Origin of the sequence: Halalkalibaculum sp. DA3122 (genome assembly GCF_043951865.1) — a bacterium.
GTDB lineage: Bacteria > Bacteroidota > Rhodothermia > Balneolales > Balneolaceae > JAMQKA01.
The window spans coordinates 173,014-219,231 of record NZ_JBINJF010000006.1 but is presented as its reverse complement, the minus strand read 5'-3'; the positions used below and the strand labels follow the sequence as shown (position 1 = coordinate 219,231).

Genomic DNA, 46,218 nt, shown 5'->3' with positions numbered 1-46,218 from the left:
ACCCAACAGGAAATGTTATCTTGCTAACGGAGTATGAAGTGAAAATGTAGTTATTATAATCTTTATCTTTTTAATCAGTATAAACAACATTGTGACAATCACCGTTATTTTCCTTTATCAATTTATTTCAAAAGCATAACAAATTGTTAAGGATTCCTTCCCATTGATCGAAACGTATTGTACAATGCGTATATAATTGGAATGATATCGAACTCTAAATGGGATGCCAGCATAATTTGCAAGGTATATTAATACTGTCAAAACAAAATATTTTCGCCTATTAGTTAATACACAGATCGGGTAACATTAATGACCAACAAGGCATACAAAAAGAATACCCCGGACAGTTCAGAAAATACGGGTTCGGATCAAAGGAAAGATTTTGAGTCTTTTTTTCGGTTGTTCTATACTGACCTTTGTAAATACACCTATAGGTTCACAAATAATCGTGAAATTTCTAAAGACATCGTTCAGTCTGTGTTCTTGAAAGTTTGGGAACAAAAAGACTTCTGGGATGATTTTGATAGCGCAAAGTCCTACCTCTATAAATCGGTTCGTAATGAAGCACTCAACTATAAAAAACATGTGGAAGTAGAGAGGAAAACCAGATCAGAAGTCCGGCAACGTATCAAACAGTGGAAAGAAACCAGCCGACCAGATGATAATGAAAAAAGAATGGATCTTGTCAGGGAAGGTATCAACACCCTGCCGGATAAATGCCAGGAGATTTTCAAACTAAGCCGCGATAGCGGATTAACCTACAATGAGATTGCGGAAGTACTGGGTTTGTCTGTCAAAACCGTTGAAACCCAAATGGGACGGGCGTTCAAAAAACTGCGCTCCTATGTAAAGGTACACCAGAGTAAGATTATTCTCCTTCTTGCCTTTCTTTTATCCTCCTGATGCTAGCCACAAAAACCCGATAACCACAAACGGGATCTGCTTTGGGTTAGTGTTTGGGTGTAGACTCTTCAACTACGAATATCTAGCCTGCTTTTCTCACCAAGAAAACAGTCCCTCCTTGAGGAGGGTGGGCCAATCGCATGGGTCTGGCGATTGGGTCGGGAGGTGCAGGTCTGACATAACGAATAAAACACCCCTCCCGCCTTCGGGGCGCTCCCCTGAAGGGGAGATTAAAGCCCTGCCCCAAAAAATTAAGAAACAATGTTAAAGCTGGAAGCTGTATCGAACTCACATTAAATAAATTTTTTGTGGGGGTACCGGTTTTCTGAGTTGTGTTAGTAGTGAAAGTTAACAACAGAGGATAGATTCGTTGATATGGAAATACCCTGGAAAAAACTGGGAAAATATTTTTCGGGTAATTGTACTTTGCAAGAACGCAAAGAGATTAAGGCATGGATCCATGAGGATGCAACACATCAAAAAATTGCAGATGAACTAGAAGAGATTTGGCAGGATTCGGCAAATAACGGTAAATGGGATATTGACGAAGGCTGGAATGAGCTTTCGAAGAAGTTAGATAGCAAGAAAGATTCACCTTTGCGATTAGTTGAATCACCATTTGAAGAATATCGCAAACTCGATCAAAGGAATCGTAAAAAAAGAAAATGGTCATTTGGTGTGCATGTAGCGGCTGCCGCAGCGGTTTTGGTAATTGCTTTGTCCACTATGATTGTATACGAACACGGACAGCCTGCTGAACAGCAAGAGACTGTGCTTGCCATGCAGGAGGTAGTAACAGACAAGGGACAACGCAGCCAATTTAAGCTCAGTGACGGCACGCGGGTTTGGCTGAATGGAGACAGCCGGTTAGAAATTCCATCAAAATTCAATTCAGACTTCCGAGAAGTGAATTTAAAAGGGGAAGCCTTTTTTGATGTTGAATCCGATCCTGACAAACCATTCGTGATCCATGCAGGAGAATCGGTGACTCGTGTTTTGGGCACACAGTTTAATCTCCATGCGTATCCCGACGAGGATGTACACATTGTAGTTGAGGAGGGCAAAGTAGCTTTTGGGAACCGCCAGTCTCAGCGAGAGTCTGCCGAGTTAGTCAGAAATCAGATGGCCATATTGACCGATAACCATGTTTCAACCAGTAAAGTAGGCGACATCTCATACTATACCGGTTGGCGGCGCGGGCAGTTGGTCTTTAAAGATACACCACTCAAAATAGCGATGGAAAAACTGGAGCGTTGGTATGATATAGAAACCAGGCTCACAGATCCATCCCTGGAATCGCGTACAATTACAGGTAGTTATGAAGAGGAATCGATGACCGAAGTGTTAAACATCATCTCACTTTCAGTAGGTATGACGTATGAAAAACACAAAAGCACGATAACATTCCATCCAAAGTGAATTTAATTACTGATAAAACTCAAAAAGGAGAAATCTTATGAACTTTAGAAGCCACAATAAAGGGAAAGCATTCTTATGGATGCTGAGCATGGTACTGGTGTTGAGCATCAGTAATAGTTCAAGAGCCTGGAGTCAGTCAGCTTCGGGTGTTGAATCAGAAAATGAAGGCCAGGAAGTAGCCAAAGCCTTCTTTGGAAATGCAGATCTGCAAGAATCAAATTCTTCAATAGTGAATAAAGTTGTGTCTCTCCAAATGGAGAATGTACAGCTCCTTGATGCTCTTAAACAGGTAGCCGGCGAGCATAGCCTAAGACTTACCTACAGCAAAGAAGTTTTACCATTAAATAAAACTGTAACTGTAAATCTTAAGCAAGTTACCTTCAACAAGTTGATGTATACACTGCTGGAGGGAACTGGATTGAAATATGCAATCTCGGACAGAGGAAACCTGGTTCTCTTCAAAAGTCAACAACAACATGGAGAAGTGCCGAACCTGGAAACCGTTTCCGGTACAGTCACCGATGCTCAGACCGGAGAAACGTTGCCCAGTGTGAATGTAGCTTTAAAGGGGACAACGACCGGAACTACTACGGATGTCGATGGAGCATATTCCTTAAACGTTCCATCTTTAAACGATACGCTGGTTTTCTCATTTGTAGGATATCAAACCGCAGAGGTCCCCATTAATGGCAGAACTTCGATTGATGTTGGCTTGTCGCCCGAGGCTATTCAGGGAGAAGATGTCGTTGTAGTTGGGTATGGAACCCAGTCTACAAGACAGCTTTCAAGTTCCGTTTCCAATGTGAGTTCCGAGGATTTAGGAGATCAACCTGTGGGACAATTGACCCAGAAATTGCAGGGGAAGGTTTCTGGTGCCCAAATTTCTCAAACAACAGGTATTCCGGGCCAAGGTATGGATATCAGAATCAGGGGCGCCGCTTCTCTGACCGCCGGGAATGATCCTCTTTATGTGGTTGACGGAAATCCAATAGTTGGAGATATCAGTAATATAAATCCCAATGATATAGAAAGCATCAGTGTGCTCAAAGATGCTTCTGCCTCTGCGCTTTATGGGTCCAGAGCCTCGAATGGAGTGGTCTTAATTGAAACGAAAGAGGCTGTTCCGGGAGAAACAAGGGTTGATTATAACGCTTACACGGGACTCCAGCAGGTTCCGCAACGGGGACGTCCCGATATGATGAATGCCCGGGAATTTGCCACATTCAAAAAGGAAATTGCCGAATTTCGGGGTCAGTCGGTTGACCCGGTATATCAAAACCCGGAAGAGTATGGCGAGGGTACTGACTGGTATGACGCAATAACTGAAGTTGCTCCTGTTCATGACCATACACTTACGTTAAGTACAGGCACTGAGACATTCAGCACGACCGCAAGCGCGGGTTTCTTCAAACAAGATGGAGTGATAGTCGGTTCTGGATACGAGCGTTATTCTTTACGAATTAATTCCAGATATCAACCTCATGAAGACTTAAGTATAGGACTGAATATTGCTCCAACGAGGTCAGAAAATTCCAACAGCAACTCGACGGATGGCCTGGGTGCGGTGATAAATGAGAATCTGCAGACATCACCTATAGCGCCTCTCCGGAATCCGGATGGCAGCTTAACATTGACGGCATTTTCTCCGGGAATGTTCCCTACCCCCAATTATGTCAGAACACAGAAAGACAGAGTTGTTGATAATCGTAATACACAAATTCTGGCGAACCTGTTTGCTGAATATGAAATAGTAGACGGGCTTAGTGCAAAAGTTTCTGGAAATATTGATAAGGGAGATTACCGGAACTTTACCTTCAATCCCACAACTACGGGTGCCCGTGGGGTGGGCTTGTATGATACGCCGTTTTCCAGCCTGTATCAGGGCAGCTACCTGTCTTGGGTCAATGAAAATACATTGGAATACCAAAGCGAGATAGGAAATCATAATTTTGATATCCTCGCCGGGTTTACTGCCCAAAAGTTCCGACAGGATGCCAGTTCCATCCAGGCTGATAATTATCCCGATAATAAAGTGCAGACCATAGGGGCGGCGGGTACCGTTAGTTCATCCAGCAGTGTGGACGAATGGACCCTCCTGTCATATTTGGCACGGGTAAACTATAGTTATGATGAAAAATATCTTCTTACCGCATCGATCCGGAGAGATGGATCATCGCGATTTGGAGAAGAAAACAGATGGGGGAATTTCCCTTCTCTGTCACTTGGATGGGTAATATCGGAAGAGGACTTCATGCCTGAGACTGAGACATTGTCATTCTTGAAACTGCGGGCCGGAATTGGTGTCACAGGTAACTTTAGCATAGGGAATTATACTCATATCCCAACTATTTCTTCTGCGAACTATGTATTCGGTAGTAGCATAGCTTCAGGCAGGAGTGTCGACAATCTTGCAGACAATGGTTTGGGATGGGAGTCTAACAGGCAATTCAATCTCGGATTGGATATGTACTTTCTTAATGACCGTATTCAGCTGCAGTATGATTATTATCAGAAGCTGACAAGCGATCTGTTGTTCAATGTAGAGGTGCCCGAAGCCTCTGGATTTTCCAATATCCAAACGAATATTGGGGAACTGAATTTTTGGGGACATGAAATCGCTGTCAACTCAACCAATATCCAGAACAGTGACTTTAGCTGGACAACAGATTTTAATATTTCTTTTGATCGTAATGAAGTAGAATCCCTTGGAAACAGGACATCCTCGCTCATTACGGGACCCGGCAGTGGCTTGATTGGTGGTTCTCATATTACCAAGGAAGGCGAGCCTGTCGGAATGTTATACGGGATGATTCATGAGGGAGTATATGTAAACCAGGAAGAATTTGATAATTCTCCCAAACACAGCACCTCACAGGTCGGAACGGTAAAGTTCAGAGACACAAATGGGGATGGTGTTATAACAGTAGATGATGCAACTGTGATTGGCAATCCCCATCCTGACTTTGTATTTGGGATGACAAATAACCTGAACTATAAAAACTTTGATTTCTCAGTTTCAGTATCCGGCACGTACGGCAACGATGTGCTTCGGGGAGCTGAACAGACCCTTACCAACCTCGATGGTGTGTTCAATGTTTTGTCGAATGTTCAAGATCGATGGAGATCACCTGAAAATCCCGGGAGTGGAAGGTATGGAAGTGTCGCTTCCGGAACGACATACCTTGAGCGAGATTGGTGGGGAACACAGTTCATGTATGATGCCAGCCATATATCTATCAATAATATTACGCTGGGGTATAGTATACCCACGGGACAGTCTGATTTCTTAAGGAGGTTCCGGGTTTATGGAAGCGTTCAACAAGTACATATCTTTACGTCGTACCCCGGAGCAAACCCACAAGTGAGTCAAAGTCAGGCCTCCACCGGACTGGGAATAGATGGAGGTTCCTACCCAGTTCCCCGTACCTACACACTGGGTGTAAATATTGGTTTTTAAACTTTGGTTATAAAAGGAATTTTATAAATCTAAAAACATTGAATTATGAAATATAAGAACACTATCTCGAGATTACTGAAAGGGATAACAGCAATTATTCTGCTGGTAACACTGGCATCCTGCGGGGATGACTTTTTGAGTGTCTCCCCTGAGGATGCAGTGACTCCTGACAACTTTTTTCAGGAAGAATCAGACTTTAGACAGGCTGTAGATGGAGCATATGCTCCCCTGCAGGATATGTACGACTCACAGTCGGTATGGGCAATGGGAGAAATGCGATCAGACAACACGCACTACTTCTTCAATCCGGATTTCAGATTTCCCCCTCCCGAGCAGATCGCTGATTTCCTGGTTGGATCTGAAAATGAGATCAATGAACAGAAATACAACTACAACTATGATGTTATTGCGCGTTCCAATCAGGTGTTAGCTGAAATTGATAATGCTGACTTTGAACAAGCTTCCAAGGATGATCTCAAGGGGCAAGCACTCTTTTTAAGGGCGTTGGCCTATTTTGACCTGGTTCGTTATTATGGGGCAGTCCCGCTTCACCTGGAACCGGCAACAAGTCTTGAAACGGCTTCGCTTTCCCGTTCGCCTGAAAGTGATGTGTATGAACAAGTCATTGCCGATGCCACAGCAGCGGCAGACCTTTTACCGGGGAAGGCAGATCAGGAGCCCGGTCGTGCCACCTCAGGGGCTGCCTACACGTTACTGGGGGATGTCTACCTGACATTAGAACAATGGGAGAATGCAGAAAATGCTCTCAGTAATGTAAATGACTATTCATTGCTCGATGATTATGCGGATATTTTTGACCCTTCCAATAAAAATAATGAAGAGTCAATATTTGAAGTACAATATATGGAAGGGACTTCCCTGGGACTCGAAAGTTATTTTCCCTACTACTTTATCCCGTTAACGGAGGATCATGCCCAGTTAACCATGGGACCCTCTGGTTCTCAATCTTCACCTCAGTCAGGATGGAATATTCCTACGGAAGATTTGCTGAACGCGTATGAAGATACCAATAATGATGAACGTTATGATGCTTCAATCGGATTCATAACGGGTCCTTCTCTGATAAGTGATACCTCTTATGTGAATTTACCATACATAAAAAAGTATCAGCATCCTCACTCTACCTTTGGTGAGACCAATCAAAATTTCCCTGTTTACAGATATGCGGAAGTACTGCTAATGATGGCTGAAGCGATTAATGAGCAGGGGGGACGTCTTTCAGAGGCGGAGGGTTACCTGAATCAGGTTCGGAATAGGGCCGGCTTAAATGATTACAATGCTGGCAGCCAATCAGATCTACGAGAAGCAATTTTGCGTGAGCGCAGAATTGAACTGGCATTTGAAAACAAGAGATGGCTGGATCTGGTCCGAACTGGAAACGCCGTAGAGGTAATGAATGAGTATGGAGAGAGCATAAAAGGCGATCCGAATTATTTTTACCTGTCATCAAATGCCTACAACGTTGATGAGAATGATCTTTTGTTCCCGATTCCATTCTCTGAAATTCAGGTTAATCCCGATTTGGAGCAGAACCCGGGATACTAGGTACTTATTCTGGAATTACCTTTTTGCGAGTCCCTGAAATAGGGACTCGCATCTCTTTTTATCGTAGATACTACTTTGCAATGTCGTCATTGAATATTTGATAATACTCAGAAAGTTCTTTTCTATTCTCTGGTTTAACTGATACTATTAGGCACATTACTTGCCCACAAAACAGGTGGATTTAGGTGAGAATAAAAAATGTTGTGGTGAGTTTCTTTATATGAATAATGCAAAACTTAAGCTATGAATTATATTTTCTTACGAATAAATTTTATTACATGTTCACTTCTAAGTTTTGGCTTCTTAGCCCAAGCCCAGGATAATATCCCTGAAAACATCCCCCCCGTCCAGTTCGAAAAAGTACAGGTCGCCTCAGAGAGTTTTGAATCCGTCGGGGTCTTTGACGTCAATAATGATGGAGAACTGGACCTGGTCTCCGGTTCGTTCTGGTACGAAGGACCCGATTTCCCCCAAAAAAGATATATCGGTGAGGTGGAGCGGTACGGCGAATACTGGGATGACTTTGCAACGATTCCCCTGGATGTAAATGATGACGGCCACGTTGATTACGTTACGGGCGGCTGGTTTGGAAAAAGCATCCGGTGGCACGAAAATCCGGGCGATGATTCAGAGTGGAGCGAACATATCATCGACCAAACCGGAAATGTGGAGACGATCCGCAGCTGGGATGTGGACAGAGACGGATACCAGGAAATTGTACCGAACAACCCGAACGACCCGCTCAAATTTTATAGACTGGACCGGGACGACAGCGGGCAGCCGACCGGCACCTTTACCAGGGTACCCGTCTTCGAGCGCCAGGGACACGGGCTGGGATTCGGTGATATCAACGGCGACGGAAGAGGAGACTTTATCATTAGTGAGGGCTGGCTGGAAGCCCCTGAGGATCTTGAAACTGGTGAGTGGACGCTGCATGAGGAGTTTGACCTGGATGATGCGAGTGTCCCGATACTGGTCGTGGATGTGAATAAAGATGGCAAAAACGATCTGATTGTGGGACAGGGCCACAGCTACGGGCTCGACTGGTATGAGCAGAGCGTCACCTCCGGTGGTGACAGGAGCTGGATAAAACACTCCATCGATCCGAATAACTCCCAGTTTCATACCATGGAATGGGTCGATATCGATGGGGATGGAGAACATGAGCTGGTCACCGGCAAGCGCTACCACGCCCACAACGGCAATGATCCGGGAGGCGATGACCCGATTGGTCTATACTACTACAAGTGGAACGGAGAGGTATTTGTTAAAAATACGATCAGTTTTGGACCGCTCGGCGAGGGCAAGGGCACCGGCATCTTTTTTGAGGTGGTGGATCTGAACGAAAATGGCCGTAAAGATATCGTGGTGGCCGGCAAAGACGGGCTCTACGTGTTTTTTAATGAGGGATGATACCATGTATTCAAGGGCATGGGGGATAAAAAGAGGTATCCCTGAAATGATTCCGGTAAATTTACTTTTAAATCAGTTTGAAGAATGCGAAGTGCTAAAATATCCAGTTTGTCAATTCTGCTACTCCTCGTTTTTTTACAGGGCTGTGCTACGGCTGAAATCACGACATCCGAGGAGGAGAAGTCTACTCCATTTGAACTCCGGCACGGCGACCGGGTGGTCCTGCTGGGCAACTCCCTGATCCAGAACGACCTGGAGTATGGCTATATTGAATACGCGCTGACCACCCGCTGGCCGGGGCGGGACATCACGTTTCGCAACCTGGGATGGACGGGAGATACGGTACACGGAGAGGCCCGCAGTTACTACACCACCCCGCCCGACTCTTATGAATTGTTGACCCAACAACTGGAGGAGGCGGAGCCGACGGTTGTATTTGTGGCGTACGGAGCCAACGAGGCCTATGCGGGGAAAGAGGGAGTCTCCCGGTTTAAAGAGGGCTTGCAAAAATTACTGGATAAGATTGACGAGCTGGATGCCCGGGCGGTCCTTTTGTCTCCAATCCCCCAGTTGGCAGGGAGCCCCTCCGGGGAAGGGATAACCCAGCGCAATGAAAACCTGGCGCTGTATTCATCGGTCATCGCCCAGACGGCCGCCGAGCGGGACCTGCGATATATCAACCTGTTCGATCCCTTTCGGGATATTAACAACAAGGAGCTGCTGACAACCGATGGCGTTCACCTGAACGAGAATGGATACTATTTCCTGGTATCCGTGATGGAGGACCAGCTTGGACTTTCGTCCCGGAAATCAGCCGTTAGCATCGATCTTTCCGGGAACGTGATTGAGTCCACCGGACCCACCACAATACTGCAGAACCACTTCCAGGACGACCGCATGCAGTTTACCCTGGCCCATTCGATCCTCCCGTTGCCCCCTCCGCCTTCGGAGACGCTCACCCAAGAGCATGCCATACGTTTTCAGGTCAGGGGACTCAACAATGGGTGTTATACTTTGACGGCAGATTCGGATATCGCGGCTTCCGCATCGGCGGAGCGGTGGTCGGACGGCGTCCAGGTTGACCGGGGCGTCCTCTTCCGGCAAGCCAACGAATTGCGGGAGCGTATCGTGGATAAAAACCAGTTGTTCTTTCGCAAATATCGTCCCACCAACAGAACCTACCTGGTCGGGTTCAGATCGCATGAACAGGGGCAGAATGCGAAGGAGCTGGAGCAGCTGGACCTGTTCATATCAAGATTGGAAGGGCAGATATTTCAGCTGCGGAAGCCGCATCCCAAACACTGCACTGTACAATCGGTTAAGTAGCAAGCGAAATTTAAAAATTTATTTGTACGGAAATGAGAAACCAGAAACCCGTTATAATGACAAATGGCAAGGGGATACATCACTGGATGGACAGGATGCATACTACGATTGGAGGCGTCAGCAGAATCCCGGTTGGCCTGCTCGGAATCGTGTTGCTGCACATGCTTTTGATCTCTCCTGTCCGGATGGCCGCGCAGGACAACCTGCGGAATGTCCCCAACCCCGATCCGCAGTATGAGCTTGAAACCCTGAATGTGGCTGACGGATTTGAAGTCAACCTGTTTGCCGATGAACCGATGCTGGTTAAACCGATACAGATGAACTGGGATGCGCAGGGGCGGTTGTGGGTCGTCGGCAGCGAGCATTACCCGCAGCTGAAGCCGGGAGAGGTGCCCAACGACAAGATTTATGTGCTGGAAGATACCACGGGCGACGGGAAGGCGGATGTCTCCACGGTCTTTGCCGAGGGACTGCATATCCCTACCGGAGTATTGCCGGGAGATGGCGGTGTGTATGTGGCCAATGCAACGGAAATTCTGCACCTGAAGGATACCAATGGCGACGGGAAAGCCGACCAGAGGCGGAAGGTGTTGACAGGATTTGGCACCGGCGATACCCATCACCTTGTTCATACATTCCGGTGGGGACCGGCAGGGCGATTTTATTTCAACCAGTCTATCTACATACACAGCCGGGTTGAAACCCCGCATGGGGTGAAAGAGCTGAAAGGGGGAGGCGTTTGGCGCTTTCAGCCCGAGACAATGGAATTGGGCGTATATGCGCGGGGACTGATAAACCCGTGGGGACTGCGGTTTAACAAGTGGGGACAATCCTTTTTAACCGACGGCGCCGGACGTGAGGGAATCAACTACGCCTTTCCCGGGGCTACCTTCGTCTCGGCTCCCGGGGCGGAACGAATACTCGAGGGATTGAATCCCGGTCAGCCGAAACATTCAGGGCTGGAAATTATTTCGGGTCGGCATTTCCCGGATTCGCTGGCGGGCAGCTTTATCACCAATGATTTTCGGGCAAACCGTATTAACCGGTTTGTCCTGGAGGAGCAGGGCAGCGGGTATGTTTCGAACCAGGCAGAGGACCTGCTCTGGTCCGATAACGTAGCGTTCCGCCCCGTAGATATTTCGATTGGGCCGGATGGGGCTATCTACGTTGCTGACTGGTATAATCCGATCATCCAGCACGGGGAGGTGGATTTTCGCGATCCGCGCAGGGATCATACGCATGGGCGCATCTGGCGGATAACGGCGAAAGATCGCCCCCTGATCGATAAACCCGAACTGAAAGGAGCATCGACCGGAGAACTCCTGGATGCCCTGAAACGGCCGGAAAAGTGGACCCGCTCGCAGGCGAAGCGCCTGTTGAAAGAGCGGGGTCCCGAGCAGGTGGTACCCGCACTGAAATCATGGGTCGATGGTTTGGATGCTTCAGATTCCCGTTATGAACAGTACCTGCTGGAGGCGCTCTGGGTATTTCAGTCGGTAGATGCCGTTAACAAGCCGCTACTTGAGAAAACGCTGCATGCCGGGAATCACCAGGTGAGAGCTGCCGCTGTCAGGGTGCTGAACTATTGGTATGAGAATATTGATAACGCCGCCCGTTTGCTGGAACAGGCGGTGAGAGATGATCATGCGAAAGTGCGTCTCGAAGCGGTGATCGCTCTTCGCAACCAGCAGAATGCGACAGCGGCGGCGACGGCCCTTTCTGTGCTGGATGCCCCCATGGATACCTTCCTGGATTTTGCTCTTTGGCAAACCGTCCGTGAATTGGAGCCGTACTGGATGGAGAGGCTTCAAACAGATTCAACTTTCCTCCGGGATCCCCGGAAAAGAGCGTATGCATTAAAATCGGTTCCCAATCCGGAGGCGGTCGGTCATTTGCTAACGCTTTACCAGCAGGGGGAGATGCCTGAAGAATATAACGAGGACCTGTTTAATTCTGTCGCCCGGTGGGGAACGCCGGAGGATCTGGCGGTAATCCTGGATTTCGCCACAAGTGATGCCGACGTCCACCGAAAGAGGCGGGCCTCGTACCTGGCATCGCTCGCAGAAGCGGCCCGCCAGCGCAAGGTAAAACCGGCTGAAGGTATAGATCGAATCATCGATTTTATCGACAGCGAAAATGTAGAAATTGCCCGGCATGCGGTGCGGCTCACCGGGTACTGGAATCTTGAGCATCTACGAGAGGACCTTGCCGATATTGCGAAAACAGGCAAGGAGGCGCTGAGACCGGCGGCGGTTGATGCGTTGGCTTCCCTTGGTGGCGAGGAAAGCCTGAACATGTTAGCAGAGATGAGTGGATCGGGGAACCCCGACGAGTTGCGAATAATGGCCGCCGAGCAGCTTGTCAGGTTGGATTTGGAAAAAGCTGCCTCCAATGCTGTACAAATATTCCGCCAGGTATCAAGTCAGGCCGGCACAGCGGATCTTTTTTCGGCGTTCTTTTCTCAGGAAGGGGGCATTGAAATACTTGCAGAAAAGCTTTCCAGCCAGGAAATCCCCAAAGAGATTGCGCTGGAAGGGCGGAAGCTCATGGAACGACAAATTCCATTTAACAGGAGAGAAGATGAGGACGTGGAAGCCCTCAGGCAGGCTTTCGAGGCATCGGGAGGGGAACTGCCCCCGGAACGGATGCCACAGGAGTTGACCAGCCAGCAGTTCAACAGGCTCGAGCTCGATGTCAAGGCAAGTGCGGATCCCGCGCGCGGCGAAATGATTTACCGGGAGCTTAACTGCGAAAGCTGCCACGCGATAGGGGGAGCGGGGGGCCTGATGGGACCCGATTTAAGTAGCCTGGGAGCAAATGCACCCACCGATTATATTATCAATGGGATCCTCAACCCAAGTGAAGATATAAAAGATGGATATGAACTATATCGCGTTGTTCGACAAGATGGCAGCGAAGTCAGGGGATATATTGTGAATGAAACATCTTCTGAGTTGATATTGCGTGATATTTCAGGAGACGAAATATCCATACCGGTAAATCAGATCGAAAAGCAGGAGGTTGTCCCCGGATCTTTGATGCCACCGGGATTGACGGCCGGACTGGAACGGCAGGAATTTGTCGACCTGATCGGGTTCCTGTCCAAGCTCGGGGAAACAGGGGAATACCGGGTGCCGAATGAGAAACTGGTGCGGCGCTGGCGTACCCTGCCCGGCAACGAAGAGATTGTCGGACAAATCAATAAAACGGGAATTAACTTTCCGGCCCAAAACCGCACCGAGTTGAGTTGGCAGCCTGCATACAGTAAAGTCTCCGGGGATCTGCCGGTTAAAGAACTGCCCGTTATGGAGGTAGAGGGCGGGCAGGAGTACAGCTTTGTCAGGTTTGAACTCGAGGTTCTTTCCGGGGGCAACGTAGAGTTTGTGTTCAACTCAACAGAAGGGATTACCGCATGGGCCGGTGAGGAGATGATAAAGAAAGTGAACGGATCGTTTACGGCGGAGTTAACGAAAGGGACTCACGAGGTTACCCTAGCTATCAATCGCGATAATCGGGAAGAACCCGCAATCCGGATTGAAGTTCGGGAACCCGGCAGTTCACCGGCCCAAACAAGACTTATAATGGGCAGCTGATGCTGATCAAAATTCTGGTTGTCACGTCTGTACATAGCCGCATATTGTGTCAAGATTGACATTAATACAAATCTTGTGCTTTCAACAATTCAAGGGGACCTTTGCGTAACCTGCTATTTTTCAGGTGGTAGTACAACTCCCTCAGAACGAAGAAGTGAGGGTTTTGCAAAGCCCTCTTCAACTAATATAAAGATGATGAATTCCGGGACTGTATGGACGGAATTCGATTTATCTGGCAGTACCAAGTCCGGCATGCTTTTGTCTGATCCATATCGGGCCAATCTTTGTATAAGCCCTCTTTTCTTTTGGGAACGTTCTGTTTGCAACTCGACAATTATAAGAAGGTGCTTTACTCTTTGAAATTTATGGCTTAACCTGCACGACACGAGAATGTCGGAATATCAGTTGGGATTTGGGTAAAATGATCCGCGTTTTTTATTCACAGAGTGAACCGGCGCCGGAGTAGATCTGAAATGCCCCGTATGTATATCGATCTGATGGTAATCAAGTTTTGGGATAAGCTGGGATAATTCACTATTAAACGTTCTTTATTCTTCCCAAATAGCAGTACATGTGACGAGAGAAGGTATTTCTGGCAGAATAATACTTACCGGAAATTTTAAACAGACACTGTAAAGGAGATACGATATGGCAGAAAAGTCCAGTTCCCGCCGTAATTTCATTAAGACATTAACAGCCGGTACCGCCGGGCTCACCCTGGGACTCAGTGCTCGGAGTTATGGAAATATACTCGGTTCCAACGATCGCATACGGGTGGGTATAATCGGGGTCGGTCGCCAGGGGCGTGGACTCATGGGCAACTTTTTGGATGAATCTGATACCGAAGTCGTCGCCTTGAGCGATGTGTACAAGCCAAACCTGGATTTTGCCGCTGCGCAGGTACCCGGCGCCGATACTTACAGTGATTTCCGGAATATTCTGGATCGAAATGATGTGGACGCGGTTGTCGTTGCCACCCCCGATCACTGGCATGGACCAAATACCATTTTGGCCTGCCAGGCGGGAAAGGATGTATATGTAGAGAAACCACTTTCCCGATACATCGAGGAGGGTCGAAAGATGGTGGAAGCGGCCCGTCAGAACAACCGGGTCGTGCAGGTGGGGACAATGCAGCGTTCAGGCCGCGTGTTCCAGGAGGCGGTGGAGATTGTACAGTCGGGCGATCTCGGTCCCATCAGTTTTGTGCGTACCTGGAATTACGGCAATGACTATCCTGAGGGGATCGGGAACCCGGGCAACAGCGCTCCGCCAGAGGGACTGGATTGGGATATGTGGCTGGGACCGGCCCAAAAGCGTCCGTTTAACATCAACCGTTTCGGTGTAGTGCTGAATGAGAAGATGGAATACCAGCGATGGGCCAGCTTTCGCTGGTTCTGGGATTATGCCGGCGGCATGATGACCGACTGGGGGGTGCATCTGCTGGATATTGTGAACTGGGCAATGGAGGTGGAGGCGCCGGAAACCGTAACCTCGGTCGGGGGTAAATTTTACCTGCAGGATAACCGCGAAACGCCGGATACCCTTTCTGCTTCCTACCAGTATCCCAATTTTGTCTGTACTTACGAAAATCGCGTGCTTAACAGCAAGCCGATTGATGAAAAAGGATACGGTATCCTGTTTCACGGGACCGAGGGCACGCTTTTTGTCGACAGGGGATCACTCAGGCTGACCCCGGAACCGGGCAGCAAGCTGGAAGCACTGAATATGGAGGTCGAGGAAAACGCCCGCGCCAAGCACGTACGCAACTTCCTGGACTGCATAAAATCCCGCAACAAGCCGATCTGTGATGTGGAAATCGGTCATCATTCTACCGTAACAGCCCACCTGGGGAATATCGCATTCCGGTCAAAAGAGCGGATCGAATGGGACCGCGAACAGGAGCGGGCCACCAACAGCAAGAAAGCCAATGAACTGGTCTCGGGATTTCACCGCGAGCCGTGGACGGTGTAAAGGTTGCACGACCGGATGGGAAGCTTCAGAATCCGCAATTAAATAAAGAAAATGCGGCTGGTTTGAGGCGTGAATATTTAAACCTGGAGGAAAATAATCCTGGTTTTGAGGTAGAAATCCACAGATTTAATTTTTAAATACCAAGGCGTTAAAATTGGGAATTTTGTTCGGAACCTGTTCCCAGGCGTTGTGGAATCCGAAATGCCTGGGTCAAAAAGGTTATACCTGCACGAACATATTGAAATTGAACAAAATGTCGATTTGACACTCTCAACCAACCGGTAACCCTGTTTAAAATTTTTGCTAAATACGTAAGTGATGATGGAACGCTCATATTTTGGCACATCTCGTAATCTTTTTTTCATATTCCCATGCCTTCTGGTACTCTCGCTGCTGATGCTTACCAGTACACCGGTGGAGGCTCAGCAGCCGCAGTGGCCGGAAATTGAGTCTGAACACAAACCGTGGACCCGCTGGTGGTGGCAGGGTAGTGCGGTTGACAAACAGAACCTTACCCGCGAACTGGAAAAACTGAAGGAAGCCAATATCGGAGGGGTTGAGATTACGCCGATCTACGGGGTCGCAGGATATGAAGATCGATTCATTGACTACTTGTCGCCCCGCTGGGTCGACATGCTGAAGCATACGCTTGAAGAAGGCGAACGGCTTAATCTGGGTATCGATATGGCTACGGGTACAGGCTGGCCGTTTGGCGGTCCCTGGGTAGATGAGGATCACACCTCCAAAAGGTTGTATTTCAAGCGTTTTCCACTCAAGGGGGGAGAGCAGCTGTCGAAATCGATTCAGCATACGCAGCAGCCGTACCTGCGCGCAATCGGCAACAGCGTGCAGAACCTGGATCAGCTCAACACCGGCTCAGCTCTGCCGGCCGGCAAAGATCGCTTGACAATCGATGAGCTCAAGCAGCCGATAGGCCAAAATGAGCACCTGCAGTACTGGGCTCTCGAACAGGTCCGGTTTGAAAAAGAGCTGCCGCTGCTGGCCGTAGTTGGCTACTCGGCTGACGGTCGTTCGATCGATCTGACCGACCGGGTTGATCAGAATGGCGAGCTCCAATGGACCGCCCCCAACGGATACTGGATGGTTTATGCCGTATTCCGGGGATGGCACGGCAAGATGGTGGAACGGGCCGCGCCCGGGGGAGAAGGCTTCGCGATTGATCATTTTTCTAATGAGGCACTCAATCATTACCTGGCAACATTCGATTCCGCTTTTGCGGGAGAAGATATCAGCTCACTCCGCTCGTTTTTTAACGATTCCTACGAGGTGGATGATGCGGAAGGGGAAGCCAACTGGACGCCCGGGTTTTTCGACAAATTTGAACAGCAGCAGGGATATGATCTCCGTAAACATCTCCCGGCGCTGCTGGGCGGGGTTGTCACCGAGCAAAAAAGGCGCGTGTTAACCGATTATCGTGAAACGATTTCAACGTTGTTGCTGGAGGAGTTTACCCGGCGATGGGATGCGTGGGCTGACAAGCATGGTGCACTCATCCGCAACCAGGCTCACGGCTCGCCCGGCAACCTCCTGGACCTGTATGGCGCCAGCGATATTCCGGAGACGGAGGGGACCGATATATTACGGGCTAAAATGGCGTCGTCCGCCGCTAATGTGACGGGCAAAAAACGCTCCTCTGCTGAAGCGGCAACCTGGCTGAACGAGCACTTTACCTCCTCACTGTCCGATCTCAAAAAGGCGATCGATCGATATTTTATCAGTGGTATTAACCACGTTTTTTATCACGGAACGGCCTATTCCCCCAGCGAAGAGCGATGGCCGGGATGGCTGTTTTATGCCGCGGTGCATTTCAATGACCGCAATCCTTTTTGGGATCATTTTGGGGCCTTCAACCACTACGTAGCCCGGGTGCAGTCGTTTATGCAGTCTGGCGAGCCCGATAACGATATTCTGCTCTATTTCCCCATCCACGACCAGTGGGCCACACCCGGATACGGCTTGCTGCGCCATTTTGAAGGAGGGCTCGGAGCCCCGTTTGACGGCACCCCGTTCAAACAGGCGGCCGAGCAGATGGTGGAGCAGGGCTACGGGTTTGATTTTATTTCGGACAGCCAGCTGGCCAGGACCGGGAACGACGGACGGGACCTTCGAACTGAGGGAGCAGCTACCTACCGCACGATCGTAATTCCGAAGAGCGAGTATATCCCCCTGTCCACCATGCGTCATTTGCAGGCGCTGGCAGAATCGGGGGCCACGCTCATCGCCTACGGGGGACTCCCGGGAAAAGTTCCAGGGCTCAGGGATCTGCAATCGCGCCAGCAGCAGCTTGAACAACTGAATCAGCAGCTTGAATTTAATGCAACAGGTACGGGCGGGGTGGAAGAGGCCCGGGTAGGGAACGGCCGTATCCTGCGCGGTGAAAACCTGGATGCGCTGCTGGCACATGCCGGTATTCAGCGCGAAAAGATGGCCGACCATGGATTGATGTTTAACCGCCGAAGCCACTCCTCAGGGCACCACTATTTTATTACAAACTGGGGTGAGGAGACCGTGGACGGGTGGATCGCTCTGTCCCGCGAGGCGGAATCGGCCGCGATTTTTGATCCGGCCCGGGATGCTGCGGGATATGCCCGGGTACGGCAGGGAAGTGGAGGTGCAACGGAGCTGTATCTCCAGCTTGACCCCGGGGAGTCCATTATTGTTAAAACGTATGATGGCGGGGTCGGGGGACCGAAGTACCGCTATACGGAGGCAGCGGGCGACCCCCTGCCTCTGCAGGGACAATGGACGTTGTCGTTCCGGGACGGCGGTCCTGTTTTGCCTGATACGGTGCAGTTGGATCATCTTAAGTCGTGGACCGACACCGGTACCGGCCCAGTCGATCACTTTGCGGGTACTGGCGTCTATGAACTCGCATTTGCCTCTCCCGGGAACTCCGCGGACGGGTGGGTCCTGGACCTGGGAACAGTAAAACACAGTGCACGCGTATATTTAAATGGAGAGGATTTGGGGATCTTGAATGGTCCCGGCTATACCCTCTTTATCGAACGGGAACAGTTGCAGGAGCAGAACACGTTGAAGGTGGAGGTCTCCAACCTGATGGCGAATCGGATTGCCCGGCTGGACCAACAGGAGGTGAACTGGAAAAAGTTCTACAATATCAATTTCCCGGCACGCCTTGGGGAGAACCGGAACCGGAGGGGGCTGTTTGACGCCTCTTCCTGGAGTCCCCGCGCATCAGGACTTTTGGGCCCGGTCATTTTACAGCCGGTACAGGTCGTGGAATAGGTCGCCTAGTGGAAGTCCGAAAAATAAAAGCTGCTGGATTTCGGGTTCCATGTCACGGTAAAGCAAAATTTGAAAAAAAATGAAAAAGAGTTGAAGGCGTTGAATAAAAATTGAATATTGGGACGGTTTAAAAACAGTGATTGCCTGAAAACAGGGAAGATATTGATAAAGGGAATGCAACGGAATATAATTTAAGGGCCGAAACATACGTTTCGGTAACTGTAAATTATATGGGGGTTTCGGGGATCTCGTCCGGTAAAAGTCAGATCACATGCTTTCTGGAACCCGTCCGCGCAGGCACGATTTATCTGGGATATCACTACATACGTTTTCAGGAACACCGTATTTGCATGAACAACAGTTGTATCAAAGGAAGGGTAAGAAGTGCCTCTCGGAACTTCTTACCCCTCTTTTGGTGATGGAAGGTAATATTGTCAGCTATTTTGCAAAGCAATTCAATTCCAGGAATCATCCTGAAACTTAAAATCGAATATTCATGACACGTTACGCACATTTATTGAAATACCTTTGTGTATTAGTTCCCGCCTTGTTGTTTATATCATCCTGTTCAGATAAACGATCCGGTCCGCCAAAAGTGCTGGTCTTCAGCAAAACAGCGGGCTATCACCACGCATCAATACCGGATGGCATTGCAGCTATTCAGAAATTGGGGGCGGAAAACGGCTTTGAAGTTGATACCACTACCCGCTCCGCAACATTCACCGAGGAAAACCTGAAGCAGTATTCCGCCGTTATTTTTCTGAGCACGACCGGAGATGTGCTGAATAAATACCAGGAGGCTGACTTTGAACGGTATATCCAGGCCGGGGGCGGCTATGTGGGAATTCACGCCGCAGCGGATACGGAATACCAGTGGGGATGGTACGGCGATATGGTGGGCGGTTATTTTCTTGATCACCCCGGTATCAATGACCCGCATCCCAATGTGCAGGAGGGAACCTTGACGGTAGAGGATGCGACTCATCCCTCGACCGAATTTTTGCCGGATCCGTGGACGCGGACCGACGAGTGGTACAGCTACAAGGAGTTCAATGACGAGGTCAATGTTTTGTTGACGCTTGATGAGGAGAGCTACCAGGGTGGAGCCGACATGGGGTACCACCCGATTGCGTGGTACCATGACTACGACGGCGGGCGGGCCTACTATACCGGGCTGGGACATACCAGTGAGTCTTTTACCGAAGACCTGTACCTGCGGCACATATTGGCGGGCATTCAGTACGCCATCGGAGAAAATCGTGTGCTCGACTACTCCCGGGCCACAACCGAACGCGTGCCCGCAGCCAACCGTTTTTCAAAGGAGGAGCTGGTCAGGGGAGCGTTTTTTGAACCCACGGAAATGACGATTCTCCCGAACCGGGATGTGCTGATCGCCCAGCGGCGCGGCCATATATCGCTCTATAAAAACAGTGATTCTACCCTCACAGACGCCGGGTTCCTGGATGTATATCATGAGACCGATGTGGAGGGAGTAAATGCCGAGGAGGGACTGATGGGGATCAAGGCGGATCCCAATTTCGAGGAAAACAATCACGTCTTCATCTTTTATAGTCCTGTTGATACCTCCGTCAACCGGTTATCGAGATTTACATTTCAGGACGATAAGATCGTAATGGACTCGGAAGAAATTATCCTTCAATTTTATTCGCAGCGCGATATCTGCTGCCATACCGGGGGATCAATCGCTTTCGACAGTGAAGGCCTGCTGTACCTGTCCACCGGCGACAATTCAACACCGTTTAATCAGCCTGACCAAAAATATACGCTTGATGGGTACGCTCCCCTTGATGAACGCGAGGGATTTCGACAGTATAACGCGATGCGTTCTTCCGGAAATGCCAATGATCTGCGGGGTAAAATCCTGCGGATCCGGGTCAATGAAGATGGCAGTTACGACATCCCGGAGGGCAACTTGTATGAACCCGGCCGGGAAGGGACCCGTCCCGAAATATATGTGCAGGGCAACCGCAACCCCTACCGCATTTCTGTAGATCAAAAGACGGGATACCTCTACTGGGGCGAGGTCGGCCCCGATGCCAACAACGACAGCCTGGAAACAAGAGGCCCGCGCGGGTATGATGAAATCAATCAGGCGCGTGAAGCCGGCTTCTTCGGGTGGCCGATGTTTATCGGGGATAACTACGCGTATCACCGGTACGATTATGGCACGGGCGAACCGGGTGAAGCATTTGATCCAGAAAACCCGGTGAACGATTCAAGGCTGAATGACGGCATCAGGGAGCTTCCCAGGCCAAAGCCCGCTTTTATCTGGTATCCATATGCCGCCTCCGAAGAGTTCCCGGAAGTGGGTACCGGCGGACGAAATGCGATGGCCGGCCCGGTGTACTATACCGATATGTATCCAGAAAATACGAGGTTGCCTGACTATTTTGACGGAAAACTGTTTATATATGACTGGATTCGCGGCTGGATAAAACTGGTAACAATGGATCCTGACGGGGACTTCTCCAAAATGGAACCGTTCATGGCAGATACCGACTTCAACGCCCTGATCGATATGGAAGTGGGGCCCGAAGGCCGTGTGTATCTGTTGGAGTACGGCAGCGGATGGTTCTCTAAAAATGATGATTCCGGGTTGTCAATTATCGACTTTAATCCCGGGAACCGAAAACCGGTCGTGGAGGATATTGCGGTCAACAAGACATCAGGTACACTGCCGCTTACGCTGGAGGCCACCGTGGAAGCCAGCGATCCCGAAGAGGATGCATTAACCTATATTTGGCATCTCGGGGAAGAAACGACGAAAGAAACAACAGAACCGCGCATTGAACACACCTTTAACGAGGTAGGAGAATATGCGATCTCGGTAGAGGTGCGTGATGAAGGCGGGCTTACGCGCTCCAGCAATCCGGTGTCGGTGTACGCAGGCAATGCGGCCCCGGAGGTCAGCATCAATATCAAAGGCAACAGCACGTTCTACTTCCCCGGTGTCCCGGTTGAGTACGAAGTGGAGGTAGTAGACAAGGATGACCCGGAGGCTGCAGATGATCTTTCCTCGCTGGTCGTTTCGGCCGATTACATTGAAGGAAGCGATCTGGCGGAGGCCTCCCGCGGGCACCAGGTGATGACCGAAGCGATGAGAGGCCAGAGCATGATTGAGTCGCTTGATTGCCAGGCATGCCACACCCTGAACTCTTCGTCGATCGGTCCCTCCTACATGGCGATCGCCGAAAGATACCAGGATTCTTCTGATGTGGTTCCCCACCTGGTGAATAAAATTATCCAGGGTGGAGGTGGAGTATGGGGCGAAACTGTAATGCCGGCCCACCTCGATATTACGGAGGCCGACGCGCGGAATATCGTCACATGGATACAGTCGCTGGCCGGAGAGGGTGAGGTGGAAGAGTCGCTGCCCCGGTCCGGAACGGTTGATCCCACACTGGGTGAAAAGCCCACGCAGAGCGGGGTACTCGTGTTGTCGGCAAGTTTCACCGACCGCGGCGGGGAAAATATTAAGCCTCTTACCGGTAACGCGAGCAAGTATCTGCGCAACAGCACCATGAATTTTGCGGAGGCCGACAACCTGGAGGGCTACTCAACAATGACCTATGACGGGAATCTGCTGATGATGGTTCCTCAGGAGGCCGGTTCATTCAGCCTGGACGAAATTGACCTGACGGGGATCAACTCCGCACGGTTGACGACCGTTACCCAGGAACCCCTGGCTTCAAATTATATATTTGAGTTTCGGCTGGGGGCGCCAGATGGAGAAAAGATCGGCGAGGCAACCTTTGAATCGAATCCTGATCCCTCGGGAGAAGGTCCCTATTTCCAGCCGCTAACGGTAACGCTCGACCCGGTTACGGAGGGAGCTATGCATGATCTGTATATCGTCAGCCGTCCTGAAAATCCCGGGGATGCCGGCACCCTGATCTTGTCGATGATTGAGTTCATGGCTGATTAAGCTCATATTTTAAAATTGCATGATGCACGGGCAGGCGCTCGTTTTACAGGTATGACAAAAATCATACTGGTACCAGGAGGTAGTATTTATTAAGGGGGGCAAAACCACGGGTTTTACAAAGCCCCCTTTTAATAGATACTGCCTCTTTTTTATATTGGGGGGCTTAAAATCAGTTTTGCATGAAGATTTCCCGAGGCCATGCTATCCCGGAATTTGTGATTTTGCCTTGCAAATATTCTATCCTTAAACGCTCGGTATCTGCGTGTGAAGAAGGTGGCCTGGCTTAACCGGTTTAGTCATTTTCAAAAATCAACTTGCACGCAGGTAAGCCGTCCGAATGGACGGTGGACAAAAAAGAAATCGACCGGTGCTTTCTGGACGTAAAGGAAATGAGTTTCGCGAAGCCCTTTTCCTGTTGAATATTAAGTTTAGAAAAACGATACTTTTATCGCCGATGCGCGGGTGCTGTAATTCCTTGGATCCAGTGTGGTTACCACTTAAAAAGTATAGTATCGCAAGTAGTGTAATAGTAAGAAAGAATTTCCCTTTTGAAGGGGGATTGGGGGATGTAGTACTCCTAATAAAGTGTTTAGTTACATAATGTACTTACTGGTAACAACACTAGTAGCCACATTTTTTGACCAGGACCGATTATCCATGCTAGCAGCCCCTGATAAATCATCGCTTTTTTTCAGTAGATTGCAGGCATGACAGTCTCTTAGAACGTGAAGCTTTTACTGTAAAGCCCGAGATATTTAACCTTGGAAAAACAGGGCCGGGGCAGCAGTACTCAGGTATCGGCAAATTCTTAATGTAAACCTAATTATTAAAACTAGTCCGACAAGCATGGGACAAAGTTTTTTGGAAAGACTGGATACACGGTTAGACTCAATAGACGAGTTTGAACGTGAACCGGTACCTGAAAACAAGCGCAAAGGATGGAAAGGCTTTCTCGGAATGTACGCCGGGGAACATACAGCCGGCACGGAATTCGTTATTGGACCGTTGTTTGTAGCCCACGGGGTTGCCGCCTACGACCTTATTTGGGGCCTGATTGTTGGAAACATACTTGCGGTGCTGAGCTGGGCGTTTCTTTGTGCACCGGTAGCCGTAAAAACCAAGCTGACGCTCTACTGGCAATTGAGAAAAATTTGCGGGCCAAAGCTCGCCTCCATTTACAATGTGGTGAATGCGCTGATGTTCTGTTTCCTGGCTGGTTCCATGATTGCGGTGTCAGCCACTGCGGTGGGGCTGCCGTTCGGTATTCCCATGCCGGGACTGGGAGATTGGCTGCCTACCAGCATTGGATGGGTTGTAACTGTTTTTATCGTGGGACTGATAATCACGCTGGTAGCCATTTTGGGTTATGATTATGTGGCTCGGTTTGCGAATATTGCGTTTCCCTGGATGATCCTGGTTTTTGTCGCGGCTGCGTTGGCGGTTTTGCCACAGTTGGGGGTTCATTCGGTATCTGAGTTTTGGACGGTTGCCCAGGAGAAAATATGGACCGGGACGCCCGCGGAGGGGCAGAGCAAATTTACCTTTTGGCACGTGATGTTTTTTGCCTGGTTTGCCAACATGGCCATGCATATCGGAATGTCGGATATGTCGATTCTGCGGTTTGCAAAAAAATGGCAGCATGGATTTTCGTCGGCAACGGGCATGTTTTTTGGACATTTTATCGCCTGGATGGCATCCGGTATACTTACGGCCGCGGCCGCGGGAGCTATAGCGCCGGGAATCATCGCTTATAACAGTGCCGGTGTGGCCGGCGCCATTTGCGTGGTCATTGCAGGATGGACCACCGCCAATCCAACGATTTACCGGGCGGGACTGGCTTTTCAATCGGTTACTCCCAACTGGAAGCGGTGGAAGGTGACCCTGTTTACCGGGCTGGTGACTTCAATTGCCGCATGCTTCCCGGCGCTTGTTATGCTGCTGCTCGACTTTGTAGCCCTCTATGGCCTGGTTTTGATGCCGATGGGAGCCGTAATATTCATGGATGTGATGGTGTTCCCGAAAATCGGGATGAAGAGCAATTTCGCAGAATTGGTGCAAATGGATTTTAACTGGTCGGCAGGCCTTACGTGGTTCGTCACACTGTTGCTGTGCCTGTTTATTAACCTGTATATGGGAGTGGAAATATTCTTTCTCGGTCTGCCGGGTTGGTTTATTGCGATACTGCTGTATGTGGGATTAAGCAAACTGCAGCAAGACAGGTTTCAAAAGGCAGCCAATGTAGAAATGGCCAAAACATAATCTGCATGCCGTCCGAGCCGGTTGAAGACGATTTGACTGAATTTTTAATTTTAACAAAAAGTGTAAGACTTGAATACAGGAACAGTTATGACTTCAGATAAAAAGAACAAAAGTACCGTCAAAAATTACTTCAGACAAGTTGAAAGCAAGTGGGATGATGCGGAGGTTAAAGGCAAAGATGCCCTCGACCGCCTGGTCTACCGTTCAAATTTGCTGGGAAGTGATGCCTACATCAACAATACCGGTGGAGGGAATACATCCAGTAAAGTGATGGAAGAGGATCCCATTACCGGAGAAGAAGTTGAGGTGCTGTGGGTCAAAGGTTCAGGGGGAGATCTCAGGACGGCTACACGTCCCAATTTCGCCTCCCTCTACCAGCAGAAATTACTGGATCTCCAGGAGGTCTACGCCGGTTTTGAAAATACCGGTTTGAAAACTCCTGCCGAGGATAAAATGACTGAGTATTATGCCCACTGTACCTATAATTTGAATCCGCGGGCACCATCTATCGATACCCCGCTGCATAGTTTTATTCCATACAAATTTGTTGATCATACCCACCCGGTACCTATTATTGCCATCGCCACGGCTGATAACGGGGAGGAGCTGATGAAGGAGATCTATGGTGATCGTATGGCATGGGTTGACTGGATGCGACCCGGTTTTGAACTTGGACTTAAACTGCAGGAAACCATCGAAGAAAATCCGGGTATCGACGGTATCATTCTTGGAGGTCATGGGCTGATAAATTGGTCCAATGACGACAAAGAATGCTACGAGCTTAGCCTTGAACTGATTAACCAAGCGGCAGATTACCTGTCTGAACATGAGTTGGGAGAAGAATCTTACGGTGGACGACAATATGAATCGTTGCCAAAAGAGGAACGGCGTGAGGCGCTTTCTGAAGTTTTACCTTATATCCGGGGTCAGGTAAGCAGGGAAAATAAATTTATCGGGACGATTCAGGATGATGAGCTTACACTGCAGTTTATCAACTCAAAGGATGCACCTGAACTAGCAGAATTGGGAACCTCCTGTCCGGATCACTTCATTCGGACCAAAATAAAGCCCTTGTACGTTGAGTGGGATCCGCAGAATGAAGATATCGATCAACTAAAGGATAAGATCAGCAACGGACTGACCCAATACCGAGAGGATTATATTGAATACTACGAAAGTTGCAGTCCGGAAGATCCATTTGATATGAGGGATCCGAATCCCACTGTAATTCTTATTCCGGGTCTTGGAATGATTACCTGGGGGAAAAACAAGAGTGAATCACGGGTCACCGCCGAATTTTATACGGCTGCCATCGGGGTCATGCGAGGAGCTGAATCGGTGGGCAATTATACTGCAATTTCCAAGCAGGAAGCCTATGATATAGAGTACTGGGCTCTTGAAATTGCCAAACTGAAACGCATGCCACCGGAAGATGAGCTCTCCCGGCAGGTTATTGCGGTTGTCGGAGCCGGAAGCGGCATCGGCAAGGCACTGGTTTCGCGACTGATTGAAGAGGGAGCCACCGTAGCCGCCCTCGACCTCGATGAAAAAGCGGCCACCGGAACCGCGGATGAAGTTCTCGACCAGATCGGAATGGGAATTGGCGTTGCGGGGTCCGATATCAGCGGATCGGGCGATGTGATCGGAGTGGGCTGCGACATTACGGACCGAAGCTCTGTTCAGGACGCACTGAAAAAGCTGACCATCGCCTATGGCGGGTTAGACAATGTGGTGGTAACCGCGGGACTCTATCCCACACCAGACGATGACGGAAACCTGAGTGACAGCGCCTGGGACAAGAGTTTTGCTGTCAACGTCAAGGGAAGTTTTATCGTGGCAGATGAGGCTTCCAGGATTTGGGACAAGCAGGGGCTGCAGGGCAGCATGGTGATAACAACCAGTGCCAACGCCGTGGTAGCGAAAGCCGGAAGCTTCGCCTATGATACCAGCAAGGCGGCGGCCAACCACCTGATCCGCGAGCTTGCGATCGACCTTGCTCCCAATGTTCGTGTTAACGGCGTGGCTCCCGCCACAGTGGTGGAAGGCAGCAGCATGTTTCCCCGCAACCGTGTCAAGGCGTCACTTACGAAGTACGGCATCGACTTTAGTGATGACGAGGATACCGAAACTCTGCGGGAACGACTGGCTGAGTTTTATGCCAGCCGCACCCTTACAAAGCGACCGATCTCGCTTGAACAGCAGACCGAAGCGATCTACCAGTTACTAAGCTCAAACATGGAGAACACGACCGGTCACATCGTTCCGGTTGATGGCGGCCTGACGGAAGCTTTCCTGCGCTAATGCTCAAAGTTCTCTTTTAGTTATGAGAATACTGCTAATCATACTCTCCTTAACCGGGCTGGCACTGACGCTCTTGCCGTCAGTGCTGGTCTTTCTACAGGAACTGTCCCTCGAAGATCATAAACTATACATGATTTTCGGGATGGTTCTATGGTTTATTACGGCTCCCTTCTGGGTTAAAGAGCAGGAGTTGTAGTCAGGTTCGGGGAGAGTTTTTATAACTCACAATGGCATCTGTTGGTGCGGCAATGTCAATGTAACGGGATTCCGGGAATCAAAATACAGTTCATTACCCGACCCTGGTTACAGTAACGCGCAGCACTTATTTTCTGTCGAAATCAGTGAACAAAGGCCTTTTTAAAGCCGGGGTTTTGTCCGGAATTGAAGTCAATGAATTTGTAATGGCAGTTTATATTGCGCAAATAAATATGTTGAATACGAGTTGATTTTAAGTTCGACAAGACAACGGCTTTGCAAAGACCTCTTAACAGTTAAATAAACCAGTTTTTGAATGAAGATTGATCAGCAGCAAATTGAAGACCACAACCGGAATTATACTCAACGACACGAGCACCGGTTTGAGTCGCTGGCAGATCAGCTGGTTAAACAGGATCATCCTGTCGAAGAGTTGATCGATCATCTGACAGCTTTCCAGGTGGCTATTCCCAGCTGGGCGCTTGGAGCGGGCGGAACCCGTTTCGGGCGGTTTCCCATAGGGGGGGAGCCCGGAAATCTGGAGGAAAAAATTGCTGATGTTGGCATTCTTCATGCGTTGAATCGCTCGAGCGGGGCTATTTCACTGCATATTCCCTGGGATATACCGGAGGACAGCGCCGCTGTCAGGGAACTGGCTGAACAGCATGATCTTGTTTTTGATGCGGTCAATTCCAATACGTTCCAGGACCAGGAAGGCCAGAAACACTCCTACAAGTTCGGCTCCCTGTGTCATACGGATCAAGCCGTTCGACAACAGGCTATTGACCATAATATTGAGGTCATCGGGTATGGTAAACAGCTCGGATCCAAAGCGCTGACGGTGTGGCTGGCGGACGGGTCAAATTTCCCGGGGCAGCAGAATTTTCAAAAAGCCCTGTCCAATATCCAGGAATCACTGGAGCAGATATATGCGGCACTTCCCGCAGACTGGGAGATACTGATCGAGTATAAGCCGTATGAACCCAATTTCTACTCGATGGTGATCCCGGACTGGGGCACCTCGTTTCTGCTGGCGAATAAAATCGGAGATAGGGCACAGACGCTGGTAGATCTTGGACACCATCTGCCGAATACCAATATAGAACAGATTGTGGCTACCCTGCTGATGGAAGACAAGCTGGGTGGATTCCATTTTAATGACTCGAAATACGGCGATGATGATCTCACAACGGGGACCATAAAGCCGTACCAACTGTTCCTAATTTTTAATGAGCTGGTTCAGGGTACGGAGAATCCCGCCGATCTCAGGCAGAATATTGCATGGATGATTGACGCCAGTCACAATGTTAAAGATCCGCTGGAAGACCTGTTGCAGTCGGTGGAGGCGATAAACCAGGCCTATGTAAAAGCGATGCTGGTAGATCGAGAACTACTGGAGGAGGCAAGGAATTCAAATGACCCGGTGCTGGCCCAGGAAACGTTGCAGGACGCCTACCAGACCGATGTCCGGCCGCTGCTGAGGGAAGCCCGAATTCGAAACAAGGCGGCGGCCGATCCGCTTCAGCTATACCGACAACTGGAGGTCCGCAACAAGCTGGTGGAAGAGCGCGGCTCCGAGACCCGGGCCACAGGGCTGTAAAACGCACAAGTACTGGACCGGCTGACTGTATTTTCAGGATAATGCCGGTTGCGGAGAACCATTATTTTTAAGTAAACAACAGATTTATACCATTGAAACAAGAGGAAGGAATACCGGTTACAGCCGTTTTTGATATCGGGAAGACCAACAAGAAATTTCTGCTTTTTGACGAAAGATACAGGGTCGTTTTTCAAAATAGTACAGAACTGGACCAGACCACTGATGATGACGGGGATTCCTGTGAGGATCTCGAGCAGCTGGTGCACTGGATTGGCAAGCAGTTTGAAAATGTAACCGGTAATGAGGATTACAGGGTAGAAAAGCTTAATTTTTCTACCTATGGCGCAACGCTGGTTCATCTCGATAAGGAGGGACAGCCTGTTACCCCGCTATACAATTACTTGAAAGATTATCCCGAACCGCTGCAGCAAAAGTTTTATGACCAGTATGGCGGGCAGAGCCAGTTTTCAATTGAAACGGCTTCTCCCCCGATGGGGATGCTCAATTCCGGCCTGCAGCTCTACTGGCTTAAATATCGCAAGCAGGAACAGTTTAAGAAAATAAACCACACCCTGCATTTTCCCCAGTACTTGAGCTACCTTTTTACGGACAAGGTACATTCTGAACTGACAAGTATAGGATGTCATACGGGGATGTGGAATTTCAGGGAAAATGGATATCATCGCTGGCTGGAGGCCGAGGGAATGCTCGGTCTGCTACCCGATATCAAACCAGTGGGAGCAACTTATCCCCCTGTGGGAACGGATCTGGATATTCAGATAGGGAACGGCATTCACGACAGTTCAGCCGCGCTGGCACCATACCTGATTGCGCTTGAGGAGCCTTTTTTGCTGGTATCCACGGGTACCTGGAGTATCTCGTTTAATCCCTTCAATACCGATCCGCTTACATTCGAGGAGTTGAAACGAGACTGCCTGTGCTACATGAATATCTATGGTGAGCAGGTTAAAGCCTCAAGACTATTTTTGGGCAAGGAGTACATGCATCAAAAACGCCGGCTGGAATCTCATTTTAACCGGGAAAGTACGGCTTCAGCCCCCGAACTGGACCCCGGTTTGCTGCGATCCCTGATTAATGAAGGAAATCCAGCAAAAAGACTTCAGCTTGAACAGGCTTACGGGTCCGGCCCGTACCCGCAAAAAGAGGCTGGAAACTGGAAACTGAATTCTTTTGAATCATACCAGGAAGCCTATCACCAGCTTATGCTGGACCTGGTTTCCATTCAAACCGACTGTATAGGCCTGGTTGAGGGGGAGCAAAAGCTGGATAAACTGATTGTGACGGGGGGATTCAGCCAAAACAAATTTTATATGAAGATGCTGGCCAGCGCGTTTCCCGGGAAGAAAGTATATACCGCTTCCCTGTCTAACGCCTCGGCCCTGGGAGCGGCCCTGGTGATAAATGACCCGGAATCATTTGGTAAAGACGCGCAAAAAGAATTACTTGATCTCACACTGCATAAACCACTGCAGGATACAGGCATTGAAGAGTATCGCTGGAAATCATCCGCTAAACGCATTTAAAGAATTGAAGGGAAAGACAAAACGTAATGCAGATCTCTCTATTTATTACATGCTTTAACGACACCCTCTTCCCGGATACGGGCAAGGCAACGGTGCAGCTGCTGGAGCGGCTGGGTCATACCGTGGAATTCCCTATGGAACAGACCTGCTGCGGGCAGATGCATTACAACACCGGGTACCATGATGAGGCAATTCCCCTGGTGCGTAAATTTGTTGAGGTTTTCGGGGATGCCGAAGCAATTGTGGCACCCTCGGCTTCCTGCGTGGCCATGGTTCACGAATTTTATCATAAAGTGGCTGAGCGGGCCGAAGACCGGGGACTGGCGCGGGAAGTGGATCGGGTTGTACCCCGCGTGTTTGAGCTGTCCCAGTTTTTGGTGGATGAACTGGGAGTGGAGGATGTGGGAGCCTACTATCCGCACCGCGTTACGTATCATCCGACCTGCCACTCCCTGCGGATGCTAAAGGTCGGCGATGCCCCGTTACGGCTGCTCCACAACGTAAAGGGACTGGACCTTATAGAGCTCCCCGCTGCGGAGGAGTGCTGCGGCTTTGGCGGAACATTTGCTGTCAAAAATGCGGATACCTCCATGGCAATGCTCGGCGACAAAATTCGGCATATAAAAGATACCGGTGCGGAGGTCTGTATCGCTGGTGACAACTCCTGCCTGATGCATATCGGGGGTGCCCTGCAGCGTCAGCGCGGCGGGGTAAAAACCGTGCATCTCGCAGAAATATTGGCCTCGACGGAAGACTGAGGCTTTGAGAATGAACCCGGCAGCACGGCAATCTGCTCAATTTAACAGAATACAGTAACCATGAGTGCAAAATCCGACATTCAACAGACGCCCACATTCCAGGCTTCGGCCAAGGCGTACCTCGACAACACCCAGCTGCGCAGAAACATCGGTCATGCCACCCATACCATCCGAGACAAACGCCAGAAAATAGTCGATGAAAAGCCGGACTGGGAAGCCCTGCGCGAGGCGGGAAACAAGATCAAGCAGCGTACGATGCGTCACCTGGACCGGTACCTGCTGCAGCTCGAGGAGTCGGTACAGCGGGCCGGGGGAACGGTACACTGGGCGCGGGATGCTGAGGAGGCCAACCGAATCATCGTGGACCTCGTGAAGCAACAGCAGGTCGAAGAGGTGGTCAAGGTGAAATCGATCACAACCGACGAAATAAAATTAAACAAGGCGCTGGCCGGCGAAGGAATACAGGCACTGGAAACCGACCTGGCCGAACTGATTGTGCAACTGGCTGAAGATGAACCTTCACATATACTGGTACCGGCGATTCACAAAAACCGGGCGGAGATCCGTGAGCTCTTCAAGAAAAAACTGAACCAAAAGGAACTCAGTGACCGCCCCGAGGACCTGGCCGAGGCGGCGCGCCTTTACCTGCGCAAGAAATTTTTGAGTGCAAAGGTGGGAATCAGCGGGGCAAATTTTGCTGTGGCGGAGAGCGGAACAATCTCTGTCGTGGAATCAGAGGGGAACGGCCGGATGTGTACCACGCTCCCGGAAACGCTGATCACGGTGATGGGCATCGAAAAACTGATACCCACCTGGCGCGATTTTGAAGTGTTCATGCAGCTGCTGCCCCGTTCGGCCACGGCCGAGCGTATGAATCCCTACAACTCATTTTGGACCGGAGTGACAGAGGGGGACGGGCCGCAGGAATTTCACCTGGTGCTGCTGGACAACGGCCGTACCAATGTATTAGGTGACGAGGTAGGGCGGCAGACCCTCAACTGCATCCGCTGCAGTGCCTGCCTGAATGTGTGTCCGGTGTACGAGCGTACCGGTGGACATGCCTACAATTCGGTGTATCCCGGTCCCATTGGAGCGATACTGACACCACAGCTCAAAGGGCTGGAAGATGATGGCGTAGCATCACTGCCGTATGCCTCCAGCCTGTGCGGCGCTTGTTACGAGGTGTGCCCGGTGAAAATTAATATCCCGGAAGTGCTCGTTCACCTGCGGGGTAAAATTGTAGATAAAAAGAAGCGGGGCGCGGGTCTGAAAAACAAGATGGATGAGGAGCATATCGGCATGAAGCTGATGGCACGGGCGTTTAAAAAACGATCGCGCTACGAACGGGCTCAAAAGATTGCGCGTGTGGGACAGGGATTTTTTGAGCGTGACGGCACCATCTCAAAGCTGCCAGGACAGCTCTCCGGGTGGACCGCCATGCGTGATTTGAAACCGATCCCCAAACAAACATTCAGAGAATGGTGGAAGGAACGAGACAACGATGAGTGACGGAAGAGAAGAGATACTGAATCGGGTACGAACGGCACTTTCGGGAGTTCCGGAGGATGAGGAACCGGGTGATATACCTGTTCCGCGGGAATACCGGCGGAAGGGATCGCTGGATGATGCACAGCTGACCGACCTGTTTGCCGAGCGAACCGGTGAGTACAAAGCGACCATCCAGCGGGTTGAGGAAAAGGACCTGCAATCTGTTATTTCGGCAGCTTGTCAAAAGGAGAAGGTGGAACGCCTGGTGGTGCCCGCCCAGTTTCCGGAGCGGTGGCTGCCGGCTGATCTTGAGCTGCTGCATGACGAGGTCGACCAGCCGCTTTCGCACCGACAGCTGGATGAATCGGACGGCGTGGTAACGACGTGTGCCCTTGCCGTGGCAGAAACGGGAACCATCATCCTGGATGCCGGACCCGGGCAAGGGCGCCGGGCGCTCACGCTGCTGCCCGACTACCACCTGTGTATTGTGCGGGAAGATCAGATCGTAGAAGTTGTCCCGGAGGCGTTCGAACGATTTAATGAAAAGATTCAACAGGACGGCCCCCCGCTTACCTTTATTTCGGGCCCCTCGGCTACCTCCGATATTGAGCTGAACCGCGTAGAGGGCGTTCACGGTCCCCGCCGGCTGGAAGTGCTTATAGCCTCAAAATAGTTATATTCGATTTAAAGCTATGAAGGGATCAGAAATCGGATGTTCGAGCACGCCGGCCCTTCTCACATTTTAATCCGACAGCAGATCATCTTACGTATGAATATATTAACTCGCATAAGTACCCTGCTCGCTCTTTTTTTACTGGTTACTTCTCAACTACTGGCACAGCAGGGGAGCGTCCGGGAGGGTTTGACCTTCCAGAGTTCTATTCTTGAGAAGAAGGTCAACTACAGCATCTATCTTCCGCCGAATTATGACGATACAAACCGAGAATACCCGGTGCTCTACCTGTTGCATGGATATACTGACAATGAAGATGGCTGGATCCAGTTCGGGCAGGTTAAAAAGATCGTGGACCGGCAACATGACAATATCGATGTTTCAGAAATGGTTATCGTGATGCCGGATGCAGGGGTTAGCTGGTATATCAACAGCCATGACGGGGATACCCGGTATGAAGACTTTTTTGTGGATGAGTTTATTCCGGGCATCGATTCCACCTACCGCACACGCAGCTCAAAAGAGTTCCGGGCGGTGGCCGGACTTTCCATGGGCGGGTACGGAACTCTGATCCTGGCACTGAAACATCACGAGCTGTTTACTGCTGCCGCTCCACTGAGTGCGGCCGTTTTTCTGGATGAAGAGATTGAAGAGATGGACCAGGAGACCTGGGACGGCGTCTTTCAGATTCCGTTTGAAGAGGGATTGACTGGAAAACAGCGGTTTACGGACCATTATCGCCAAAATTCGATACTGGATATCGTGGAAAATGGGAATGCCGACTCGCTGAATACGGTAGACTACTATATCGACTGTGGAGATGATGATTTCCTCGTGAAAGGTAATATGGCCTTGCACAGCGCCATGATCGACAAGGAGATTGAGCACGAGTTCCGGATACGAGACGGGGGGCATACCTGGGATTACTGGCGATCGGCACTGCCGCAGGTTCTAACGTTTGTCAGCCAGAGCTTCCATCGTTAATAAATGGATTTTTCCAGCGAAGGGCTTAAATTCGGAGATAGGCTGGTCCCACCGGTTGGGGGCCGATTTTTTTGTGCAGTTTCCGATATGTCGGGCCGTGGCGCATCATGCCTTTAGGCAGGGAACATGCTTTTTGTAAAGTATTGGTTTTTCGTTTCCTGTATCTGTACATATTGGCAGGAGAGGGATATTACAATCAATAGGTAACAGGGGGTTAAGATGGAGGATATGGACAACTCACTACTGGATAGATATGGCCGATTGCTCTCGCTGGATTTTTATCGGGGACTCACCATGTTTTTGCTTATTGCCGAGGGGGCCGGTCTCTGGTTTGCCGTCGTTGACCCGTATTTCGAAGGGAGCCTTATCAGCACCATCGGCACTCAGTTTCATCATCACCCGTGGAATGGACTCCGTTTCTGGGATCTCGTACAGCCGTTTTTTATGTTCATTGTCGGGGTGGCCATGCCGATCTCATTTGGTAAACGGTGGGCACGCGGGGATTCCTGGAGTTCAACCTTGCAGCATGCCGTTAACCGGTCTATTGTGTTACTTGCCCTGGGTTTGCTTCTTCACTGTATCTATGCGGGTGAAATTGTATTTGAACTCTGGAATGTGCTCTCACAGCTCTCTTTCACTTATCTGCTGGCATTTCTGATAATGCGTAAAAGCTGGAAATTTCAGATTGGATTCTCCGCTGGCCTGCTACTCCTTACGGAACTTCTGTACCGTCTCTGGTGGGTTGATGGGTTCAATCAGCCTTTTACACCAGACAAAAATTTCGGTGCCTGGCTTGACTTGGTGCTTATGGGGAAACTCAGCGGAGGGCACTGGGTAGCCGTTAATGCCATTCCCACAGCGGCCCATACGATCTGGGGAGTGATCGCCGGACAGCTGTTGATAAGCAGCCGGGGATCGGTTGAAAAAATTAAAAAACTGCTAATATATGGCATAGGATTGCTCCTTGTGGGATATCTGCTCGATCCGGTGACACCTATTGTCAAGCGAATTGCCACCTCTTCCTTTACCATCGCCAGCGGGGGCTGGTGTCTGTTGGCGCTGGCTGTATCATTTTACCTGTTTGATGTGAAAAAAATATATACCGGCAACGCTCGCTTTTTTGCTATTGTGGGAATGAATCCCCTATTTATCTATCTGTTCAGTGAATTGGGGGGTGTTGACTGGTTTTACAGCATGGTAGAGGTATTTACTGTGGATATCCTGGGACTGGTATCCGTTCCCGGAGCTTGGATAGGTGTCGTAACCTCGCTAATCGTATTGGGCATGATGTGGTACATGACCTATTTTCTGTACAAGCGGAAGATATTTATCTCAATTTAATGATGAGTGCACTCTGCCGGAAAAGACCACCGTCTAACCGGGTTCAATATTGTTGTACTTTTAGTATGTTTGGATTAAAAGAGGGCTTTGCAAAACCCTCAATTCCTCGTTCTGGGGGCGTTGTACTCCCGTAAAAGGTCTCCAAGGTCGGTAGTACAACTCCCTCCCAACAAAATAGCAGGTTCTGCAAGGTCTCTTAAAAGAAATAGTATGATATACCTGACATGAGCGCACAGAATCCACGTATACAACTGCCTGAAAATTATCCGAACGATCCTTTCCTGGAAAAGCTGTTTAGCAGGATCAATACGTCAAGAGAAAATTTTGTCATCACCGGGAAAGCGGGAACAGGCAAATCTACGTTTCTTCATTATCTTTCAGAAAATGCGATCAAGCGCTCGCTGGTTACCGCTTTTTCAGGGATTGCAGCCATAAATGTAGGGGGCGTCACCCTGCATTCATTGTTTCTGTTTCCATTCAAGCCGCTGCTGCCCGGTGATGAATCGATCAAGGAGTTCCGGTCGGGGAGCTCCCGTCGCCGCCTGCTCGAGAAGGTGGATATGATTATTATCGACGAGCTCTCCATGCTTCGTTCAGATATTTTCCAGGCGATCGACCATTCACTGAGGTTGAACACCGGGAACAGGTACCAGCCTTTTGGAGGCAAGCAGATGGTACTGTTTGGAGATATTTTCCAGTTGCCGCCCGTCGTTCAGAATGATCCGGTGGAACAGGATATCTTTTCCAATACCTACGAATCTGAATATTTTTTTGATGCCCCGGTATTTGAAGAAGCCGATTTTAATTTTGTAGAGCTGTTCAAGGTCTACCGGCAGGAGGATAAGGCGTTTGTCAAATTGCTGAACCGGGTGCGTACAGGGTTGGTAGACCAGCGTCACCTGCGGGAGCTGAACAAACGGCACGCACCAAATTACCTGCCGGGCAAGGAAGATTATGTAGTTACGCTGACCACAACCAACCGGGTGGCCAACCATGAAAATAATCGCCGGCTTGATTTGATTGACTCTCCTTCCCACCGGTATCACGCCAGGGTGGAGGGAGAATTTCCCAAAGATCGGTTTCCGACCGACCAGGTGCTGGAGTTGAAGGAGGGGGCGCAGGTGATATTTATCAAAAATGACCTTGAGGGGCATCGGTGGGTCAACGGAACGATCGCCAAAATTGAGCACCTGGAAAAAGAATCGATTACGGTTCGGTTGGAAAACGGGGAAACGCATGAACTGGAAAAAGAAACCTGGCACAACATCAAGTACAGGTACAACAAGCGCCGAAACCGGGTGGAGGAGGAGATTAAAGGGACGTTCATTCAGTACCCGGTAAAATTGGCGTGGGCCATGACAATCCATAAAAGCCAGGGGCTTACCTTTGAGCAGGTATTCCTGGATCTCGGCAGAGGGGCGTTTGTCAACGGGCAGCTGTACGTGGGACTCAGTCGCTGTACCAGTTTTAACGGTCTCTACCTGAAAAAGAAAATAACCTCGCGGGATATTATCAAAGATCCGCGACTGCTGGACTTCTACAAAAAACAGCGCGCCCAGGCTGCCCGTGAGAGCGACTTGATGGATATCCAAAAGCGTCAAAACTAGTACTTGGCATCAGAAAAAAGCGTAATTAATATTGTCAAGTTACAAGTGCAAAAAGCTTCCGGGTCCCCCATAAATTTTTTAAAACGCGGGCGCTGACTGACATCATGCAGATCGAAAAAAATATACTCAATCAGCGAACGCATTTGGTTTCGTAATTCCCAATGGGAGTTTGTCGATTCTCTGCGTACCTTTATATACGGTAAAGAAATATCAATCTATGGCAACACAAACTTTATTGATCAGCCATTAAAAATCGGGGAGGACCGCAATGGAAAAGCAGCATATATCTTCAGGCACAAAATGGGAGGACATTGTCGGATATTGTCGCGCTGTGCGAAAGGGCAACCAGGTGTATATTTCAGGTACGACGGCAACGGATGAAAACGGGGACGTGATCGGCAAGGGTGATCCCTACCGGCAAACGGTGCAGATTATTAATAATATCGATCATGCACTGCGGAAAGCGGGGGCTTCGCTTGAAGATGTTGTACGGACCCGAATTTATGTACGGAATATTGACCAGTGGGAAGATATTGGCCGCGCGCACGGTCTTTTTTTTGAAGACATTCAGCCGGCCACCAGCATGATCGAGATCAGTCGGCTGATTGATCCCGATATGCTGGTAGAGATTGAGGCGGTCGCCATTGTTGACTGAACTTGTTGGTAAGCAGTTCAATACTTCTAATCGGGCTTATATACTACAAGTATACTATTTCGTGAAAATCCGGGCTAACTTATCAGCAGCAGGGGACATTTTGCCATATGAAAAATTTTGCCGGCCCATTCTTCCCTGATCAGGGGTTGATCTTTGGGCATGACCAGCAAGCTGCCGTACAGTTTATTCAGCAGGCGGGTGACGTTCCAGATATTGTGCTGTTTGAGCAGGTGCAGGCGAACCGGAATACTGGCGTTTTGGACCCGCTCTTCAATCTCTTTATTCCTGTTGTTTACCGAATCAGACTGGTTGGCCAGCCCGATGACGAGAAGCCGGGTACTGCTCTTCCGGGCAATCTTCAGTGCCAGTTCCAGGCTGCGTTGCGCTTGCTCGGTCCCGTCGTAGATGCAGATGACCGGAGCCCCGCCAATCGATAGTCCGTGCTCCAGCATAAGCACCGGTTTGGAGGATCGGCGGACTATAAACCGGGCCGTTTTACCCAGCTTGCTCTCCTGTTTGTGGGAATGCCCGGCCCGACCGATGGTGATCAGGTCGGCCTCCTCGGATGCCTTGATCAGTTCATCTTCAATCGAGCCCTGAACCGAATCGAGGGTATGGGGAATTTCCATTGTGCCTGCCACCTGTTTCAGCAGGTCCCGGATCCTGTTTTCCACTAGTTTGCTCTGTCTGCTGATATCTTCCTCGCTGAACGTACGCGGTTCACCGGTTAGTTCACTTACCTCAGAGATCAGCGAAAGACGGCTGATCTGGTGCCAGGTCGCATCACTTACATACAACCCCCTGAGTTCGGCTTCGGAGAGTTTGGCCAGGTAGGCGGCTGCCTGCAGGGCGGCCCGGCTGTGATTTGAAGTGTCGAGGGCTACGAGAATGCGCCGAAAGCCGATATCCGGAAGTTCTTCAGTCATCAGTTTTATTCCTGCTTTCCATTCGTGGTCGAAGCAAAAGCTTTCCTGTTTTGGGCCAGCTGGTCAAGCTGGTTAACCACCCTTGCATTGATGGTACCATCGGGATAATTGCACTCTTCGTCGGCCATGCCCATCTCCATTCCCGTCAGAATTTCCATCCCTTCATCAACTGTTTCTACAGCATAGATGTGAAACTGATCTGCTTCTGCCGCATCAACTACATCCTGCCGGAGCATCAGGTTTTTGACGTTGGCGCGGGGAATCAGCACGCCCTGTTCGCCGGTGAGTCCACGCTTTTTGCACACATCAAAAAAGCCCTCGATTTTTTCATTGACTCCTCCGATCGGTTGAATTTTACCGTGCTGGTTGACCGAGCCGGTTACGCTCAGCGACTGCCGCAGCGGAATTTTGCCGATAGCCGAAAGCAGGGCATACAGCTCGGCGGAGGAGGCGCTGTCTCCGTCGATGTTGGAGTAGGATTGTTCAAAAACAAGGCTGGCCGAAAGCGAGAGCGGGCGGTGCTGGGCGTAGCGGTCTCCCAGGAATCCCTTCAGTATGAGTACACCTTTGGAGTGAATGGGACCACTCATATCCACCTCGCGTTCGATATCGATGATTTCTCCTTTCCCGATCTGAATACGGGCGGTAATCCGGTTGGGCTTGCCAAACATCAGTTCGCCCAGCTTAATTACTGAAAGCCCGTTGACCTGTCCGATCTCCGTACCCTCGGTATCGATAAAGATTTGATTGCGTTCAATGGATTCCTGGATTTTATCCCGAATACGGCTGGCACGATACAACTGCTGGTCGATCGCCTGCTGGACATCCTCCCGCTGAACGACATCATGATTATTTTTCCCGGCCCAGAAATCGGCCTGAACAAGAAGATCGCTCAACTCTTCGGTTTGGGTCGAAAGCTTTTCATTATCCCCGACCATGCGTGCGCTCTGCTCGATGACTCGTGAAACGGCGTGCTTGTCAAAATGCCGCAGGTCGTGCTGCTGGACAAGACCCGCCAGCAGTTTGGAGTACAGCTGCTGATTGTCCGAATTGCGATCCATCTCATCCTCGAAATCGGCCTCGATTTTGAAGAGGGCGTTAAAGTCGGGATCGAGATTGCAGAGCATATAATAGAGCAGCCGCTCGCCCAGCAACACCACTTTCACCTTCAGGTCCAGCGGTTCCGGCTCCAGGGAAACGGTGCTGATCATACTGTAGGAATCGCCCAGCGATTCAATTTTCAGGTCTCCGGATTTAATAGCGCGCTTTAGTCCCTCCCAGGCAAACGGCTCCAGTAAAACACGGCGGGCATCCAACACCAGGTAACCCCCGTTCGCTTTATGGAGGGCCCCGGGTTTGATCAGGTTAAAATTGGTGGTAAGCGCTCCCATTTTTGATTTGTATTCGACGCGACCCAGTAAATTTTTATAACTGGGATTGTCTTCATAGATGACCGGTGCGCCTTCGGTATCCTGGTGATCCACAAGAACGTTCACCCGGTAGCGTTGCAGGATCGGGTGATCCTCCGGGCTGGATTTGGAGGGCCGATTCATTCCTCCGGCGTTCTGACCGCTCATCTGCTGCATCATGGCGGCCATACCCCCCTGTTGTCCCTGCTGATTGCCAAGGATCGCCTGCACATTTTCCACGATATCGGTTTCAACCTTGTTGAGAAAAGCCTGAACGTGGTCAAGATCAGAAAACGCGTTCCGGATCTCCTTGAAAAGCTCCTTTATGGCATAAGTGGCAATTTCGCGATCCAGTTTCTTCATCCGATCCCGCACCTTCCGCTTGTTGGCGGGCATCTTCTGGATGATTTCCTGAAGCTCTTTTTGCAACTCCTGCATATGCTCTTCCAGCTTTTTACGCTCCTCTTCCGGGAGCTCCTGGACTTCATTTTCACTCATCAGGTTTCCATCCCGGGTGGGGGCAAAAGAGAAGCCGGAGGGCGTACGGATCAGGGCAAGCCCTTTTTCCTTTGCTTTCTGCTGCAGGTCTTCAAACGTTTTGTCCTGTTCTTGCTGAACCTGGTCTTTCAGCGCCTGCCGACGGTTTTGATACTCCTCCGTCTCAAAGGAGGATTCCAGGGTGGGAATCAGGTCTTCCAACAGCTCGTCCATCATTTCCTGCAAGGTTCTTCCTCGTCCGGCCGGCATTAACAGTTTATCCGGCTTCAGGCTGTCATCGAAATTGTTCACGTAACAGATGTCGGGGGGCGTTTCTTCCTGTTTGGCCCGTTCCTGCAGGAAATGCCTTATATGGGTTTCCTTGTCCGTTTTTTGCGGTCCAAGAGCAAAAATATTGTAGCCGGTTCGGTCCATCTCCACCCCCATCTGCAGCGCCGAGGAGAGGCGATCCTGCCCCAAGATGGTGGTATAATCCTTGATCTCTTCCGTGGTCTCAAAATTAAACTGGTCGGCATCGCAAACGTTGTTGAGTGATACAGGATCTAGTTTTTTCACAGGAGTATAATTTGTTCGATCGTTACTATTACTCGGTGATGTATGCTAACTTAATGTGTGTAAACTTTTTCTCGTTCCAAAGGCGCTTGGTAGAATCTAAATTGAACTCAACATTTACAAAAATTTGTTACAATGAAAGGAGAGGGTGCTGAACAACCGTTGGATTTGCTACGGCCTTTAATATTTGGTTAAATAGAAGCTGTACCTGTATGTCGGATATATTCGATTCTCACGTCAATTTCTAAAGAAAAATCACAGTCAGGGAGACAGGCAATGGAGGTACTGGTCAGGCACAAGGTAGAGGATTTTGTTCGATGGAGAGAGGTTTTTGAGTCCCACAAAAATGCACAACGGGAGGCAGGCATGCAACTCAAAAAGCTGTGGCGCAACGTGGATGAACCGGACGAAGTAATACTGCTTTTTGATGTGGATGACCCGGAACAGGCAAGAGAGTTTCTCTATTCCGCGGATATCCCCGATGCCAAAAATGGTTCTGGCGTAATTGATGATCCGGATATCTATTTTTTGGAATGAAGGAGTACAAGACCGGGTGTTACAACATCCCATGAACCCGAGGAGCGACGAGAATGCTAAAATCATAGCCTGATAACGACTTCCGGGCTCAGAAGCCTGGCAGTCAAGTCCCCTCGGCCATTTCTGTAAAATCAAAAAGGGGAGAGAGATCCTGCTTTCGCAGCCCATTCTGCGTGAATTTATGTAAAATCCTTTGTATAGTAGCTTGATACTGATCGCGAGATTATTTTTCCACCGTTGAGCGGGCACGTGATCGGTACCGGGAATACAAATGGAAATGGGGATTTAACATGGAGATTCGAGTTTGCCGATGAAACAATACTTGAAATTAATAATGGCGGCGGGTGTACTTGTTATAACTGGACTTTTTTCCCGGGGATGTTCACCGGAAGGGACAATGGGTTCTGGAAAAAACTGGTATGAATACCAGGGGGGACCAGAGCGAAATCAATACTCTGAACTCAGGCAGATAACGCCCCGAAATGTGGACAAGCTGGAGGTTGCATGGGAATATCACACACAGGATACCGGGCAGGTTCAGACCAATCCCGTCATCGTAAATGACACTCTTTACGGGATGACGGCTACGGTACAGCCGTTTGCTCTTAATGCGGCTACAGGACAGGAATATTGGCGAAAGAGGGGGGAAGGACCTCCCCGATTAAACAGCAGCCGCGGACTGGTCTACTGGGAAGAGGGTAATGACAAACGAATTCTATATACACACGGAGAATGGCTCTACGCGCTTGATGCCGCTACCGGCAACGCGATTCCGGCTTTTGGTGACAGCGGACGGGTGAGCCTGAAGGCCGGTTTGGAGCGGGAAGCCCAGGATAAAATGGTGATGTCAACCACGCCGGGTACGGTTTACCGGGATCTTGTTGTCATGCCGTTGCGGGTTTCAGAGGGACCCGGGGCCGCAAAGGGTCATATACAGGCGTTTAATATTAAAACCGGTGAGTTGGAGTGGATATTTCACACGATCCCCAAACCGGGCGAATTTGGGTATGAAACATGGCCGAAAAATGCCTATGAAAATCCCGCAATCGGGGGAGCCAACAACTGGGCAGGCATGGCCGTAGACCGCCGGCGCGGCATCGTTTATGTACCTACGGGATCAGCGTCGTATGATTTTTACGGGGGCAACCGAAAGGGCAAAAATCTTTTTGCCAATTCACTGCTGGCCCTGGATGCCGAAACCGGGGAGCGGATCTGGCACTACCAGTTTGTACATCATGACATACTGGATCGGGATCTGCCCGCCCCACCCAACCTGTTGACCGTTACCCGGGGTGGTAAAGAGATCGATGCGGTGGCACAGACAACAAAACAGGGTTTTGTGTTCCTGTTTGACCGGGAGACCGGTGAGCCGTTGTTCCCGATCGAAGAGCGTCCGGTCCCTGAATCGTACGTAGGGGGAGAGCACACCTGGCCTACTCAGCCGTTTCCGACCAGGCCCGCTCCCTATGCCCGGCAGACGCTGACCCCGGACGATATCAGCCCCTATGCCGAGAATCGTGAAGAGTTAAGGGAAACGGTGCGCAACAGTCGTTTCGAAGGACCGTTTACGCCGTTGAGTGCGCAGGGAACCATCGTCTTCCCGGGGCTGGACGGCGGGGCCGAATGGGGAGGCGCTGCCGCAGATCCCCAAGGCATCCTGTATGTAAACAGCAACCAGATGGCGTGGCATATCCGCATTAGCCCGGCGATCCCTGAAGAGGAACTGCAAAAGATGAGCCCCGGTAAACGCCTGTATACCACAAATTGTACAACGTGTCACGGTCCCGACCGTTCCGGAAACCCCGCCAGTGGGTTTCCGGCGCTAACAGGGCTGGACAATACCCGTTCCAAAGAGTACGTGGAAAATATTATTACAGGCGGAAAAGGCATGATGCCTGCCTTTGGGAGCCAGTTGTCTGATCCGGAAACCGAGGCGTTGATAGCTTATTTATTCAATGAAGAACAGCTGTCCAACAGTAGCGGGGAACCGGTCCCGGATCAACCGGATACCGCCCGCCCGGAGGTTCCCTACCAGATTTCAGGGTACACCAGGTTTGTCGACAGCAATGGATATCCAGCGATAAGCCCGCCCTGGGGCACCCTGAATGCGATTGACCTGAATTCCGGAGAATACCTGTGGAAAGTAACGCTGGGCGACCATACCGGGTTGCGGGATGAGGGGGATCCCAAAACCGGGACGCAAAACTATGGGGGGCCTGTTGTGACGGCCAGCGGCCTGCTGTTTATTGCCGGTACCAGCGACGGGAAGTTCAGGGCTTTTGACAAGGAGACCGGTGAACTGCTGTGGGAGACGACGCTTCCTGCAGCCGCCTTTGCCACCCCCAGTACCTATGAAGTCGATGGTAAGCAGTATATCGTGGTGGCATGCGGGGGAACAAAGCTGGGTACGCCGGGTGGGGACAGTTATGTAGCGTTTGCGCTGCCGGAATGACTTGGTTTCTGGTGCCATGTCAACGATGAAGATTCAGATTTACCGGAAAGCAGATGACACGGATGCTGCAAACCACCACGGAATAATAGTTATAACAGTGTTTCTGCATGAACGATCTCCGTAGATCAGCCTGATCGGTGTTTATCTGCGTCCGATCAGGAACAGACCGCGAGGGTTTGACACGATATCAGTGTGGGAGAGGGAAGGAGATTATCATGTTCAAAAGCTGAGAGAGAGATTGAACGAGGGCTGAAAGCCTATATCATAGACATCGACAGGTACCGTTCTGAACCGATTCTGTGCGGCCTCCCGGTCCAGCACAAAGGCCAGTTCCCGATACCAGGTGTTGCTGCGGTCAAAAAGATTAAAGATGGATAGCGAGCCGTTCAGCTCTCCAAAAGAGAGGGAGCGTTTATACTCAAGAGTAACATCTGTTCGCTGGTAATGGTCCAGCCGCTGAGCATTGGCGGCGCCGAATGTAGCCAGCCGGTTGGGGACGCCGCTGGCATACATCCAGCTCAGGTAGAGAAACACGCCGGGTGTAAGCTTACCGTCTAGTGTAATACCATAGCGATACGTTCGGTCCCAGTCCGCAAAAAATGGATCGCCATCATTAATCACCGGGTTTGAGAGGAGCATCTCCGAGATTGTAAATGTTTGGGTTATGCCCCACTGCCCGCTGTTGGCTTTTGCCAGGAATTCCACGCCTTGTCCTTTGCCGCTGTTGTCGATGTACCAGGGGGCGTTGTTAAAAGTGTTGGTCAGGGACAATGCGTTTATTTCGTGGAGACGTACATGGTCAAACTGCTTGTAATATCCCTCAATTTGTGCATTTAGCCAGTGGTTCGGTTCCAGGTAGAGTCCTGCCGAGTAGTATTCAACGCCTGTGGGCGGCTGGTCGGAATTGGCCATAATCCAGATGTCAGATGTAACAGTGTTGCTGAGTGAGATTTTGTTGAGGAACTGGAAGTTTCGACTGTATCCGCCACCCACGGAAACCGCTGACTGTGGGAATAGTCGTAATTTCAGGCGCGGAGACCACCTCAGGTATTCGCCGTTACTGTAGTAATGCAGCCGGGTTCCACCCGATATGTCGGCCCAGTCAATGCCGGTATAGTCGAGCTGTGCATAGAGATCAATTTTGTGCGACTTCATGGAGGTGAAAAAGCCGGGCCGGTTGAAAGAATCCTCAAAATATTCTCCCAGGTAATAATGGTATGATATTCCGGCCGTCAACTGCCAGGGCTCGAAATGCAGATCGAGCTGCTGTTCGGCTTTCAGTTCGTTGAGGATGCTCCGGTTCTCAAAAGGGAATGTAAACAGCTGAAACGTGTCGTTATCCTGGTTGATCCGGGTATAGCTGAAATCGTCTTTTGAAAATTCCGATTGATAAATGCTGAATCCTGCCGTTGAGTGGATGTATAGTGATTCTGATAGCTGATCCTGGTATTGCACGCTGGAGGTACCGTTACTCCAGTCGTTGGTGGTTGCCACATCCCGGAATTCGATATTCTGGGAGGCGGACCGAAAGGTTCGATACAGGCGTTCGGCCTCCTGGCTGGTACGATCTCCTCCAAA

General features: G+C 50.1%; 27 protein-coding genes (1 of these 27 only partly in view). 24 read left to right on the top strand and 3 right to left on the bottom strand.

Annotated elements, in window-relative coordinates; translation table 11 throughout:
- The first annotated feature begins 309 nt into the window (after nt 1–309).
- The 22 genes from ACG2F4_RS06440 (at nt 310) to ACG2F4_RS06335 (ending at nt 38,266) form a co-directional block, all read left to right on the top strand.
- Complete coding sequence (locus ACG2F4_RS06440) at nt 310–903, top strand: RNA polymerase sigma-70 factor (protein ID WP_395259396.1); 594 nt, start codon at nt 310–312, stop codon at nt 901–903.
- A 375-nt stretch (nt 904–1,278) separates the two neighbouring features.
- The gene (locus ACG2F4_RS06435; RefSeq protein ID WP_395259395.1) at nt 1,279–2,322 is read left to right on the top strand and encodes a FecR family protein; all 1,044 of its coding nucleotides are present in this window, start codon (nt 1,279–1,281) and stop codon (nt 2,320–2,322) included.
- Nucleotides 2,323–2,359: 37 nt separating this feature from the next.
- Entirely contained in the window at nt 2,360–5,779 is a 3,420-nt protein-coding gene (locus ACG2F4_RS06430; protein WP_395259394.1) for a SusC/RagA family TonB-linked outer membrane protein, read from the top strand.
- 45 nt (nt 5,780–5,824) lie between these two features.
- Nucleotides 5,825–7,345 carry a RagB/SusD family nutrient uptake outer membrane protein gene (locus tag ACG2F4_RS06425; RefSeq protein WP_395259393.1) on the top strand — a complete coding sequence of 507 codons (1,521 nt, stop codon included), beginning with the start codon at nt 5,825–5,827 and terminating at the stop codon, nt 7,343–7,345.
- A 243-nt stretch (nt 7,346–7,588) separates the two neighbouring features.
- Entirely contained in the window at nt 7,589–8,758 is a 1,170-nt protein-coding gene (locus tag ACG2F4_RS06420) for an FG-GAP repeat domain-containing protein (protein WP_395259392.1), read from the top strand.
- Between the two features lie 84 nt (nt 8,759–8,842).
- Complete coding sequence (locus ACG2F4_RS06415) at nt 8,843–10,084, top strand: SGNH/GDSL hydrolase family protein (RefSeq protein WP_395259391.1); 1,242 nt, start codon at nt 8,843–8,845, stop codon at nt 10,082–10,084.
- Nucleotides 10,085–10,140: 56 nt separating this feature from the next.
- Nucleotides 10,141–13,677 carry a PVC-type heme-binding CxxCH protein gene (locus ACG2F4_RS06410; RefSeq protein ID WP_395259390.1) on the top strand — a complete coding sequence of 1,179 codons (3,537 nt, stop codon included), beginning with the start codon at nt 10,141–10,143 and terminating at the stop codon, nt 13,675–13,677.
- Nucleotides 13,678–14,325: 648 nt separating this feature from the next.
- Nucleotides 14,326–15,648 carry a Gfo/Idh/MocA family protein gene (locus ACG2F4_RS06405; RefSeq protein ID WP_395259389.1) on the top strand — a complete coding sequence of 441 codons (1,323 nt, stop codon included), beginning with the start codon at nt 14,326–14,328 and terminating at the stop codon, nt 15,646–15,648.
- A gap of 318 nt (nt 15,649–15,966) precedes the next feature.
- Nucleotides 15,967–18,915 (top strand): glycosyl hydrolase, encoded by a 2,949-nt coding sequence (locus ACG2F4_RS06400; protein ID WP_395259388.1) that lies wholly within the window; start codon nt 15,967–15,969, stop codon nt 18,913–18,915.
- A gap of 595 nt (nt 18,916–19,510) precedes the next feature.
- Nucleotides 19,511–22,861 (top strand): ThuA domain-containing protein, encoded by a 3,351-nt coding sequence (locus ACG2F4_RS06395; protein ID WP_395259387.1) that lies wholly within the window; start codon nt 19,511–19,513, stop codon nt 22,859–22,861.
- A gap of 846 nt (nt 22,862–23,707) precedes the next feature.
- Complete coding sequence (locus tag ACG2F4_RS06390; RefSeq protein ID WP_395259386.1) at nt 23,708–25,120, top strand: purine-cytosine permease family protein; 1,413 nt, start codon at nt 23,708–23,710, stop codon at nt 25,118–25,120.
- 87 nt (nt 25,121–25,207) lie between these two features.
- Nucleotides 25,208–27,421 (top strand): bifunctional rhamnulose-1-phosphate aldolase/short-chain dehydrogenase, encoded by a 2,214-nt coding sequence (locus tag ACG2F4_RS06385; protein WP_395259385.1) that lies wholly within the window; start codon nt 25,208–25,210, stop codon nt 27,419–27,421.
- Between the two features lie 22 nt (nt 27,422–27,443).
- Nucleotides 27,444–27,617, top strand: coding sequence for a hypothetical protein (locus ACG2F4_RS06380; protein WP_395259384.1), 174 nt, complete (start codon nt 27,444–27,446; stop codon nt 27,615–27,617).
- A gap of 315 nt (nt 27,618–27,932) precedes the next feature.
- Nucleotides 27,933–29,216 carry a TIM barrel protein gene (locus ACG2F4_RS06375; RefSeq protein WP_395259383.1) on the top strand — a complete coding sequence of 428 codons (1,284 nt, stop codon included), beginning with the start codon at nt 27,933–27,935 and terminating at the stop codon, nt 29,214–29,216.
- 92 nt (nt 29,217–29,308) lie between these two features.
- A complete protein-coding gene (locus ACG2F4_RS06370) occupies nt 29,309–30,760 on the top strand; it encodes an FGGY-family carbohydrate kinase (RefSeq protein WP_395259382.1) in 1,452 nt (483 codons plus the stop codon).
- A 26-nt stretch (nt 30,761–30,786) separates the two neighbouring features.
- Nucleotides 30,787–31,518: a (Fe-S)-binding protein gene (locus tag ACG2F4_RS06365; RefSeq protein WP_395259381.1), complete on the top strand. Its 732-nt coding sequence runs from the start codon at nt 30,787–30,789 to the stop codon at nt 31,516–31,518.
- A 60-nt stretch (nt 31,519–31,578) separates the two neighbouring features.
- A complete protein-coding gene (locus ACG2F4_RS06360) occupies nt 31,579–33,027 on the top strand; it encodes a LutB/LldF family L-lactate oxidation iron-sulfur protein (protein WP_395259380.1) in 1,449 nt (482 codons plus the stop codon).
- Nucleotides 33,020–33,679 carry a lactate utilization protein C gene (locus ACG2F4_RS06355; RefSeq protein WP_395259379.1) on the top strand — a complete coding sequence of 220 codons (660 nt, stop codon included), beginning with the start codon at nt 33,020–33,022 and terminating at the stop codon, nt 33,677–33,679. Before ACG2F4_RS06360 ends, ACG2F4_RS06355 begins: the two co-directional genes overlap by 8 nt.
- 96 nt (nt 33,680–33,775) lie before the next feature.
- On the top strand, nt 33,776–34,663 hold the full coding sequence (locus ACG2F4_RS06350) for an alpha/beta hydrolase (RefSeq protein WP_395259378.1): 888 nt from the start codon (nt 33,776–33,778) through the stop codon (nt 34,661–34,663).
- Between the two features lie 228 nt (nt 34,664–34,891).
- A complete protein-coding gene (locus ACG2F4_RS06345) occupies nt 34,892–36,004 on the top strand; it encodes an acyltransferase family protein (protein WP_395259377.1) in 1,113 nt (370 codons plus the stop codon).
- Nucleotides 36,005–36,228: 224 nt separating this feature from the next.
- Nucleotides 36,229–37,611 carry an ATP-dependent RecD-like DNA helicase gene (locus tag ACG2F4_RS06340; RefSeq protein ID WP_395259376.1) on the top strand — a complete coding sequence of 461 codons (1,383 nt, stop codon included), beginning with the start codon at nt 36,229–36,231 and terminating at the stop codon, nt 37,609–37,611.
- 268 nt (nt 37,612–37,879) lie between these two features.
- A complete protein-coding gene (locus tag ACG2F4_RS06335) occupies nt 37,880–38,266 on the top strand; it encodes a RidA family protein (RefSeq protein WP_395259375.1) in 387 nt (128 codons plus the stop codon).
- 74 nt (nt 38,267–38,340) lie between these two features.
- Here the strand turns inward: ACG2F4_RS06335 and ACG2F4_RS06330 are convergent, their stop codons facing one another.
- Both ACG2F4_RS06330 and ACG2F4_RS06325 read right to left on the bottom strand, forming a co-directional pair.
- Nucleotides 38,341–39,192, bottom strand: coding sequence for a universal stress protein (locus ACG2F4_RS06330; protein WP_395259374.1), 852 nt, complete (start codon nt 39,190–39,192; stop codon nt 38,341–38,343).
- 5 nt (nt 39,193–39,197) lie between these two features.
- Nucleotides 39,198–41,654, bottom strand: coding sequence for a Lon protease family protein (locus ACG2F4_RS06325; protein ID WP_395259373.1), 2,457 nt, complete (start codon nt 41,652–41,654; stop codon nt 39,198–39,200).
- 273 nt (nt 41,655–41,927) lie between these two features.
- Between ACG2F4_RS06325 and ACG2F4_RS06320 the strand changes: the two genes are divergently transcribed.
- Nucleotides 41,928–42,188, top strand: coding sequence for a hypothetical protein (locus ACG2F4_RS06320; RefSeq protein ID WP_395259372.1), 261 nt, complete (start codon nt 41,928–41,930; stop codon nt 42,186–42,188).
- 310 nt (nt 42,189–42,498) lie between these two features.
- The gene (locus tag ACG2F4_RS06315; RefSeq protein ID WP_395259371.1) at nt 42,499–44,640 is read left to right on the top strand and encodes a PQQ-binding-like beta-propeller repeat protein; all 2,142 of its coding nucleotides are present in this window, start codon (nt 42,499–42,501) and stop codon (nt 44,638–44,640) included.
- A gap of 219 nt (nt 44,641–44,859) precedes the next feature.
- Here ACG2F4_RS06315 and ACG2F4_RS06310 read toward each other — a convergent pair whose 3' ends face one another.
- Nucleotides 44,860–46,218, bottom strand: partial view of a carboxypeptidase-like regulatory domain-containing protein gene (locus tag ACG2F4_RS06310; RefSeq protein WP_395259370.1) — the 3' portion only. It continues 1,284 nt past the right edge of the window; 1,359 of the gene's 2,643 nt are visible here — the last part of the coding sequence; the start codon falls outside the window, past its right edge — the gene reads right to left on this strand; it ends in the stop codon at nt 44,860–44,862.

Excerpts from the sequence above, each read along its gene's own strand:
- ACG2F4_RS06440 (WP_395259396.1), top strand. The coding sequence starts at position 310 with ATGACCAACAAGGCATACAAAAAGAATACCCCGGACAGTTCAGAAAAT.
- ACG2F4_RS06380 (WP_395259384.1), top strand. The coding sequence starts at position 27,444 with ATGAGAATACTGCTAATCATACTCTCCTTAACCGGGCTGGCACTGACG.
- ACG2F4_RS06340 (WP_395259376.1), top strand. The coding sequence starts at position 36,229 with ATGAGCGCACAGAATCCACGTATACAACTGCCTGAAAATTATCCGAAC.
- ACG2F4_RS06400 (WP_395259388.1), top strand. The coding sequence starts at position 15,967 with ATGATGGAACGCTCATATTTTGGCACATCTCGTAATCTTTTTTTCATA.
- ACG2F4_RS06350 (WP_395259378.1), top strand. The coding sequence starts at position 33,776 with ATGAATATATTAACTCGCATAAGTACCCTGCTCGCTCTTTTTTTACTG.
- ACG2F4_RS06415 (WP_395259391.1), top strand. The coding sequence starts at position 8,843 with ATGCGAAGTGCTAAAATATCCAGTTTGTCAATTCTGCTACTCCTCGTT.
- ACG2F4_RS06435 (WP_395259395.1), top strand. The coding sequence starts at position 1,279 with ATGGAAATACCCTGGAAAAAACTGGGAAAATATTTTTCGGGTAATTGT.
- ACG2F4_RS06430 (WP_395259394.1), top strand. The coding sequence starts at position 2,360 with ATGAACTTTAGAAGCCACAATAAAGGGAAAGCATTCTTATGGATGCTG.
- ACG2F4_RS06420 (WP_395259392.1), top strand. The coding sequence starts at position 7,589 with ATGAATTATATTTTCTTACGAATAAATTTTATTACATGTTCACTTCTA.
- ACG2F4_RS06385 (WP_395259385.1), top strand. The coding sequence starts at position 25,208 with ATGACTTCAGATAAAAAGAACAAAAGTACCGTCAAAAATTACTTCAGA.
- ACG2F4_RS06335 (WP_395259375.1), top strand. The coding sequence starts at position 37,880 with ATGGAAAAGCAGCATATATCTTCAGGCACAAAATGGGAGGACATTGTC.
- ACG2F4_RS06425 (WP_395259393.1), top strand. The coding sequence starts at position 5,825 with ATGAAATATAAGAACACTATCTCGAGATTACTGAAAGGGATAACAGCA.
- ACG2F4_RS06375 (WP_395259383.1), top strand. The coding sequence starts at position 27,933 with ATGAAGATTGATCAGCAGCAAATTGAAGACCACAACCGGAATTATACT.
- ACG2F4_RS06320 (WP_395259372.1), top strand. The coding sequence starts at position 41,928 with ATGGAGGTACTGGTCAGGCACAAGGTAGAGGATTTTGTTCGATGGAGA.
- ACG2F4_RS06410 (WP_395259390.1), top strand. The coding sequence starts at position 10,141 with ATGACAAATGGCAAGGGGATACATCACTGGATGGACAGGATGCATACT.
- ACG2F4_RS06315 (WP_395259371.1), top strand. The coding sequence starts at position 42,499 with ATGAAACAATACTTGAAATTAATAATGGCGGCGGGTGTACTTGTTATA.
- ACG2F4_RS06365 (WP_395259381.1), top strand. The coding sequence starts at position 30,787 with ATGCAGATCTCTCTATTTATTACATGCTTTAACGACACCCTCTTCCCG.
- ACG2F4_RS06405 (WP_395259389.1), top strand. The coding sequence starts at position 14,326 with ATGGCAGAAAAGTCCAGTTCCCGCCGTAATTTCATTAAGACATTAACA.
- ACG2F4_RS06360 (WP_395259380.1), top strand. The coding sequence starts at position 31,579 with ATGAGTGCAAAATCCGACATTCAACAGACGCCCACATTCCAGGCTTCG.
- ACG2F4_RS06355 (WP_395259379.1), top strand. The coding sequence starts at position 33,020 with ATGAGTGACGGAAGAGAAGAGATACTGAATCGGGTACGAACGGCACTT.
- ACG2F4_RS06345 (WP_395259377.1), top strand. The coding sequence starts at position 34,892 with ATGGACAACTCACTACTGGATAGATATGGCCGATTGCTCTCGCTGGAT.
- ACG2F4_RS06390 (WP_395259386.1), top strand. The coding sequence starts at position 23,708 with ATGGGACAAAGTTTTTTGGAAAGACTGGATACACGGTTAGACTCAATA.
- ACG2F4_RS06330 (WP_395259374.1), bottom strand. The coding sequence starts at position 39,192 with ATGACTGAAGAACTTCCGGATATCGGCTTTCGGCGCATTCTCGTAGCC.